General features: G+C 33.1%; 49 protein-coding genes and 1 tRNA gene (1 of these 50 running past the window's edge). 23 read left to right on the top strand and 27 right to left on the bottom strand.

The annotated features are described in order from the left end of the window. Positions 1-994, bottom strand: partial view of a S46 family peptidase gene (locus tag AC4FQX_RS09390; protein WP_491167432.1) — the start only. The gene continues 1,151 nt to the left of window position 1, outside the view; 994 of the gene's 2,145 nt are visible here — the first part of the coding sequence; its start codon is at positions 992-994; the stop codon falls past the left edge of the window. Between the two features lie 295 nt (positions 995-1,289). Here AC4FQX_RS09390 and AC4FQX_RS09385 point away from each other — a divergent pair, with 295 nt between their 5' ends. Together AC4FQX_RS09385 and lysM are read left to right on the top strand one after the other, a co-directional pair. Then, a complete protein-coding gene (locus tag AC4FQX_RS09385) occupies positions 1,290-1,994 on the top strand; it encodes a hypothetical protein (protein ID WP_491167431.1) in 705 nt (234 codons plus the stop codon). Positions 1,995-2,145: 151 nt separating this feature from the next. Further along, positions 2,146-2,610 carry a peptidoglycan-binding protein LysM gene (lysM, locus tag AC4FQX_RS09380; RefSeq protein ID WP_491167430.1) on the top strand — a complete coding sequence of 155 codons (465 nt, stop codon included), beginning with the start codon at positions 2,146-2,148 and terminating at the stop codon, positions 2,608-2,610. An 82-nt stretch (positions 2,611-2,692) separates the two neighbouring features. Here the strand turns inward: lysM and obgE are convergent, their stop codons facing one another. The 4 genes from obgE to hpt all read right to left on the bottom strand — a co-directional run bounded on the left by obgE (position 2,693) and on the right by hpt (position 6,242). After that, on the bottom strand, positions 2,693-3,703 hold the full coding sequence (gene obgE / locus AC4FQX_RS09375; protein ID WP_491167429.1) for a GTPase ObgE: 1,011 nt from the start codon (positions 3,701-3,703) through the stop codon (positions 2,693-2,695). Between the two features lie 119 nt (positions 3,704-3,822). Then, entirely contained in the window at positions 3,823-5,082 is a 1,260-nt protein-coding gene (locus tag AC4FQX_RS09370; RefSeq protein ID WP_491167428.1) for a hemolysin family protein, read from the bottom strand. Positions 5,083-5,104: 22 nt separating this feature from the next. Then, positions 5,105-5,689, bottom strand: coding sequence for an adenylate kinase (locus AC4FQX_RS09365; protein ID WP_491167427.1), 585 nt, complete (start codon positions 5,687-5,689; stop codon positions 5,105-5,107). 19 nt (positions 5,690-5,708) lie between these two features. Then, positions 5,709-6,242: a hypoxanthine phosphoribosyltransferase gene (gene hpt / locus AC4FQX_RS09360; protein ID WP_491167426.1), complete on the bottom strand. Its 534-nt coding sequence runs from the start codon at positions 6,240-6,242 to the stop codon at positions 5,709-5,711. A 338-nt stretch (positions 6,243-6,580) separates the two neighbouring features. Between hpt and AC4FQX_RS09355 the strand changes: the two genes are divergently transcribed. The 8 genes from AC4FQX_RS09355 to AC4FQX_RS09320 all read left to right on the top strand — a co-directional run bounded on the left by AC4FQX_RS09355 (position 6,581) and on the right by AC4FQX_RS09320 (position 16,222). Further along, the gene (locus AC4FQX_RS09355) at positions 6,581-7,255 is read left to right on the top strand and encodes a hypothetical protein (RefSeq protein WP_491167425.1); all 675 of its coding nucleotides are present in this window, start codon (positions 6,581-6,583) and stop codon (positions 7,253-7,255) included. Positions 7,256-7,257: 2 nt separating this feature from the next. Next, entirely contained in the window at positions 7,258-9,213 is a 1,956-nt protein-coding gene (locus AC4FQX_RS09350; protein ID WP_491167424.1) for a hypothetical protein, read from the top strand. Beyond that, complete coding sequence (locus AC4FQX_RS09345) at positions 9,214-10,557, top strand: hypothetical protein (protein ID WP_491167423.1); 1,344 nt, start codon at positions 9,214-9,216, stop codon at positions 10,555-10,557. A 96-nt stretch (positions 10,558-10,653) separates the two neighbouring features. Beyond that, positions 10,654-11,805 (top strand): 5-(carboxyamino)imidazole ribonucleotide synthase, encoded by a 1,152-nt coding sequence (locus AC4FQX_RS09340; RefSeq protein WP_491167422.1) that lies wholly within the window; start codon positions 10,654-10,656, stop codon positions 11,803-11,805. A 115-nt stretch (positions 11,806-11,920) separates the two neighbouring features. After that, positions 11,921-12,409, top strand: a complete 489-nt coding sequence (gene purE, locus AC4FQX_RS09335) for a 5-(carboxyamino)imidazole ribonucleotide mutase (RefSeq protein WP_491167421.1) — start codon at positions 11,921-11,923, stop codon at positions 12,407-12,409. Between the two features lie 51 nt (positions 12,410-12,460). Next, on the top strand, positions 12,461-14,488 hold the full coding sequence (locus AC4FQX_RS09330; protein ID WP_491167420.1) for a M3 family metallopeptidase: 2,028 nt from the start codon (positions 12,461-12,463) through the stop codon (positions 14,486-14,488). An 835-nt stretch (positions 14,489-15,323) separates the two neighbouring features. Next, positions 15,324-15,761 (top strand): DUF1090 domain-containing protein, encoded by a 438-nt coding sequence (locus AC4FQX_RS09325; RefSeq protein WP_491167419.1) that lies wholly within the window; start codon positions 15,324-15,326, stop codon positions 15,759-15,761. A gap of 62 nt (positions 15,762-15,823) precedes the next feature. Next, positions 15,824-16,222 (top strand): DUF1090 family protein, encoded by a 399-nt coding sequence (locus AC4FQX_RS09320; protein WP_491167418.1) that lies wholly within the window; start codon positions 15,824-15,826, stop codon positions 16,220-16,222. A 69-nt stretch (positions 16,223-16,291) separates the two neighbouring features. Here the strand turns inward: AC4FQX_RS09320 and AC4FQX_RS09315 are convergent, their stop codons facing one another. The 5 genes from AC4FQX_RS09315 to AC4FQX_RS09295 form a co-directional block, all read right to left on the bottom strand. Then, positions 16,292-16,636: a DUF4280 domain-containing protein gene (locus tag AC4FQX_RS09315; protein ID WP_491167417.1), complete on the bottom strand. Its 345-nt coding sequence runs from the start codon at positions 16,634-16,636 to the stop codon at positions 16,292-16,294. 11 nt (positions 16,637-16,647) lie between these two features. Continuing rightward, complete coding sequence (locus AC4FQX_RS09310; protein WP_491167416.1) at positions 16,648-17,172, bottom strand: hypothetical protein; 525 nt, start codon at positions 17,170-17,172, stop codon at positions 16,648-16,650. 104 nt (positions 17,173-17,276) lie between these two features. Next, the gene (locus tag AC4FQX_RS09305; RefSeq protein ID WP_491167415.1) at positions 17,277-20,549 is read right to left on the bottom strand and encodes a phage baseplate assembly protein V; all 3,273 of its coding nucleotides are present in this window, start codon (positions 20,547-20,549) and stop codon (positions 17,277-17,279) included. Positions 20,550-20,581: 32 nt separating this feature from the next. Next, the gene (tssD, locus tag AC4FQX_RS09300) at positions 20,582-20,974 is read right to left on the bottom strand and encodes a type VI secretion system tube protein TssD (RefSeq protein ID WP_491167414.1); all 393 of its coding nucleotides are present in this window, start codon (positions 20,972-20,974) and stop codon (positions 20,582-20,584) included. 560 nt (positions 20,975-21,534) lie between these two features. After that, on the bottom strand, positions 21,535-22,350 hold the full coding sequence (locus tag AC4FQX_RS09295) for a UbiA prenyltransferase family protein (RefSeq protein WP_491167413.1): 816 nt from the start codon (positions 22,348-22,350) through the stop codon (positions 21,535-21,537). A gap of 139 nt (positions 22,351-22,489) precedes the next feature. On the opposite strand from AC4FQX_RS09295, the gene gcvP reads away from it, so the two are divergent. From gcvP to AC4FQX_RS09265, 6 genes are all read left to right on the top strand, one after another. Next, a complete protein-coding gene (gene gcvP, locus AC4FQX_RS09290) occupies positions 22,490-25,339 on the top strand; it encodes an aminomethyl-transferring glycine dehydrogenase (protein ID WP_491167412.1) in 2,850 nt (949 codons plus the stop codon). Between the two features lie 277 nt (positions 25,340-25,616). Next, positions 25,617-26,675 (top strand): 3-oxoacyl-ACP synthase III family protein, encoded by a 1,059-nt coding sequence (locus AC4FQX_RS09285; RefSeq protein WP_491167411.1) that lies wholly within the window; start codon positions 25,617-25,619, stop codon positions 26,673-26,675. A gap of 2 nt (positions 26,676-26,677) precedes the next feature. Continuing rightward, on the top strand, positions 26,678-27,205 hold the full coding sequence (locus tag AC4FQX_RS09280) for a methyltransferase domain-containing protein (protein ID WP_491167410.1): 528 nt from the start codon (positions 26,678-26,680) through the stop codon (positions 27,203-27,205). Continuing rightward, positions 27,202-28,050 (top strand): glycosyltransferase family 2 protein, encoded by an 849-nt coding sequence (locus AC4FQX_RS09275; RefSeq protein ID WP_491167409.1) that lies wholly within the window; start codon positions 27,202-27,204, stop codon positions 28,048-28,050. Before AC4FQX_RS09280 ends, AC4FQX_RS09275 begins: the two co-directional genes overlap by 4 nt. A gap of 63 nt (positions 28,051-28,113) precedes the next feature. Then, positions 28,114-28,854 carry an MlaE family ABC transporter permease gene (locus AC4FQX_RS09270; RefSeq protein ID WP_491167408.1) on the top strand — a complete coding sequence of 247 codons (741 nt, stop codon included), beginning with the start codon at positions 28,114-28,116 and terminating at the stop codon, positions 28,852-28,854. Beyond that, complete coding sequence (locus AC4FQX_RS09265) at positions 28,851-29,627, top strand: ABC transporter ATP-binding protein (RefSeq protein WP_491167407.1); 777 nt, start codon at positions 28,851-28,853, stop codon at positions 29,625-29,627. The genes AC4FQX_RS09270 and AC4FQX_RS09265 overlap by 4 nt, the downstream gene beginning before the upstream one ends. An 84-nt stretch (positions 29,628-29,711) precedes the next feature. On the opposite strand, the gene AC4FQX_RS09260 is transcribed toward AC4FQX_RS09265, so the two are convergent. Together AC4FQX_RS09260 and AC4FQX_RS09255 are read right to left on the bottom strand one after the other, a co-directional pair. Further along, on the bottom strand, positions 29,712-30,776 hold the full coding sequence (locus AC4FQX_RS09260; RefSeq protein ID WP_491167406.1) for a mannose-1-phosphate guanylyltransferase: 1,065 nt from the start codon (positions 30,774-30,776) through the stop codon (positions 29,712-29,714). Between the two features lie 62 nt (positions 30,777-30,838). Beyond that, positions 30,839-31,438 carry a SprT-like domain-containing protein gene (locus tag AC4FQX_RS09255; protein ID WP_491167405.1) on the bottom strand — a complete coding sequence of 200 codons (600 nt, stop codon included), beginning with the start codon at positions 31,436-31,438 and terminating at the stop codon, positions 30,839-30,841. Between the two features lie 59 nt (positions 31,439-31,497). Between AC4FQX_RS09255 and AC4FQX_RS09250 the strand changes: the two genes are divergently transcribed. After that, positions 31,498-31,680: a hypothetical protein gene (locus AC4FQX_RS09250; protein ID WP_491167404.1), complete on the top strand. Its 183-nt coding sequence runs from the start codon at positions 31,498-31,500 to the stop codon at positions 31,678-31,680. Between the two features lie 281 nt (positions 31,681-31,961). Here AC4FQX_RS09250 and AC4FQX_RS09245 read toward each other — a convergent pair whose 3' ends face one another. From AC4FQX_RS09245 to AC4FQX_RS09235, 3 genes are read right to left on the bottom strand one after another with little or no spacing between them, the layout of a single operon-like run. Next, a complete protein-coding gene (locus AC4FQX_RS09245; protein WP_491167403.1) occupies positions 31,962-32,480 on the bottom strand; it encodes a hypothetical protein in 519 nt (172 codons plus the stop codon). 38 nt (positions 32,481-32,518) lie between these two features. Continuing rightward, positions 32,519-33,799, bottom strand: coding sequence for a hypothetical protein (locus AC4FQX_RS09240; RefSeq protein ID WP_491167402.1), 1,281 nt, complete (start codon positions 33,797-33,799; stop codon positions 32,519-32,521). Between the two features lie 20 nt (positions 33,800-33,819). Next, positions 33,820-34,383 carry a YceI family protein gene (locus tag AC4FQX_RS09235; protein ID WP_491167401.1) on the bottom strand — a complete coding sequence of 188 codons (564 nt, stop codon included), beginning with the start codon at positions 34,381-34,383 and terminating at the stop codon, positions 33,820-33,822. A gap of 973 nt (positions 34,384-35,356) precedes the next feature. Here AC4FQX_RS09235 and AC4FQX_RS09230 point away from each other — a divergent pair. After that, positions 35,357-36,544: a PAS domain-containing sensor histidine kinase gene (locus tag AC4FQX_RS09230; RefSeq protein WP_491167400.1), complete on the top strand. Its 1,188-nt coding sequence runs from the start codon at positions 35,357-35,359 to the stop codon at positions 36,542-36,544. Further along, positions 36,541-37,587 (top strand): response regulator, encoded by a 1,047-nt coding sequence (locus AC4FQX_RS09225; RefSeq protein ID WP_491167399.1) that lies wholly within the window; start codon positions 36,541-36,543, stop codon positions 37,585-37,587. Before AC4FQX_RS09230 ends, AC4FQX_RS09225 begins: the two co-directional genes overlap by 4 nt. A 212-nt stretch (positions 37,588-37,799) precedes the next feature. Here the strand turns inward: AC4FQX_RS09225 and AC4FQX_RS09220 are convergent, their stop codons facing one another. The 5 genes from AC4FQX_RS09220 to porV form a co-directional block, all read right to left on the bottom strand. Next, a complete protein-coding gene (locus tag AC4FQX_RS09220; RefSeq protein ID WP_491167398.1) occupies positions 37,800-38,477 on the bottom strand; it encodes an SDR family NAD(P)-dependent oxidoreductase in 678 nt (225 codons plus the stop codon). Between the two features lie 71 nt (positions 38,478-38,548). Then, positions 38,549-40,165 carry a dihydrolipoyl dehydrogenase family protein gene (locus tag AC4FQX_RS09215; protein WP_491167397.1) on the bottom strand — a complete coding sequence of 539 codons (1,617 nt, stop codon included), beginning with the start codon at positions 40,163-40,165 and terminating at the stop codon, positions 38,549-38,551. A gap of 6 nt (positions 40,166-40,171) precedes the next feature. Continuing rightward, the gene (pdhA, locus tag AC4FQX_RS09210) at positions 40,172-41,170 is read right to left on the bottom strand and encodes a pyruvate dehydrogenase (acetyl-transferring) E1 component subunit alpha (protein ID WP_491167396.1); all 999 of its coding nucleotides are present in this window, start codon (positions 41,168-41,170) and stop codon (positions 40,172-40,174) included. A 149-nt stretch (positions 41,171-41,319) separates the two neighbouring features. Next, complete coding sequence (cdd, locus tag AC4FQX_RS09205) at positions 41,320-41,802, bottom strand: cytidine deaminase (RefSeq protein WP_491167395.1); 483 nt, start codon at positions 41,800-41,802, stop codon at positions 41,320-41,322. 10 nt (positions 41,803-41,812) lie between these two features. Next, on the bottom strand, positions 41,813-42,979 hold the full coding sequence (porV, locus tag AC4FQX_RS09200) for a type IX secretion system outer membrane channel protein PorV (protein ID WP_491167394.1): 1,167 nt from the start codon (positions 42,977-42,979) through the stop codon (positions 41,813-41,815). Positions 42,980-43,548: 569 nt separating this feature from the next. Here porV and gldJ point away from each other — a divergent pair. Together gldJ and AC4FQX_RS09190 are read left to right on the top strand one after the other, a co-directional pair. Beyond that, positions 43,549-45,234: a gliding motility lipoprotein GldJ gene (gene gldJ / locus AC4FQX_RS09195; protein WP_491167393.1), complete on the top strand. Its 1,686-nt coding sequence runs from the start codon at positions 43,549-43,551 to the stop codon at positions 45,232-45,234. Positions 45,235-45,303: 69 nt separating this feature from the next. Next, positions 45,304-46,590: a UDP-N-acetylmuramoyl-tripeptide--D-alanyl-D-alanine ligase gene (locus tag AC4FQX_RS09190; protein WP_491167392.1), complete on the top strand. Its 1,287-nt coding sequence runs from the start codon at positions 45,304-45,306 to the stop codon at positions 46,588-46,590. Positions 46,591-46,684: 94 nt separating this feature from the next. Here the strand turns inward: AC4FQX_RS09190 and AC4FQX_RS09185 are convergent. From AC4FQX_RS09185 to AC4FQX_RS09165, 5 genes are all read right to left on the bottom strand, one after another. After that, positions 46,685-46,759: transfer RNA gene (locus AC4FQX_RS09185), tRNA-Val, on the bottom strand. 68 nt (positions 46,760-46,827) lie between these two features. Then, positions 46,828-48,051, bottom strand: coding sequence for a bifunctional folylpolyglutamate synthase/dihydrofolate synthase (locus AC4FQX_RS09180; protein ID WP_491167391.1), 1,224 nt, complete (start codon positions 48,049-48,051; stop codon positions 46,828-46,830). Positions 48,052-48,102: 51 nt separating this feature from the next. Further along, positions 48,103-48,996: an energy transducer TonB gene (locus AC4FQX_RS09175; protein WP_491167390.1), complete on the bottom strand. Its 894-nt coding sequence runs from the start codon at positions 48,994-48,996 to the stop codon at positions 48,103-48,105. Positions 48,997-49,218: 222 nt separating this feature from the next. Further along, positions 49,219-50,445, bottom strand: a complete 1,227-nt coding sequence (locus AC4FQX_RS09170; protein WP_491167389.1) for a Glu/Leu/Phe/Val dehydrogenase dimerization domain-containing protein — start codon at positions 50,443-50,445, stop codon at positions 49,219-49,221. 77 nt (positions 50,446-50,522) lie between these two features. Further along, positions 50,523-51,593, bottom strand: a complete 1,071-nt coding sequence (locus AC4FQX_RS09165; protein WP_491167388.1) for an anhydro-N-acetylmuramic acid kinase — start codon at positions 51,591-51,593, stop codon at positions 50,523-50,525. A 98-nt stretch (positions 51,594-51,691) separates the two neighbouring features. Between AC4FQX_RS09165 and AC4FQX_RS09160 the strand changes: the two genes are divergently transcribed. Next, entirely contained in the window at positions 51,692-52,834 is a 1,143-nt protein-coding gene (locus tag AC4FQX_RS09160; protein ID WP_491167387.1) for an acyl-CoA dehydrogenase, read from the top strand. A 102-nt stretch (positions 52,835-52,936) separates the two neighbouring features. Beyond that, entirely contained in the window at positions 52,937-55,363 is a 2,427-nt protein-coding gene (locus AC4FQX_RS09155) for an ATP-binding protein (RefSeq protein ID WP_491167386.1), read from the top strand. On the opposite strand, the gene AC4FQX_RS09150 is transcribed toward AC4FQX_RS09155, so the two are convergent. Together AC4FQX_RS09150 and AC4FQX_RS09145 are read right to left on the bottom strand one after the other, a co-directional pair. Next, on the bottom strand, positions 55,360-56,703 hold the full coding sequence (locus AC4FQX_RS09150) for a sigma-54-dependent transcriptional regulator (protein ID WP_491167385.1): 1,344 nt from the start codon (positions 56,701-56,703) through the stop codon (positions 55,360-55,362). The genes AC4FQX_RS09155 and AC4FQX_RS09150 overlap by 4 nt on opposite strands. A gap of 250 nt (positions 56,704-56,953) precedes the next feature. Then, complete coding sequence (locus AC4FQX_RS09145) at positions 56,954-57,256, bottom strand: hypothetical protein (protein WP_491167384.1); 303 nt, start codon at positions 57,254-57,256, stop codon at positions 56,954-56,956. Positions 57,257-57,671 lie beyond the last annotated feature (415 nt).

Raw genomic sequence — 57,671 nt, 5'->3', positions numbered from 1 at the left:
GACGATTTTTCCAATAATTAGCAACTGAAGCATATTTCGAAGCATAATCAAGTCGTATTTTGTCTGACTGATCCATATGTTTTTTCATCTGGTCCATCCCTACTTTTGAAGCTTCAACCCATGCAGGATAGGCATATTTTACGTTTTGCTCTATTCCTCCTGCCGGCATCCAGCGGTTTGTTCTTCCGGGATAACCCAGAATCATAGCAAAATCATTTTCTTCAAAACCTTTTAAACTAACCGGTAGATAGTGCTTTGGTTTTAAAGGAATATTATTTGGAGAATATTCAGCAGGGTTTCCCTTTGCATCTGTATACACTCTGAAGATAGAGAAATCACCTGTATGACGTGGCCATTCCCAGTTATCTGTATCTCCTCCAAATTTACCGATACTATTAGGAGGCGTACCTACTAAACGTACATCATTATAATCCTGGTAAACAAAATAATAATATTCATTTCCATTAAAGAAAGGACGAACGGATACGGTGTATTTTCCTCCTTCATTATTTTCTTTCTCAATCAAAGCAATTTCCTGATTGATTGCTTTTTCTCTTTCTGCCTCGGTCATTTTATCATTAACCTTCCCTAAAATTCTCTTAGAAACATCATCCATTCTTACAAAGAAGCGAACAGATAGTTTTTTAGGCTTTAGTTCTTCTTTCTTATTAGAAGCCCAAAAACCATTCTTTAGATAATCTGCCTCTGGTGTCGATAGTTCTGCAATAGCGCTATATCCACAGTGATGATTTGTAAAAACAAGACCTTCTTTTGAAACGATCTCTGCTGTACAACCCCCGTTAAACTGAACAATTGCGTCTTTCAGACTTGAATGATTAACGCTGTATATCTCTTCAGCTGTTAACTGTAAGCCCATTTTCTCCATATCTCTATGGTTCAATCTTTCGATAAACATCAAAAACCACATCCCTTCATCGGCTTTCATCGGAATGACCGTCAGAGACATTGTTAAGAATAAAATAATTTTTTTCATAAACCTGAATGAATTAATTTTTGTTATGCGAATATAATTCATTTTAAGAATAGCATAAAATAAAGTGATACTAATCTAAAAAAACAAGTATATTTTTAACTTTAATTTTTATTTCTCCATGAAAAACAAAAACATTCTATATCTATTTCAAAAAGCAATGAACTTACTTTCATTATAACAAAAAATAGTATTTCAGATATTTTCTCTGCTTTTACAAGCCAAAAACATCAAATATTTGCTATCTCCTTTTATTCGGGCTATCTTTAGAGGTTATGAATCAATAAATTATAAAAAAATGGCAATTTTATCACAAACTTCGTTATTGGAAAAATTATCTCATGCGGAACAATTACATGAGCACGTTACTTCTCTTGCTGATTATAAACCGGAAGAAAATGAATTTACTACAGGGAGCTTGCGCATCATTATTGATGAATTAACAAAAGCACAGGAAGAATATTCTGTAAAACAGCAGGAATTCAACCAAGCTCTTCAAAGACGTAAAAATGCTTTTTCAAATAGTCCTACTTCACTTATAAGAAGTATTGCGTTAATCAATGCATATCTACTGGAAAGTAAAGGAGCAGAAAGTACTGAATACACTAATGTAAACACTTTAGTGAAAAAAATAAGAGAAGAAAGACCTACTATGGTTAAAACAAGTGATACTACGGATATACTCCATCGTTCTGAAAAAGAATATGATGAGCAATTACAAAACTTTTCTGGTATTCTTAAACTCTTAAAAGAGTTCAAAACAAAATATGATCCATCCAGCTTAGAAATCAAAACGGAAACGCTTCAGACTCTTATTAATGAGATACAGGAAATAAACGATCTTGCAAAACAAAAACATGAAGAGTTCAAAGCATTAACGGATAAACGAAAAGAAAATTTTGGAAAAATGCTTGAAACAACACAAGGGGTTAAAAATAAAGTAAAAGCCCAGTTTAAAGTAGCTTCAACAGAGTTTAATGCAATCAAAAATTTACGTTTTTAAATAAATCCCAATCTATTTTAAATTTTTGATAAAAAAAGATAAAGGTATTCTATTTTAGGGTACCTTTATTTCTGATTAATAAAGACTTCTTATTAATATAACTTGGCATATTATTTGTAATCTAATTATTATTAATTAAAATTAAAAAATCATGGGAATATTTTCATTTGTAAAAGACGCAGGAGAAAAATTATTTGGTAAAAAAGAAGAAGCTGCTCCGGTTGAAGAAAAAGCGGTATTAAAAGCAGATGCTTTACTTGCTCATGTTAAAGCTTTGGGCTTACCTTTCGTAAGAATCAAAATCACTTTAAAAGGTGATAATGTTTTAGTTGAAGGTGAAGTAAATAAACAGGAAGATGCTGAAAAAATACTTTTAGCTATCGGTAACGTTACTGGTGTAGATCAGGTAGAAAGTCAAATGACTGTTATTGAAGTAGCTGCTCCAGAAGCACAGTACTACACTGTAGTAAAAGGAGACAACTTATCTAAAATCTCTAAACAATTTTATGCTAATCCAAATAAGTATACTATTATTTTTGAAGCAAACAAACCTATGTTAACGCATCCTGATAAAATCTATCCGGGTCAGGTTTTAAGAATTCCTTCTTTAAACTAAACCAGTTCACAGACAAAATAAAACAAAAAAGGTGTTTCAGATTTGAAACACCTTTTTTTATAATCACTTTTATGTAAATACGTTATTTTACTTCCTGATTAAGCATCTGCCATAATTTATCTTTTAATTCCTGTAAACCTTGTTGCGCTACAGAGGAAATAAATAAATAAGGTACTCCTTTAAAAGTTTGATCTAATTCCGCTTTTAATTCCACTCTCAGTTCATCATCCAGCATATCACATTTTGAAACTACAACAATACGTTCTTTATCGAGCATTTCCGGATTATACTTCGTCAGCTCATTGATAAGAATATTGTACTCTTCTCTGATGTCCGGCGCATCTGCAGGAATCAGAAACAATAAAGTAGAATTACGTTCTATATGACGTAAAAAATAATGCCCTAATCCTTTTCCTTCTGCTGCTCCTTCTATAATACCGGGAATATCAGCAATTATAAAAGATTGAAAATCACGATAGGCAACAATTCCTAAATTTGGTTTTAATGTAGTAAAAGGGTAATCCGCTATTTTTGGTTTTGCTGAAGTCAAAACAGAAAGTAATGTCGATTTTCCTGCATTAGGAAATCCTACTAAACCAACATCTGCCAACACTTTTAACTCTAAAACAATATCCAGTTCTTCTGAAGGTAAACCAGGCTGGGAATAACGTGGCGTCTGATTGGTTGATGATCGAAAATGCCAATTCCCTAATCCTCCTTTTCCTCCTTTGGCAACTATTCTTTGCTCTCCGTTTTCTGTAATTTCAAAAAGAATCTCATTTGTTTCTTTATCACGCACAACGGTTCCTAACGGCACTTCGATATATTTATCTTCTCCATCAGCACCTGTACTTCTTCCTCCTGAACCATCTCCTCCGTGACCGGCTTTGATATGTCTGGCAAATTTTAAATGAAACAACGTCCATAATCCTTTGTTACCTACTAAATACACATGTCCTCCGCGTCCTCCGTCTCCTCCGTCAGGACCTCCTTTTTCAATGAATTTCTCTCTGTGCAGGTGAGTAGAACCCTTCCCTCCTTTACCGGAAGAAACATATATTTTTACATAATCTACAAAATTCCCTTCTGTCATCTTTTCTGTTTTAAGAATAGTACTCTGAGCTATTTAACAGCATATTGAAATTATTTTTCAATTTACGTTACTTCATCTGCCTTCTTTTATTTTATTTTATTCTGTTCTATTCTGAGAGTTTACCGGATTGCTCTAACTATAACTTTATCAATCTTTACTCCATCCATATCAATCACTTCAAGTTCGTAATCTTTCCAAATCAGTTTTTCTCCTTCATCCGGTATATGTGAAAGTTCAGTCATAATCAGCCCGCTGACTGTTATCACATCATACTCACTAATCATATCTCCTAAACCAAAAAAGATCAGAAAATCATGCAATGAATAGTGTCCGTCTACCAACCATGTTCCATCTTCTCTTTCGACTAACTGAAAATCTTCTTCATAAAAATCAGAAGCATTACCTACTAAGGCCTCTAGAATATCATTTAGTGTAATAATCCCCTGAAAAATCCCGTATTCATCTGAAACCAAAGCATAATGGACATGACTTTTCTTAAAGTCTTCCAGAGCTTTATAAACAGAAGTATGCTCCATAATAAAGGGCGTTTCTGTAAGGATTGATTTCAGATTAAAATCTTCTTTTTCAAACTTGGCAAAGAGGTGTCTTAATCTAACAACACCTACAATATCATCGTGGTTTTCATCATAAACGGGATAAGCAGAATGTAAATCATTAAATACCAATTCTTTTATCTTTTCTTTATCGGCATTCAAAGGTAAGGAAATAACTGATTTTCTATGTGTCATTAACGAATTTACTTTTCTATCGCCAATATGGAACACACGCTCAACAATATTCTGTTCGATTTCCTGAACTTCTCCGTCCTCTGTTCCTTCTTTTATAATTGCCTTAATCTCTTCTTCTGTTATTTTTACTTCAGCCAAAGGTTTTACTCTGCAAACTTTTAATAATAAATCTGTAATCTGAGTAAGTATCCAAATAAAAGGAATTGCTGCTATTGAAAGATATTTTAAGGGTGTAACTACCAGTTTACAAATAACTTCGGGATAAGTAGAACCAATCCTTTTAGGCAACAACTCTCCAAAAACCAATGTAAGAAATGTAACTGCAAGAACAACAATCACTAAAGCAACCGATTCTGCATAAGGAAGTAAAACTTCATTCTGAGCAATAAAAACAGCCGTTTCCTGAATTAAAATAGTACTGCAAAAAACACCTATAAGAATCAAAACCAAAGTAGTCCCTATCTGCAATGCCGAAAGAAACCGACCTGAAGTAGTTGCAGATTCTGAACCTATTTTTATTTTTGAATTCCCTTTTTCTGATCTATTCTTTTTAACCGAAATAAAAGCAACTTCGGACATGGAAAAAACACCTTTTAATACTATTAAAAATAAAACAACCGTAATTTCCATAATTTAATTAAAATCTGCTTCTCTATTTTTGTATATATAGACTTTCTATAACAGTACTTAAACGTTCTGTAATTTCATTAATAGAACCTATACCATTTACGGAATGAAATATATCTTTATTCTGGTAATACTCTATTAAAGGAGCTGTTTTCTCATTATATTCTTCATAACGATTTCTGATCTTTACCTCATCCTGATCGTCTGCTCTTCCGCTGGTCTTACCTCTTTCCAGTAATCTCTGAACTAATACTTCATCATCCGCTTCTAAAGCAACTGTGGCCGTAACTTTCCATCCTTTTGATTCCAGAAAGGTATCTAATGCTCTTGCCTGCGCTAATGTTCTTGGAAAACCATCAAATAAAAACCCGTTAGTATTCGGATGCTTCTCTACCTCATCCTGTAACATTTTTATAGTTAGCTGATCCGGAACCAAATCGCCATTATCCATATAAATTTTGGCTTGTTTTCCCAGTTCAGTATCATTTTTTAAATTAAAACGAAATACGTCTCCGGTTGAAATATGGGTCAAATTATATTTTTCTTTTAAAAATTCTGCTTGAGTTCCTTTTCCTGCTCCTGGCTTTCCAAATAAAACAATATTAATCATAATCGTGTTGAATGTGTATTTATTTAACTTGATAAATCGCCGGTATATTTCTGCCCAATCCGTCATAATCCAAACCATAGCCTACTATGAACTTATTTGGGATCTCTATACCAACATAATCTATTTTTATATCTTTTTTATATGCTTCCGGTTTCAAAAATAATGTAGCTATTCTTAGCTGCTTTACCTTTTTCTCTTCAAACATTTGTTTCAATTCTACAAGGGTATTCCCTGTATCAACAATATCTTCTATAATAACTACTGTTTTACCTTCCAGATCTTCATTAAGTCCAATCAGTTGTTTTACCTGATTAGTCGTAGTAGTACCTTCATAAGAGGACAGTTTGATAAAACTTACTTCACAGGACTTTTTATAATGTTTCATAAAATCTGAAACTACCATAAAAGAGCCATTCAATACACCTACAAAAACCGGTATCTCATCTCCCATCTCTAATGCTACCTGTTCTGCCATATCTGCTATAGCTTTATCTATTTCCTGAGCAGAAATAAAAGGGACAAAATATTTGTCATGAATCTGAATCTCTTGCATAATGAATTATAAAATTTTCGCAAATATACTGAATTAGAATTGAGTAGTCTGTATTGATAATTAAGATTATTGCCATAATTACCTCTTACTACATGATAAACAGTATCTTTCAGACCACAGAAATAATTTAACTGATTTGTAATTTTTTCTAAAAATATACAAAAAACAGCAAACAACAAAACTTAATAAAGGGTAAATCTTGTTCGTTTTGTATTTTTCAGCAATCTAAAACAACCCCGATATATCATTTTTTTAAGACGATTACCGTTTGTTTGAAATAATTTGTATTTTTATCAACAAAAGTTTGTTTTTTTAAAGTTTATGACAACAAATACATCATGCACAAAAAACTAAAATATCTTTTCTTTGTTCCTCTGCTTTTAAGTCTGACCTCCTGTTTTCAGATCATTGAGGAAATTAATTTAAAAAACAACGGAACTGGTGATATGGTAATTACATGCAACTTTAGTCAGAGTAAAACAAAGATTGCTTCTATCCTGCTTTTAGACAGCATAAACGGTCATAAAGTTCCAAATGAACAGGAAATTCGGAAAAACTTAGACAAGGCGGTTGATTTTCTTAAAAAAACAGAGGGCATAACTAATATTAAAAAATCAGTTGATTTCAAAAACTATATTGCTTTTGTCAGTTTCTCTTTTAAAGATATATCAAATATAAATGATCTTACAAAAAAGATACTGGAACAACAAAAAATAACGGCTGTAAATACTTCACACTATAGTTTTAATAAAACAACAAAAATATTTTCAAGAAACTACAAGTATACTGATACTGCTAAAAAACAATATGACAAATTAAAAACAGAGGACAAAACCGTTTTCAAAACAGCCGTTTACACTTCTATTTACAGGTTTGAAAATGATATCGTATCGAATAGGAACACATTAGCTAAAATATCAAAATCAAAAAAAGCAACCATGCTTCAGTCTCCTGTTTTAGATCTAATTAACGGAAAAACAAATATTTCAAATACCATTCAATTATCCAAATAAGTATGATAAACAAATACTCTTGGACAATCTTATTGTCCTTAACTCTTATTGCTGTTCAGGCTCAAGATTTAGCCACCAAAATACCGAAGGAAGCCTTGGTTGTTGCTTCTGTAAAAAGTAATACCTTTTTCGACTTGCTATCAATTGAAAGATTCAACTCTTCTGTTATTGGTAAAAAAACAATAAAGGAGTTATTTAAAAACTCAGATAAAGCGTATAGCAGTATTGAGGATACAGGTATTGACCTTATGAATTCTGTATATTATTTCAATCTGTCAACAGATAGTATTCAATACAATTGCGTTTTAATTCCTTTGAAAGATGCAGATAAATTTAGCAATTTGTTTAAAGACAAAAAAATTGAAACTGCTTCTGGTAATATCCGAACAATGTCAGACAATTCCAATATGGTTTTAAAATGGAATGACCAGTTTGCTCTTTTTATCACAGGCGATCTGAGAACTTCTTTCTTTGATAATAAAGAAATTGCTGCTCACTATGGACTGACCTATAATGAACCTTATAACTATAATTATTATGAGGATGCTTATCCGGTAGCAGATTCTACTGCTACTAATGAGTCTTATTATGAAGATTATGAGGAAACAGAAGCTACTAAAGCTGAAGAACCTGTTTATGAAAAAGAAGTTCTACATCCGTCAGTTTATGATACTTTACCTGCAACTACTCCTCTTTCGAAAGATTATGATAACGATGAACATGAAGTTACTCAAATTCCTGAAGATAACACCGATTACTATAAGGATTTGAGAACAAGAGACAGTCTGGAGTCAAAATGGACTACTCTGAAAGCAGATGAACTATTTTTCGGTAACAATAAAGCTTCCATACTAACAAACTCTTCTTATCTGAAAAGTATCGACAATAAAGCAATGGCTTCATTATGGGTTGCAAACCTTGGTAACCTTTATAATTATTTCATTCCTTCTACAAGTTATTATTTTTCTAAAGACATTAATTTCATGCAGTGGTATCACGGTATGCAGGTCAAACTGTTTATGGAAAAGGATATGGCTCGTATGACCTATCACATGGATGTAGATAAAGATATGGCTGAAAGCTACAAGAAAATATACAACAAGAAAATTAATAAAAAATTCTTCAAATATATCAATGAAAATAAAATGATAGCCTATATGGGATACAGTATGGATACAAAGGCTTATCTGGAAGAATTCCCAAAAATAATACAGAATATATATGTAAATACTCTTTTCGGAGATTACAAAGATGAAGCTGAATTAGCCTCTGATTTTCTCTCTCTAATCATTGATGAAGAAGCCATAAGTAAAGTAATCAAAGGAGACGGATTATTTATCCTTACAGACATATCGCAAAAAGAAGTTCCTTATATCGACTATCAGTATAATGATAATTATGAATATATTGAAATAGAAAAAACAAAGAAAGAAACTCTTCCTGATTTTCTGTTCATGTTTTCTTCGGATGATACCAGACTAACTCAAAAACTGATGCGTTATGGTGTTAAAAAGAATATACTTACTACTCAGGATAATATAATCTACAAAGTAGCACCTATCAAACAAAACGAAGACAACATCATCAACATGTATATGACCATCAAAGATGATATTTTCTTTTTCGGGACTTCTTTAACAGATATGCAGAATATAAAAAACAATCAGTTTAAATCCTCTCTATCATCAAAACACAAAAAACTATTGTCACAGAATTATTTTTCAGGTTATTTCAGTCCTAAAAAACTAAACGGTAAATTAAATGGTATTGAGGAAATTAAAGACCTGTTCCAATCAATGAAGATTAATACTGCTCTGAGCAAGTCCGGTGACATATACGCAAAAGCCACACGTATTAAAGGAAATACTGTTTCCGGAGAAGTAATCATTGAAACTCCTGATAAGAATAAAAACGCACTGGAATATTTATTTTCTTTAATAGACAGTTTAAAATACTAAATGAACAAAAAGAACATTAAGTACAGTATAATAGTAATAGCAGGGGTCTTCTTCCTGCTATTACTATTTATAGGTTATTTACAGTACAGAAAATACCGCTCTTATTCTGACACAATACATAAAGAGGCTCAGACTATTCTAAAAGTCGACATTGATACCATTTTGATAACTATGGCTAAAGAAGCCGTTTTTAATCTTTTTAAAAAATCCTCTTCGGAAAAAAAAGAAACTCATAAAAAATGGAATGAAACAGGATTTAGCATCCCTTCAGATCTTTTGATATATACTATATCCTCAAAATCCGACGACACTTATTTCTGCTCCTTCCCTATTTCTGATTCTGCAAAAGTGAAACGTTTTATCAAAAAACATTTTACCTCAACTTTTACGAAAATAGAGAACCGAATTCTATTCGGTAATACTGATAATGGAAAAATCACTTTTGCTTATACAAACAACAAAATAGCTTTTTCTTATTCTTTTCAAAGAGAGAACACGAAGAATATATTAATAGATATTTTAGATTCTAAAAATATGCTTTCTAATAGTGATGAACGGATCAAAAAACTAAAGAAACAAAAGAATCACATCGTTTACCTCAACAATAACGCTACAATACAAGCTGATTTTATAAAAGATAAATTAGTTTTAACAACATCTGTTCTTCCTTTTGGTCCTTTTATAATTCCGGATCATACTGAACACAGAATATTCAACAAGGGAAATACCGTACAAATAGGACTGAACACTGCTCTGGATCCAAAAAAACTAAAAAAAGAATACAACATCGGAGAGTATACAATACAAACAGACAGTATTTTAAAATATTATAAAGACTATACTGATCTGGAAATAGTACAATCTGTTATTCAACAGGACACAATTACGACCTACGAATATGATGATGATTTTGAAATGACAGAAATACAAACTGTTAAGGAATCAAAGGTACCGGAAATCTATCTTTCTTTAAGATCAGATGTAGTTCCGATGACACATTACCTGAAAAATCAGAATCTTATACAATCAGACGGAACAGTAAATCAGGAAGTATTTCCTTTATATGCTTTCAAAACATTTGCTGAATCAGAATACTTAGGATTCAGCACTTCTGATAAATTTAAAAAAACGTCAGCCTTAAAGACCTCTGATTATTTTTTCTCTGTTTACATCAATTTTGATAAACTTACAACTTCCGGCATTCCTGAATCAATAACAAAGCATACCGAAAAGATTAAAAAATTACAAATTCAGGCAAAAAAAGCAGAACAAAAAGGAATAATAATGGAAGGTTATATTCAATTTAAAAACAGAGCAACAAATGACCTTCTAAGTTTATTCTGATAAAGCATCTTCAAAAATAATTAAAGTAGTTAAAATAGCATTTTACTATTAATTCATTATAAAGTATCTTTGGCAATACAAACGACATACAACACAATGAATTATTTTTCTTCCAATTTTAAATTAGGCATTTTAGGTGGCGGACAGCTGGGTAAAATGTTGTTGACCGAAACCAGAAAGTTTGATATACAAACCTATGTTCTGGATCCAAGCGATGAAGCTCCATGCAAAATAGCCTGTAATCAATTCTTTAAAGGAGACCTAATGGATTTTGATACCGTTTACCAATTTGGAAAACAAGTCAATGTACTTACTTTTGAAATTGAACATGTTAATATTGAAGCTTTAGAAAAATTAGAGGAAGAAGGTATAAAAGTATACCCTTCTCCTAAAACCCTGAAACTTATTCAGAATAAAGGTATTCAGAAAGACTTTTATACACAACACAATATACCGACAGCTCCTTACCAACACTTTGAAAATTTGAACTCTTTACAGAAAGCAGTAGAAGATAAAACAATTGCTGTTCCTTTTGTATGGAAAAGTACTCAGTTCGGTTATGATGGAAATGGTGTAAAAGTAATAAAAAACGAGAGTGATCTGTCAGGACTTCCAAATGTGGAATGTATTGCAGAGAATATGATACCTTTCAAAAATGAATTAGCAGTGATTGTTGCCAGAAACCCTTCCGGAGAAATCAAAACTTATCCTGTTGTTGAAATGGAATTTCATCCTACAGCAAATCAGGTGGAATATGTAATATGCCCGGCAAGAATAGAGGATAAAGTAGCTGATAATGCTAGAGAAATAGCATTAAACGTATCAGAAAAATTCAATCATGTAGGTCTTCTTGCTGTTGAAATGTTTCAGACAGAAGACGATCAGATACTAATTAACGAAGTTGCTCCTCGCCCACACAACAGCGGACATTACAGTATTGAGGCAAGTTATACATCACAATTCGAACAACATTTACGTGCTATACTTGATCTTCCTCTTGGAAATACAGACAGCAAAGTTGCAGGAATCATGGTAAACTTAGTTGGAGAGGAAGGCTTTTCCGGTGATGTTACTTATGAAAACATAGAAACTATATTAAGATGGACTGGTGTAACACCACATATATACGGCAAAAAGCAAACCAGACCTTTCAGAAAAATGGGACATGTTACGATTGTAAATGAGGATATTGCGAAAGCACGAAAAATTGCTGAAAAAGTAAAAAACACGATTAGAGTTGTCAGCTAATATAGTTGATAATTAATAATTGATAGTTGATAGTTTTTTGTGAGATGTAAAATGTAAGATATTATCTGTAGCTCAACAAACTTTAAACACACTAAACCTTAAACCTCTTAAAAACATGAGTAAAGTAGGAATTATAATGGGCAGTATCTCTGATATGCCTGTAATGCAGGAAGCAATAGATATATTAAAAGAATTTAATATTGACATAGAGGTAGATATTGTTTCTGCACACCGCACACCTGAAAAACTATTTGATTATAGCAAAAATGCACATACTCGTGGTATTTCCGTTATTATTGCCGGAGCAGGCGGAGCGGCACACTTACCCGGAATGGTTGCCTCAATGTCACCACTACCGGTTATAGGTGTTCCTGTAAAATCCAGTAACTCGATTGATGGTTGGGATTCTGTTTTATCTATCCTTCAGATGCCAGGAGGCGTTCCGGTTGCAACAGTAGCACTAAATGGCGCAAAAAACGCAGGAATACTTGCTGCTCAGATTATAGGAAGTCATGATAAAATCGTTCTTGACAAAATTATAGCTTATAAAGAAAGCCTGAAAGAATCAGTCTATAAATCATCCGAAAAACTAAAACGGCAATAAATACACAGTCATTTATTACTCTCTTTATAAAATCTCAAGAATAAAACAATCATGAATATATTATTACAACCTTTTGATACAAAACTGGACACCGCTCCTTTTTCTAAAATAAAAACGGAAGACTTTCTTCCTGCTTTTAAAGAAGCCATCCATACTGCTAAAGCGGAAATTGATGCCATCATAAATAATTCAGAAACGCCTACATTTAAAAACACAATAGAAGTATTATCTTTTAGTGGTGATAAACTGGATCGTATCTCAAGCATCTTTTTTAATCTGCATTCTGCTGAGACCAATGATACTATTCAGAAAATAGCAGTTGAAGTTTCTCCTCTATTATCTGAATTCAGCAACGATATACGATTAAATGAAAAACTGTTTGCCCGAGTAAAAGCGGTTTACGAACAAAAATTAAACCTAGACCTTACGCCGGAACAAACAACATTACTGGATAAAAATTATAAAAGTTTCGCCCGAAACGGAGCAAATCTGACCGAAGATAAAAAGAACGAACTTCGTGAAATCGATAAAGAACTATCTAAACTGAGTTTACAGTTCGGTGAAAATATACTGGCAGAAACACACGCTTTTCAATTACACATTACGGAAGAAAAAGATTTGGCAGGTTTACCCGAAGGAGCTATAGAAGCAGCTTCTGAACTGGCTAAAAATCAACAAAAAGAAGGCTGGATATTTACATTGGATTACCCAAGCTACATTCCTTTTGTAACCTATGCTGAAAATCGTGAATTACGTAAAAAAATGGCGATTGCCTTCGGAGCAAAAGGTTTTCAGAACAATGAACTGGACAACCAGGAAATTGTATTGAAAATAGCAAAACTTCGTTATGAAAGAGCGGTTATTCTGGGATATAAGAGTCATGCCCATTTTGTTCTGGAAGAACGAATGGCAGAAAATCCGGAAAAAGTAAAAACATTTTTAAATGATCTTTTAGTAAAAGCGAAACCTGCTGCAAAAAAAGAGTTTGAACAGTTAACTGCCTTTGCAGAAAAATTAGACGGAATAAAACAACTTGAAAAATGGGATGGTGCCTATTATTCTGAAAAACTGAAACAGGAATTATTCAATCTGGATGATGAAATGTTGAAACCTTATTTTCAGTTAGAGAAAGTACTAAACGGAGCCTTTACTGTTGCTCAGAAACTATATGGACTAACTTTCACAGAAGTATCTGATATTGACAAATATCATGAAGAAGTAAAAACCTATGAAGTAAAAGAAGAGAATGGAAATCTGGTTTCTGTATTCTATGCCGATTTCTTCCCAAGAAAAGGAAAACGAAACGGAGCCTGGATGACTTCTTTTAAATCTCAATATAACAAAGATGGTAAAAATGAAAGACCTCATGTTTCTATTGTATGTAATTTCACAAAACCAACGGCAACAAAACCTTCATTATTAACTTTTAATGAGGTTACTACACTATTCCATGAATTTGGACATGCATTACACGGAATGCTGGCTAACACTATTTATCCTTCGCTTTCAGGAACAAATGTATATTGGGATTTCGTTGAATTACCAAGCCAAGTACTGGAAAACTGGTGCTATGAACCTGCAACATTAGCATTATTTGCTCAGCATTATCAGACAGGAGAGACCATTCCAATGGAGTATATCAATAAAATCAAAGAAAGCTCCAACTTTCAGGAAGGAATGGCAACTATGCGCCAGCTAAGTTTTGGTCTTCTGGATATGGGATGGCACAGTCAGAATCCTTCCGCTATTAAAAGTATAAAGTCTTTCGAAAATGAACAATTTGCCTCTACACAAATCTATCCCGATGTAAAAGAAAATGCAATGAGTACTGCCTTCTCCCATATTTTCCAAGGGGGATATTCAGCCGGATATTATAGTTATAAATGGGCAGAGGTTCTAGACGCTGATACTTTTGAATATTTTAAAGAAAAAGGAATCTTCGACAGAGAAACAGCTACAAAATTTAAAAATCATGTACTTTCAAAAGGAGGCACAGAACATCCTATGGTCTTATACAAACGTTTTAGAGGTCAGGAACCAAAACCTGAAGCTTTATTAAAAAGAGCAGGACTACTATAAAACAATGAAAATCAACCTCATAAAAAAGGCGATACTTTTAGGAGTATCGCCTTTTTTCAGCACTAAAAAATCATGGCATGCCCCTGCTGGCGCGAGCGTCTCGCTCGTGATCACAGTAAAACTTTGACTAAATACACTAACAGCTAAAGCACGAGCAAGATGCTCGCGCTAGCGGGGGATACTGGAATTAAAATTGATTTTTTCATTAAATTGTATAAGTCTAGGTTATGTTTTTTTGATCTAAAAGCATCAAAATAATTAGGGTAATATTAACGAATATACATTAAAAAAACTAAGGAAATTAAGAAAATTTATAGATTGTATTCTATAAAAATTCAATTTAGTAGAATTTAGTTTAAGGACAGCCCATGTTTTAAAAGTAAAGTGTCTAATATATTCATATTGAAAGTCCCCTCGCTGGCGCGAGCATCTTGCTCGTGACCACAATAAAACTATTTCCTAAAATTATAAATAAACTAAAACATTAAGAACTAGGAGCTCGCGCCAGCAGGAGGAATATCTTTCCATGTTTTTACACTTTTGTGTAAACTTATTTCAGGACAAGACATTTATGGAAATCCGGAATAAACAGGAGTTCATTCTAAAATAGTGATACAGAATTAATAGAAAATATAAAGTACAATTTTTAAACAGGCTCTTTTTTCAGCACTAAAAAATCATGGCATGCTTTATGTTAACGAAATGTGAAAACTTACTAAACGAGACAACAAACAGGCTCTTGCGGTAGATTTATTTTTGAAAAGAATAAAGAAACAGACCTTTTTTATTTCTCAAAACTAAAAGTAAAACTAAATTAAATAATTAAAAAAAAGCTATGATTTCAAAAACAAAAATTTTATCAGTAGTAGTATTTCTTACCTTCTCTATTGTTGGATTTGCCCAAGATGAATGTGGCGGTTTAAGAGGATGTGAAAGAAAGCTATGCGAATTAAACCGAAAACTTGGTTACGCAAAACAATATGGAAGATATGGTCAGATTCGCGGATTAGAAAACGCCATATATCATACTAAAAGGAATTGTAATTCCGGTTATAATTATGGTAACAGCTACGCTGACAACCATTATAACAATGATTATTATGGGAATGATATAGATAAAAAAATCAGAGACAAAGAAAAAAAAGTCAGAGAAAGACAAGAAGAACTTGATGAAACCATCATGAAAAATGAAAAATGGGAGAAAATCGAAAAACGAAAAAGAAAGCTGGAAGAGGCTCTATTTGAATTAGAACAGGTTAAAAAATATAGATAAGATATTTCCCCTAAAACAATATTTATTAACAGAAACTTAGAAAACAGAAATAAATTAAAATTATGACATTAAAAACAAGAATTTTATCAGTAGCATTTTTTGCTGTTTCTTTTATTGGATTTGCACAAAGTAATTGTAAAGGATTAAAAGGTTGTGAAAGAAAGTTATGTGAATTAAACACAAAATTAGAATATGCTAAACAGTATGGCAACCAACACAAAATTAAAGGAATAGAAGACGCCATCTATTATACTCAAAGAAACTGTACGACAAACAAAGTATACAATGACTTTGATAAAAAAATCAAAGAAAAAGAAGAGAAAGTAAAAGAGAAAACAAACGATTTAAACGAAGCAATCAGAGATCACGAAAAAGCTGAAAAAATCGAAAAGAAAAGAAAAAAAGTAGAAGAAGCTAAAGCGGAATTAAAAGAAGCTATTCTGGCACAAAAAACAAAATAATTTTTTGAAACTATGAAATAAACTGTGTAACTATATATTTATGGCTACACAGTTTATGTTATAATGCCACTACTCTCCATCAACAAATACATTTTTACCTGTATCTGTAAAAGTTATTTTTCCACCAAAAGAACATATACACGAAGAATCTTTAGTTAATTTTTTCATTCCGTTAATAGATTCTTTTATTGTAGTATCCTGCCAGTCCTGAGGTACAGGAGCACACGTTGGATTACCAGAACTACGTTTACAATTCCCAAAACTTGGAATATTTACATTACCGGCTTTATCCTCTTCTGTTGCAATTAATCCTTCTTCTATCTTTATAAAAGTCTGACTGGTTACAATTAACCCTATCGATTTTGTACCTAAAGTACATTCCATTTGAGCTTGTTCAGTAACAATTTTAGGCATAACTATTTTTATTAACGGTGTTTATATATTATTTTTTTACCTTCGGGAGTCAATTCCAGTATAGTCTCTCCAGTTACACCATCTACTTCAATCACTCTTTCTTCCAAATCCATTATAACCTGATAATTAGGATAGGGTCTCTCACTTCGACGAACCGAAATCTTTTCATAGTTTTTAATAAAGATATCAAGATTGTATTCTCTCTTAATTTTCCAGGCAAGATCATTTATCGTAAATTTAAATGGTAACTCATAGTTTGTTTCTTTTATAAGCTCTCCCTGCTGATTATAAACTTGCCAGACTCCTACATAAAAACTATAAAAACGTTTTCCCGTACTTCTCATAGTATAAGAATCTTTATAAAAGGCTGTTTTTTCTTCATAAGGATTATTTTTATACGTAATTAGTTCCCCATAATATTCTGAGGATTCCACTAAACGAATTAATGAATCTCCTTTTTCAAATCGATACTCATACTCATAACCAAACCCTTTATTTTTATTTTTTTCAAATGTTACTATATCAAATTTTCTCATATAAGATGATTTTAGAATATTATTATTCTGTGCTATAATTGTACTATTTACCGAATACAAGACACAAATCCAAAAAAGAGTTGTTCTTAAAATAAATCTATTCATTATCTTTCGTTTTCTAGTTTAGGATTTACAATCTTACACTGCCATTGCCATAGGTGTTTTCTAGGCTGCTTACCATAATCCATTATGTTATCAGTAGTTTCTGCTTTAAAAAGATAAGGAGATCTAGGATCAAAAGAATGGAACAATCCATGTAAGTGTAGGACTTCATGAGCTATAGTCGAAGCTCCTCTTCTCTTGAATAAAGCTAATATTGCATCACCGTCTTTTCCACCAATATCATTTACTAAGCCTTCAGCTACTGTTTCCTCTAGTTTAACATCAAAATCAAGTCTTCCTAATCTATTAATATTAGCAACTATTCTAGAACCTGTTCGGAAATCAATCTCGTCAAATATAAACACTAATTTATAGTCACTATAAGTATCTATTTCCATTTTCTGTTTTTCTAATTCATCAATAAACTTCTTTTTTAAATACTCAAAAAAATTAAGCTCATCTGTATATATTCCTTTATCTGTTGTTATTGGTGCTTCATAATCATAATCTACATATTTTTGAAAAATATAAGTTCCATACTTTATTTCTCCTGTATCTTTATTCGTTGTAACACGAAACTCTTTATCTTTACTAAGATCCAAAACACCGTCATACTTCTCATAATCAGCAAATGTAAGAGCCTGATAAAAATACTTACGAAGCTCTTCAAGTTCATTTGGTAATAAATCTCCTAATACACCCATATCATCATCTCCGGAATCTATTGCTGTCTTTACCGGTATAACTAATACTTTAGTTGTATTTCTATGTTTCTTCGAATTACTTCCAATGACAATTTTACCCGCCAGCTTTCGATCATTTTCCTTTTCTGCTTTCGATTTGTTTTTAGAACTTTCGGGATATGCCCAAACTGATATTTCCTGATTTGAATCAAAACCATCAATATCTGCATCACAAGTTATTGTAATACTGCCATCAATAGAATCTTTTTTTGAACAAGGTTCTTTATCCTTCAATATCTTTGGTTTTATTTTAATATGTTTGGATGTACACTCAAGTTTTAACATTTCTAATTTATCCTCTATGGCTACCTTAACTTTGAGTGTTGCTGAAATTGGTGGTTTCTTCCCTGTTTTGATACTATTTTGAAACTGTTTTGTATATAAATTTAATATGGGAACAAAGTATTCCGTATCTGTAATATTGGGGTTTGTTTTCCTTCTATCTTTAAGTACAGGAATCATATTTTTTCTATACTCATCATTCTTTAAAGCATGTTCATCTAATCTTACATCTATAATTTTATCTCCTTCATAAATAATCTCTTTTACTCCTCCACGAAGAACATCTTCAAATTTATAATCATAATAACCATTATCACCCACCCGAAACCAATCAAAACCAAATTCGCCATCATATGAATCAGTCGGACGAAAATCAACCACCGCTAATGCTATTTCTTCTACAGGTGCATTATCTACAACTTTAGCATCCTGAGCCAAATGCATAACACCAGAACTCTTTAAATCCATAACGCCTGTGCTATTTGCCTGAATCATTCGATTACTATGGAGAAAAAGCTTATTCATTCCCAAAGCATTGATTTCATTTGATTGCATTTGCATTGCGCTCTTACTACTAAACAGAGATGTATCACTAAACATCGATATCCCGTTTGATACGGTATTCTTCAAATAAGAAGCTGAAGTATTAAACATATTACTGATACTCATCAAAAGATTATTACCTACACTTATCAGCAGATTATTACTCGCATTGATCTCTATATCCGTGGAGTTTAATATTATTCTCTTTGGAGCATCAATAGTAATAGTACCATTTCCATCCATATTAGATATATTGCCGCTGGGATCTTCTAGGGTCAGACTACCTTCGGCGTCATTATATACTATTTTGATTCCGCTTCGGGTTTGTAGTACTTTCAAATCATTCCCTTCTGTAGCAAAACCTGAAAGTTCTCTTCCATTATAATTTGTCCCTGACACGTAAGGGGCATCCGGATGATTCCCCTGAAAGGTTACGAATACCTCTTCACCAATTTCAGGAATACAATAAAACCCTTTACCACCTCCTGCATGCTGTGTTATTACCCGTAACCAGTCACTTTCATTTTCTCTGTTTTTATTATTCCAAAAGTATTTTACTTTGATACGTCCCAGTCCTTTAGGATCATTATTATCTATCACAACAGCGGACTGATCATAAGCAAATCCTCTGGCTAACGGATCAGTATAAGGAGGATACTGACAGTCCGCAGAAATACCTTCAAACTCATTTTTTAAATTACCAACCCCTGAACTGTAAAAAGAACATTTTGTTATGATAACATGATGAGAAACTCCTTCATCATCAATCGTTATGATATTGCCTATATGAATAGGTTCTCTGGTAATCCCGGAGTAAATCACCATTCTGGAAGCTTTACCTGAAGTATCTAATTTCTTCATACGATCAACAGTATTTTGATCTTTTGCTTCAGGTGTATAATAAGAATAAGGCATATCAGACAATCTTCGTCTGTACTGACCATGTTGAGTCTGAATAGCATTAACCATCAAATCATCCGAAAAATGATCTTTAGTATGTTCTTGCTCGGCTTGAAGTAACAGAGCCTGATTATAGTCGTATCCTGATAAAGCAGATTTATTACTGGATAAAACAACTTCCATTCCAAATTTACGCAAATTAACACCATTTTTTAATAGTATTCCGGATTCATTTAAACAGAATTTTATTTTTTCACCATTATAATAAAACCATTCTCCATGTTGTTTTGCTAATCGGGTAAGGTAACTCCAATCTGATTCATTAGACTGCATAGAACTGGCAATTCTCTCTTCATAACGCGGGATTATATCACCTAGATTCCATAATCCGGAAACTTGTATTTTAAGTGTATCTGTTATGATTTGAGCTAAAGTCTTATTTAGATGAAGACTACTGTGCGGAAAATCTTCTATTAAAATTGTTTTACTTTTCCCTGTAATCCAATAACCAATTGTTGCTCCATCTATATTATCTATTTTCATTGCAGTTATAACACCTGTATAAGTTATTTCTTTACCGATTGTGGTATAAAACGAAAATAAAATATCCATATCCATGAAATTCTGAAAATATTCAAATACCTGGACAGAATTTATTGTAAAATCTTCTGATACATGCCATAAGAATCGGAATTGAGTATGATGCAACATTTCCTGATGTATTTCTAAATCAGAGAAATGCACCATTTTACCATAGGTAGGAATCGTAATAACTACTCTATGCTCATATTGTTTTAATGTATTCATATTTTATTCTTTTCTATTTTGAAGAAAGCTCCTTATTCCAAATCCCAACCTTTTTGATATTTCGCATTAGAAAAATCGATTGTTTTAGCTGTAATTTCCATTTCTGTGATCATAGGGCTACTTGTAGTACTGTCAAATTCTTCTTTGAAATCGACACAAAAACCTTTAGTAAATTTTAATTCTTTCATTTTACTCATCGCATCCCTTCTAAAAAAGATAATTGTTCCGTCTTTCGTTTCTGAATTACTCAGCATCCAGTTTAAAAAATCAGTTTTTCGATCAGATTCCACTGCTATTTTAAGACGACCACCCCGAGCAATATCTTCCGGTCGATCAATTGTATTGGTTTTCTGACTGAAATGGATACTAAATCTCAACACCGTGAATTCTTCGCCATCAATTTGTAATTTTGCTAAAAAACTCATAATTATTATATTTATTGATAGTACAATTTTATTTCTGTACTGTTTATATTCCCTTAAAAACAAAAAATTGCTTTTATAACCTCCATTAATAAATACTTAATCAAAACAGATTTTAGCACTATTAAAAAACATATAAATCATAGTTCAACAATTGTTAAAATTAAACGTTATAAAAACAAATATAACTTTTAATTACCAAATTAAAGTATTAATTTTTACAAAAAAAACATATAATATATTTTTTATTTAAAAAATACTGAATAAAAAATAATTCATGTTAAAAAATAATATAATTAAATTTTAACAATTACCAAAACAACAGATATTTATGATATGTTAGAAAATAAAGAGAAAATAAAGAAAGAAATTTAAACCAATTCTGAAAGGGAAAACAGACAAAGTAATAACCTTGATTTACTTTTAAAAACAACACGCCAATCAAACAACAACATTATTTTTATTCACAACTAAAAACCAGTTATACTTAAAGAAAAGCTTATTCAGCAAAGAAAAAACTACTTTTTCAGACAGCTTCTTTATTTCTACATCAACACAATCCATTATCCATAAAGAATAACCATCCCCCACCAAAATACAGGAATAGCCTCTACCCAGAATGTAGTATAATATTTTGATCGATCAGGGCTGGCTTTTATAGTAAATAATGCTGTTACAATTACCATAACAAGATTAATCCATAGCTGACCTATATCTACTTCTGATTTTAATAATTCCAGAAAATAAAAAGGGACTAATAAAAATAACCCCAAGATCTTTGTATTATTAACCCCGATAATTTGTGGTACTGTTTCCAGGGAAGGATCATCTTTCTTCAGATCAATAATTTCAAAAATTAAGATTAAAACGATAACCAGCAAAAATCTTTGTACAAATTTTAAAGCAGCATCCCCAGTAAGCTCTGCCCCTGCATTCAGTAAAGGCAGCATAATAGTAATACCCGCCCAGCAAAAAGCTACCATATAAATTTTTACACCTCTCCAATTTCTAATATTTTTTTTATTTGGGAAAAAAGGCACTGTGTACAACAGTGTAAAAACTAAAAAAACGACTGCTACTATTTGAGTTATTTCCTGTAATTGAAAAAAAGAATAGACCACTATCAAAAAAGAACAAAAACTCAACAAGACAATCAATTTAAGCGTAAAACTGATACTTCTTTTTTTAGTAATAATTACCCTTTCATATTTTACAAAATTATACCCTGTAATGGTTCCAAAAAAAGTAAACAAAGCAATAGGAAAATCATACGGAACTGAAAACATATGATTTGTCATTTGCACTAAAGCAAATACTGCTAAAGCCACATGAATACTGCTTTGAATATAGAAATCAAAAAAGACCTTAATATATTTCATAGCAACAAAAATAACCAAACTGTTAACAACATATTCTTTTAGTTGATAAAATAGACAAAATCAACAGATAAAAACAATTTAAATCCCTTTTTAATACCTATTTTTGTTCGTTTATTAAATACAACTTATACTATTTATAATGAAAACAGATTCTTTTGCTTTAAGACATATAGGTCCAAGAGAAAATGACCTACAACACATGTTGAAAACTATCAATGTAGATTCAATAGAACAACTAATTTATGAAACACTCCCAGATGACATTCGTCTGAAAGCGCCATTAAACTTAGATCCTGCTATGACTGAATACGAATATCTAAATCATATTCAGCAATTAGGGAATAAAAATAAAATATTCAAATCATATATAGGCATGGGCTATCACCCTGCTATCGTTCCTGCTGTAATTCAAAGAAATGTTTTTGAAAATCCGGGATGGTACACTGCCTATACTCCATATCAGGCAGAAATTGCTCAGGGACGTTTAGAAGCCTTACTTAATTTCCAAACCACTGTAATAGAACTGACCGGAATGGAAATTGCAAACGCTTCTCTCCTTGATGAAGGAACTGCTGCAGCAGAAGCAATGGCGTTATTGTTCGATGTTCGCACACGTGATCAAAAGAAAAACAATATCAATAAGTTTTTTGTTTCAGAAGAAATTCTACCTCAGACACTATCTATTCTTCAGACACGCTCTACACCTATCGGGGTTGAATTAGTAATAGGAAATCATGAAAATTTTGATTTCTCTGATGATTTCTTTGGTGTAGCATTACAATATCCGGGAAAATACGGTCAGATTTACGATTATGCTGATTTCATTGCTAAGGCAAAAACAAAAGACATCAAAATTGTTGTTGCTGCCGATTTCTTAAGCTTAGTTAAACTAGCTTCTCCGGGAGAATTAGGTGCTGATGTAGTAGTCGGAACAACACAACGCTTTGGAATCCCAATGGGATACGGAGGACCTCATGCAGCTTATTTTGCCACAAAAGAAGAATATAAAAGAAGTATGCCGGGAAGAATTATCGGGGTATCTCAGGATGCTAATGGTAATAGTGCTCTACGTATGGCTTTACAAACACGTGAACAACACATAAAACGTGAAAAAGCAACTTCAAATATATGTACTGCTCAAGTTTTATTAGCTGTTATGGCAGGTATGTATGCAGTATATCATGGACCAAAAGGATTAGAATATATTGCAAATAAAATACATGCTTCCGCTTCAACATTAGCTGAATCTTTAAACAAAATTGGTATTATTCAAACTAACACCAGTTATTTTGATACGCTTCTGATAAAAACAGACGCTAAAAAAGTAAAAGTAATTGCTGAGAAAAAAGAACTCAACTTCTATTACATTGATGAACAAACCATCTCTATATCAGTTAATGAAACCACTTCTATAAACGACCTGAATGATATTGTTTCTGTTTTTGCAGAACTAACCGGAAAATCAGCTACTCCAATCGTAGAACTTTCAGAAGAAAATAATATACCTTCAAATCTGATAAGAACAAGTACTTTCCTTCAACATGAAGTATTTAACAACTATCATTCTGAAACAGCATTGATGCGTTATATTAAAAAATTAGAACGTAAAGACTTAGCGTTGAATCATTCCATGATCTCTTTAGGTTCCTGTACAATGAAACTAAACGCAGCGGCAGAAATGCTTCCTTTAAGCATGGCTAACTGGGGTAACATTCATCCTTTTGCTCCTTCCGAACAAGCACAAGGATATCAGATTATGCTTAAAAAATTAGAACAACAGTTAAATGTTATTACCGGTTTTGCCGGAACTACATTACAGCCAAATTCCGGAGCACAAGGCGAGTATGCCGGTTTAATGGTCATCAGAGCCTATCACCAATCCAGAGGAGACCACCACAGAAACATTGCTTTAATCCCTGCTTCTGCTCACGGAACAAACCCTGCTTCTGCTGTTATGGCAGGCATGAATGTAATTGTGACCAAAACAACAGAAGAAGGAAACATTGATGTTGAAGATCTGAGAGCAAAAGCAATCCAGTATAAAGATAACTTATCCTGCTTAATGGTAACATATCCGTCTACACATGGTGTATATGAATCTGCTATTATTGAAATTACTAAAATAATTCATGAGAATGGTGGACAGGTATATATGGATGGAGCAAATATGAACGCACAGGTAGCTTTAACAAATCCTGCTACAATCGGAGCCGATGTTTGCCACCTGAATTTACATAAAACTTTTGCCATTCCTCACGGTGGTGGTGGACCGGGCGTAGGACCAATTTGTGTTGCAAAACATCTAGTACCGTTTTTACCTACTAATCCAATAGTATCTGTAGGTGGAGAAAATGCAATTACAGCTATTTCTTCTGCTCCATGGGGCTCTGCTTTGGTTTGTCTAATCTCTTATGGTTATATAACAATGCTTGGTGCCGACGGATTAAAAAGCGCTACTCAACACGCTATCCTTAATGCTAATTATATCAAAGAAAAATTAAATGGTCATTATGAAGTACTTTATTCCGGAGAAAAAGGAAGAGCTGCTCACGAAATGATTGTTGACTGTCGTTCATTTAAACAAAACGGTATTGAGGTTATAGATATAGCAAAACGTTTAATGGATTACGGCTTCCATGCTCCAACTGTCTCTTTTCCGGTAGCCGGAACATTAATGATCGAGCCTACAGAGAGTGAAAATGTAGAAGAACTGGATCGTTTTTGTGATGCTTTAATTTCTATCAGAAAAGAAATTGCAGAAGCTACTGCTGATGATAAAAACAATGTACTGAAAAATGCACCTCATACATTAGCTATGCTTACCTCAAATGAATGGAATCTGCCTTACACAAGAGAAGAAGCAGCTTACCCATTAGAGTATATTGCAGAAAATAAATTCTGGCCTTCTGTTCGTCGTGTTGATGATGCTTACGGAGACCGAAACTTAATCTGTTCATGTGCTCCGATAGAAGCTTATATGGAACACTAAAAAGTGTAAAAGCGTCCCGAAAAACGGGACGCTTTTATTTATATACTATTTGGGATACAGAAAAGACTAATATACCACTTACTCATTCTCAATAATTCAAGAAAAAAAAATATCTAATATCTAAATAAACCACAAAAAAACACCTATTCCATACTTTTTTACAGCTTTAGCAGTCCAAAAGAAAAAATATCACAATAATAGGTGTTCTCTCTAAATTTTATAGTTGTATTGGTTTATTTATTTATAATTTAGCAACGAATTTCATAATAGAGTTATAATGAATATAAAAATAATTGGATCGGGGAGCTATATTCCTGAGATAAAAGTTACTAATCAAGACTTTGATAAACATATCTTTTTAAATGAAGACGGAACTCCATTTAAATACCCTAATGAAGTCGTTATTAATAAATTTAAAGACATAACAGGTATTGAAGAAAGACGTTATGCTGACGATCATTTACTTACATCTGACATTGCAACTATAGCTGCTGAAAAAGCAATTAAAGATGCTGAAATAGATCCCGAAACACTTGATTATATTATTCTGGCTCATAACTTCGGAAATGTAAAACCTAATGCAATTCAGTCTGACATTCTTCCCAGCTTAGCCACAAGAGTAAAAAACAAACTCCGTATCAAAAATCCAAAATGTGTAGCATATGATATCCTTTTTGGATGTCCGGGATGGATTGAAGGTGTATTACAATCCAATGCTTTTATTAAATCAGGGATGGCAAAACGCTGTTTAGTTATTGGAGCAGAAACTCTATCGAGAGTACTGGACCCTCATGATAGAGACTCCATGATCTATTCTGATGGTGCCGGAGCTTCCATTATTGAAGGAACAAATGATGCAGAAGGATTACTGGCTTATGAAAGTGCTACGTTCTCCTATGATGAATCTGATTACTTATTTTTCGGAAATTCTTATAATAAAGAGTTAGACCCAGATGTTCGTTATATTAAAATGCATGGTAGAAAAATATATGAATTTGCACTAAATCAGGTACCACAAGCAATGAAAAATTGTCTGGATAAAAGTGGAATCAAAATTGATGAAGTGAAGAAAATTCTGATTCATCAGGCAAATGAAAAAATGGATGAAGCAATTGTTAACCGTTTCTATAAAATGTATGGTAAGACAATGCCTGCAGATATAATGCCAATGACCATTCATAAATTTGGTAACAGCAGTGTAGCAACAATCCCCACATTATACGACCTGTTAACAAAAGGAATAATTGAAAATCAGAAACTAAATAAAGGAGATGTTTTTATCTTTGCATCCGTTGGAGCAGGAATGAACATCAATGCTTTTATTTACAGATATTAACTATGTACGAAAAAACTTTTCCTAATAAAAGATATAATCACACCTTAGCTTTTTTAAGAAAACATATTTCCAATTCTGAAACTATTTTAGATTTAGGTACAGAAAATCCTTTTGCTTTAATTATGAAGCAGGAAGGATTTTCTGTTTCTAACACAACTGGAGAAGATCTGGATGAGAATTATCAAGTTCTCAAAGAAAAAAAATATGATGTAGCAACTGCTTTTGAAATTTTTGAACATCTTTTAAATCCATACACTATCTTAAAAAATATCCAATCCGATAAAATTATTATTTCAATCCCTCTTCGATTGTGGTTCAGCCCGGCATACAGGAGTAAAACAGATCTGTGGGACAGACACTACCATGAATTTGAAGACTGGCAACTGGACTGGCTTTTAGAAAAAACAGGATGGGAAATACTAGACAGAGAAAAATGGACTAATCCGGTAAAAAAAATCGGAATCAGACCCCTGTTAAGACGATTTACCCCAAGATATTATATTGTTTACGCAGAAAAAATTCAATCATGAGATTTTACATCGTGATTCCTGCACATAACGAAGCGGTCTATATTGAAAAAACGCTCCGTTCTATCGTTAATCAGACTCTTTTACCAACAAAAGTTGTTGTTGTGAATGATCATTCGACAGATGAAACCGCCTCTATTGTATCTGATTATTGTCTAAAATACGAATGGATAGAATTAATCAACAGTAACTCAACAGAGGCTCATTTACCGGGAAGCAAAGTAATTCAGGCTTTTAATAAAGGCTATGAAACACTGGATGAAAATTATGACATCATCATTAAACTGGATGCTGACCTGATATTACCGGAAAACTATTTTGAATTGATTATTGCTATTTTCAAATCAGATCCTCAGATCGGAATGACCGGAGGTTTTGCTTATATTGAAAAAAATGGTGAATGGATATTAGAAAATCTAACCGACAAAGATCACATTCGCGGCGCTTTTAAAGCTTACAGAAAAGCCTGCTTTTTAGATATTGGTAAACTAAAACCTGCGATGGGATGGGACACTGTAGATGAATTACTGGCAAAATTTCACGGATGGAAAATAAAAACTGACGAAAGTCTAATCGTTAAGCATCTCAAACCAACAGGAATAAATTATAATGAAGCTGCAAGATATAAACAAGGTGAAGCTTTTTACAGCTTACGCTATGGATTTCTTATTACGACCATTGCTTCGTTAAAACTGGCTTTTATGAAGAAAAAACCTTTTCTGTTTATTGATTATTTAAAAGGATTCTTAAAAGCTAAAAAAAACAACATCTCTTTTCTAGTAAATCCTGAACAAGGAAAATTTATTCGCAATTATCGCTGGAAAAAAATGAGATCTAAATTATTCTAAATACTATATTCTTCTTCAGTAAACCAATAAAATTTGGTACTTTAGCCATTATTTTTTTTATAAATGAGATATTTAGAACAAATCGGGAAATATTTTCTGATGTTAAAAGAGGTTTTCAACAAGCCCACAAAATGGTCCGTAATGAAACAATTAATCTTTAAAGAGATTGATGACTTAATAATTGGCTCTTTGGGCATTGTTGCTTTTATTTCGTTCTTTGTCGGAGGTGTTGTTGCAATTCAGACAGCATTAAACTTAACAAATCCCTTAATTCCAAAATATTTAATCGGATTTGCGACAAGACAATCCGTTATATTAGAATTTGCTCCTACATTTATCTCTATCATTATGGCAGGAAAAGTAGGTTCTTACATTACTTCCAGTATCGGAACTATGAGAGTAACAGAACAAATCGATGCTCTTGAAGTAATGGGAGTCAATTCTCTGAATTATCTGGTTTTCCCTAAAATAATTTCTTTACTGCTTTATCCTTTCCTTATCTCAATAGCTATGTTCTTAGGAATATTAGGAGGCTGGATGGCTGCTGTTTACGGTGGATTTGCTGCAAGTAATGACTTCATCACCGGAGTACAGAAAGAGTTTATTCCTTTCCATATTACTTATGCTTTTATCAAAACCTTTGTCTTTGCTTTTTTATTAGCTACAATACCTTCTTTTCATGGATTTTACATGAAAGGCGGAGCATTAGAAGTAGGAAAAGCAAGTACAACTTCATTTGTGTGGACGAGTGTTGTTATTATTTTAGCAAATTATATTTTAACACAATTATTACTAAGTTCATGATCACAATAGAAAATATAGAAAAATCATTTAACGGCACCAAAATATTAAAAGGTATTTCAACCATTTTTGAAACAGGAAAAACAAATCTTATTATTGGACAAAGTGGATCAGGAAAAACTGTTTTATTAAAATCATTATTGGGAATCCATACTCCGGAAGCAGGAACCATTTCTTTTGACGGCAGAATCTACTCCGAATTAACCCCTGATGAAAAAAGAGACTTGCGTACAGAAATAGGAATGGTTTTTCAGGGTAGCGCTCTGTTTGATTCTATGAATGTAGAAGACAATGTCGGTTTTCCATTAAGAATGTTCTCTCAGAAGAAAGATTCTGAAATAAAAAGTAGAGTAAATACTGTTTTAAAAAGAGTAAATCTGGAAACTGCTCACAAAAAATTTCCTTCTGAGCTTTCCGGTGGTATGCAGAAAAGAGTGGCTATTGCACGTGCAATTGTTAATAATCCAAAATATTTATTTTGTGATGAGCCCAACTCTGGTCTGGATCCCGAAACATCAATCGTTATTGATAAACTTATTAAAGAAATCACAGAAGAATATAACATCACGACTGTTATCAACACACACGATATGAACTCCGTTATGGAGATCGGTGAGAAAATTATATTCCTTAAAAATGGTGTAAAAGCCTGGGAAGGGAATAAAGAAGAAGTATTCACAACCGAAAATCAAGCCATTGTAGACTTTGTATACTCCTCAAACCTATTTAAAAAAGTAAGGGAAGCACATTTAAAAGAGCTGAAAGATAAACATTAAGTATTTCTTATACAGAATAGAAGAAGCCTTTTAAATAATTAATTCAAAAGGCTTTTTTTATTGGAACAAATATAAATAATACAACTAAAATTTCTCATTCACTTCTTTCAGAATCAGCTTTATATCCTGTTCTTTTTCTTTAGGATAAATTAAAAGCACGTTATCCTTATCTACAATAATATAATTACTTAATCCGTCTATTACCACCAATTTATCTTTTGAAGTTCGAATAATATTATTGGAAGCATTCTTTAATAGCACTAAAGAATTAATAATAGCATTTTCATTTTCATCCTTTGGTAATTTATCATACAAAGAACCCCAGGTTCCAAGATCATTCCAGTCAAAGGAAACAGGTAGAACATATACATTTTCAGCCTTCTCCAGGATTGCATAATCAATTGAAATATTTTCTGCCTGTCCATAATATTTATTGATAAAACCATCTTCCTCAGGTGTATTATAAAAGTCATTTCCTTTCAAAAACAACTCATACATTGCCGGCTGATATTGCTGGAAAGCTTCTATAACTGAATTCGCACTCCAGATAAAGATACCTGCATTCCAAAGAAAATTACCACTCTTAAGAAATGTTTTTGCCGTAGCATAATCCGGTTTTTCTCTGAAATGAACTACTTTCTTTAAAAGGTTTTCATCTAATTTATTAAATTCGATATATCCATATCCTGTATTAGGAAAAGTCGGCTGAATTCCTAAAGTCATTAAAGCTTTCTCCTTAGCGCAAAAATTAAATGCTGTTTCAAGATTTTCTACAAACTGATCCTCATCTTCTATCCAGTGATCACTCGGTGCAACAACAATTACAGCATCAGGATTCTCGTTTTTTATCTTTAAAGATGCATAAAGTATGCAGGGGGCAGTATTTCGCATAGCAGGCTCTAGCAACACCTGTTCCTGATTTACTTCCGGTAACTGCTCTAAAACTAATTCATTATAACTTTCATGAGTTAATATTAAAATATTTTCGGCAGGAATTAATTTTGATAATCTACTAAATGTTTTCTGGATTAAAGTCTCTCCAGTTCCTAACATATCATGAAACTGTTTTGGAAATTCTGCTGTACTTACAGGCCAAAACCTTGATCCTACTCCACCAGCCATTAATATTGCGTAATAATTCTCGTTCATTGTATCGTTAGTAAAGAAATAACTGAGATAATAAAATATAAATCAATTAAAGAATATAATTTCTAATTTGTTAAAAATTCAACTTCTGCATTCGGGTTAAAAAGATATACTTTTCCGGAACTCACCTCCACACATTCAAACCGTTTTGTTCGTTGTGCTCCCTTTTTAAAAACCCTTCCGTTATGGATTCTAAACATACTCCCATACGAAAGTTCAAAGATATAGTTTTTATCGTTTTCTTTATCAAATTGTTTTAAAGCTAATGATAATGTTATATCTGTATCACTACTTGCTGTTGGATTTTTAAAATGTCTGGCCAACAGAGGTAATAAATGACGCGGGAAAATTTCTGGTCGAATAAAAGGAAGCATCATTCTCTGAAAAGTGTACTTCCATTCTGCCCCGTGTGGTTTTATTTTTCTTCCAAATTTTTCAAAGGCAACCAAATGAGATATCTCATGTATTAAAGTAATCAGAAATCTATATCTATTCAGACTTGCATTTACTGTAATCTGATGCGAGCCATTATGATCCCGTCTGTAATCTCCATGACGGGTAACACGTTCATTTACAATCTTTAGATTAACATTATTTGCTTTAATTAATTCAAACACAATATCTAATGAATGTTCCGGTAAATAAGGTGATAAAACTTCTTTCATTAATACAAATTTAATTTTTTTTTAATTACATCGGCAAGATAATAATGTTATTAAATAGTATGAATACTGAGATAAAGCAATACTATAATGATTTAGCTTCTGATTATGATGAAAACAGATTTGGAAATACTTATGAAAAATATATTGTTTCTCAAGAAAGAAACTTTTTAACTTGTTTACTAAAAAACACACATAACAAAAAAACACTTCTGATTTCTTATCTGAAACAAACAGGATTTTAAATAAAAACGGGAAATTGATCTTTGATTCTCCTTCAAAAAAAAGAAGAAAACTTACAAATTACAAATCTGAAAACCGGCATGGATCAAATCATTTTTCAAAAAGATGAAGTCCCTACAAAGAAACTCTATGCTCATATAGGTAAATTTTTGTTAGAAAATGATTTTCTAAAACAAGTTCACTCGTTACTTTAAATGTAAAAAGATGGAATATTGAAATTAAAAACAATCTTAAATAGTTTATAATTTTATCCAACGAATAGAGCTACGTAGTAACCAATAAACTACCGGGAATAAAGCTGAATGGAAAGATTTATTTTTTCTTTCACTTTTACCAGACCACCTAACCTCGAAGGTCTGACAAGCTCGAAGTCTGAAAAATTCACACTGATCGAGCCTTTAATCGTTTTTGAAATTTTCCGTAGTTCAAGATTCGGATAAGTTTTTTTCTTTCCGGCAAGATATAGCGTAAGGTTACAAGTCAGAATACTGCCTTTTCTTGCAATATCTGATAATTCAATATAAGTAAAAGCATATTCCTTTACTTTTAACGTTTTTCTGAAATCATGGTTTAGTATAAAATTACCGCAACCAAATTCCTTCCCCGGAATCTTATATTTCAAATGAGCAACCACGCCGACGCTCTCAAAGGACAATGTGTCTTTTTGAACAGAACTATAAGTACACTCAAATCTCCCTAGAGAAGTATTTCCTAAAATAGTAAAAGATTGCTTAGTGATTACCAAGTTTTCCTGTCTCGGGGTGAAAAACAGGAAAACCAAATATGGTAAAAGATATAACATGTAGATTATTTTTGGTATGGTTAAGTGTTGACTTAAGATTAAAACACTATTGCTGCTTCGGCCATAAATCCATTGAACTTACCACCATTCAAGATATTCGTGTTTGCATAGCCATTATATTTCTGGTTCACATATTCAACTTTTACTAAAATATTTCTTGTCATGAACCAGCCACCGCCAATATTGAAACGTGTAACGTCTACGCTTTCTCCTGCTATCGTTCTACCAGATACTGCATTGTATCTTCCTCCGAAGTACAGTTTTTCCTCGGTCCCGAAACGGTACAACAATTCAGCAGCATATTGCTGGAAAGTCCTACGGCTAGTTTCAGCAGATGTCCTTCCACCTGAATTTTCATATACCCCAAAGAATTCCAATCCTTTGTATTTGATAAACGGGTTAATCATAACAGCGGTAAGCTTATTAGTAAAACCAGGAAGAATCTGACCTGACCTAAAATTTCTTGTAGATGTTGCTGCCTCATTCTCCATCACATAATAATATCTTGATCCTGCTCTGTCCCCATCATAAAAATCGGTTCTCTGGGTTTCAGCAACATTATATACAGATCCAGTAAGGCGAACCCTCAAGTCACTATTCAATTGTTTGTCATATCCTATCTTGGCATATATTGACGGACTCGTTCCACCGTTCGCATTCTGGTTAAGTCTCCCATTAGTTACCCCTATCATACTAGTCCAACCATCTTTACGGTAATATACCTCAGCAAATACCATCGTAGCATAAGCATCCATCAAAAGATTTCCCACGAAAGGATTTGTCAACGTGTTGGCATTATCGCTTCTCCTAAAGTGTGCATCACCATAATTAATCTCATCATGCCCTACCTTGATAGTCGCATGTTTCATGAAATCTTTTAGGAATCCCTTTTTCACAAAATCAAGCTTATCTACCTGTAAGAATCCTCCTTTTACATATGCTTCATTGTGGTGGCGTGATGATAAGAATGTTCTCAGGTGGAGGTTTACCCCGTCATATAAAGCAACATTCAAATCTAAGTTAGCTGTTGCAAGATTAAAATTATTACCAATATTATATAACTGGTTTGTATTCACGCCATTTACCATAACTGGCACTGCTGAATTCTCATGTGAGAAAGCTTGATACTGGAGAGCAAAAGCACCACCAATACCGACAGACACCTTCTTGAAGGTAGTCACCGTATCTTTTTTAGCCTCAAAAGTGTTTTTAGCATCTTTGATCTGAGCATAGAAATTATCCATTTTTTGAGGCTGCTCCTGTGCAAGACCTAATGTCGCTGTCATTACTAAAACGGTAAGTGCAAAATAATTTTTCATGTGTTTTTTTTATATGTTACTTATTTAAAACTAATCGTAAAGGTGATTTTTACTGGATTTCCAGTTTTAACAGTACCCATTATTGCTGTAGGTGGCGTAATTTTATAATCAGTCAAATTAAAGCTGTAATTACCACTAAAAGTAAATTTGCCACTAGCTATTGTTTCCTTCACCGGGATGACCACTACTTTTGTAACTCCGGCTATAGTAAAGTTTCCTGTCAAGTTCCAATAACCGCTTGATAATTTGACAGCTTGCTTTAGCTCAAATTTCACTGTTTTATGCTCGGAAGCCTTTAATGCCTTGTAGGCATTCTTGTCCATTCCTTTTTTGCCACTCTTTATGCTCTCAACAGGCATCTCTACCATCAATGAAGTGATTTTATCCAGTTTTCCTGCTTTTATTATAGCTACTAACTTTCCTGTCGAAGTACTAGAAGTCATTTCCCAGTCATGCAATGTCGAAGTCCCTGATATGGATAACGAAGCCTTAGTTTCCAAACTGTGGATTTCCTCTGCCAGGACACTGCTCATAAAAAGCAAATTGCATAACAATACCATTACCATTAATTGTATATTCTTCATAATATTATAATTTTTAAGTATTTGTTTTCTTATTTATCTATTTTTCAATGTATTTACTGGTTATATCCAGTACTATGCCTCCATCAATCTATTCTTTTTTCATATTCTCAGAAATCTCAATGATGTCTTCCTTCACCACATGTGCTATACAGCCAGAGCATTCCATTTACCAGTCGCTTCTCGATATGAAGTGACTGACCTAACTCGGGCAACACTGTTGCTTTCATAGTTTGGCGTGATATACACAGGCATCGTCCTTCCTACAAAACAAGATTACGCCTGTCATCAATGTTCCCAAACTCATACATCCATCTTAGTTTGAATTCGTTACAAATTTCACAATAATTAAGAATCATAATAAATGATCCTTATCACTATAAAAAAAAAATATTTTTTTGTATTAGTGACTTCCGTCATTTTTTGGTCCTGGAAGTCTGCCATCAGTATATTGTCTATTTTATTTTTCCTCCAGCTACAGAATGCTGTAGAACCATGATATATATCATTATTTAACTATAATCACCAGAGTAATTTCACTTTATTATAACTTATTGTGACGACCTGAGAAAAATAATGAGACGGATATTTGGGATTTTGTTAAAGTAGGTGCGAAAGCTGATCATAAACTATAAATTCCCAAGACGTCCGGAACTCTCGATCATTGAAACCCTCTATAGCAGAACCATCATTTTTGAATAACAAGGGATGAGATTAGCTATTTACTGTAAATAATAAACGATCCTATTATAATATTTTTTACCAAAAAGAAGACTTTGGAGTTTTAATCTCTTTGTTTTTTGATCAAATTATTTGCGAAAATTATTTGCTTTTATAAAAATTTCTGTAATTTTATCCTTAGAAGATATAGACGGATATTTAGTTAAACATCTAATTTTCATTTTTTAAATACACTAATTTCCGCCTTTTATTCAAAAATTTCTCTTGTTTTTCTTATTCCGAATTCAGGTTATTTATGAAAAATGCGGTACTTTTAAAGGCGATTATTAACAATTCGATTGATGGCATCATAACTATAAATGAACTTGGTATAGTTGAGTCCGTAAATCCCTCTGCTTGTAGGCTCTTCCTCTACAGCTCCAATGAAGTCATAGGTCGAAATGTCACTATGTTCATGCTACCTTCCTACAGAAAAAAATATAACAGTTATATGGACAAGCACGTCAATCAATCCCATATTATAAGTTTTAGATGGGATATAATGGGCAAGAAAAAGGACGGAACTATATTCCCTTTCAGGTTTGGAGTCAGTGAAGTGAATTTCGAAAATATTCGAAGGCTTACTGGATTTATCCATGACCTAAGCTATCAGAAAGAAACAGAAAATTACCTCATGGGAAATATCCAGCATTTAAAAGACGTGATAAAAGAACATATGATTTCTCTCAATGAGACGATCGAGACCCTTACTGAAACAAAAGAAGATCTTAGCAAATCACTTGAAAAAGAAAAGAAACTTGGAAAATTGAAAAGCCAACTTTTATCTATGGCTTCCCATGAATTCCGCGCACTCTTAAACACCATACATCTTTCTGTATCCCTGCTGGAACGCTATACGGAATCTTTCAACAATGGTAGCGTTACAAAACACATACACAAAATAAAGAAAGCAATAAATAGTCTCACGATAATACTGAATGATTTCCTACACATCAAAAAAGCTGAAACGGGAAAAATAGAAGTCACTATGTCTTATTTTGATATCAAACTGTTTTCCATTGAGATTGTCAAAGAAATGCAAACGCTAACAAAATCGGGACAAAAAATCATTTATAACCATTCAGGAGTACAAAATATCGTGAAACTGGACAAAAATCTTTTAAAGAACAGCATAATCAACCTTATATCTAATGCCTCCAAATATTCTATGGAGAACACCACGATAACTTTTACGACAAATATGGATACTGAAAACAATACATGCACGATAGTTATAAAGGATGAAGGAATGGGCATACCGCGAGCTGAGCAAAAACACCTTTTTGAAGCATTCTTCAAGGTACAAAATATAGATAATATTCTGGACACAAGGCTTGGCCTAAATATTGTTACCCAATACGTAAAACTAATGGAAGGGGATATCTCGTTTAAAAGCCAAAAAAACAAGGGATCTAGTTTTACTCTAACTTTTCCAATAACATGACAAAAATACTTATAATCGAAGACAATGACGACATAAGAGATAATATTGTTGAAATACTTGAACTGTCAGGTTTTGAAACTTTTTCAGCTACTAATGGAAAAATAGGTATTGATATGGCTTTACAGAACCCACCAGATATAATACTTTGTGATATCATGATGCCGGAAGCAGACGGTTATACGGTTTTAGAAACTCTCAATAATCATCCACAGATAGGCGAAATACCTTTTATTTTTCTAACCGTCAAAGCAGAACACTCCGATATACGAAAAGGTATGGATCTTGGTGCGGATGATTATCTTACAAAACCCTTTAACGATGTTGAATTGCTACGTTCAGTGGAAAGCCGACTGAAGAAGAAAAAGGCACACCAACTTTTTTACAGCAAGACACCTAAACATCTAAATAGGTTACTTTCAGCAGGCAACGGTCTTGACGCCCTTAAAAAAGTGATGGAAGAACGAAGTACCAAGACCTTTAAGAAAAACCAGATCATACACCATGAAGGAGACAGGGTTATAGGAATTTATTTTATGATTAGTGGAAGGGTCAAGACAGTAAAAATAACCGAAAATGGTCACGAACTCATAACAGGCATCTACAAAGCTAATGATTATCTAGACATAAATATTATACTCTCTAATGACGCTTATACTGATACTGCCATAGCCCTCGAGGACACAACGCTTGGCTTCCTTCCAAATGAACAACTCGACAGATTATTATTCATGTACCCTGAAGTTGGAGCAAAATTTATAAAAATACTTACGAATAACGTCCGTGAAAAGGAGCTTAGACTGATGCAAGTGGCTTATTTATCAGTACGCAAAAGAATTGCGGAAACTCTTATAAGGCTACAACAGAACAGCACTGACGGCACGATAGTTAAAATAAGTCGTGAAGACCTCGCCTCTTTCTCGGGGACTGTAGCCGAAACGGTAAGCAGGACTTTATCAGACTTTCGGGAAGAGGGAATTCTTGAAAAGAGTGGTAGCTACCTACGAATACTGAATATAGATAAATTAATTAAAATTAAAAATTAGGAGGCACTATTTACAAATTAATCCAAAACATATAAAAATATTTATTTTTGTTATTAGATGGATATCCTTATTAAATTGAGTAGTAAAAATAAACTCGAAAAAGGGTTTAATTTTATGTTTAAACATAAGATTAACTAGGTTTTTTTAGAGATAGCTAAATAACAAATATTTTTTATGTCACCATCATTTATAAAAAACAATAATTCTATTTATTATGGTGTACTTGATGAAACTTCCAGAACTTTACCATTATAGAACTGATTTCCGGTAAGAGCAAAATTATAAACATAATCTGCCATTTGCTTCGCTGTCAACGGTGCTTCATAGCCCGGAAAAGCTTCTTGTAACATCTCTGTCTGAACTGCCCCTAAAGCCAGCACGTTAAAAGCTATCTTCTGTTCTTTATATTCTTCTGCTAATAATTCTGATAGAGTAATTAAAGCTCCTTTACTTGAGCTGTAAGCAGCTAAACCGGGAAATTTCATACTTCCACGAACACCTCCCATGCTACTTATACTCACAACATGGCTTCCTGACTTTAGGTAAGGTAAAACTATTTGAGTCAGTGCTACTACTCCAAACACATTTACACCATATACTTTTTCAAAATCTTTCTGTGTTATTTCAGGAAAGGGCTTTGAAAGGAACAAGCCGGCATTATGAATCAATATATCTACCTGTTTCCATGTTGCAGATAAAAAAGTACTGACTTCTCCTAATTCTTCTTCTTTAGACAGATCTATAGAAAGACAGCTAATATTCTGATGATCTAATAATGCTTTTGGAGTTTTTCTGGAAATAGCCAGAACCTGATGTCCGGCATTGGCAAACTGTAATGCTAGTTCGTAACCTATACCTCTACTTGTACCTGTAATAATTATATTTTTCATATTCTAGTTTCTTATGTGAATAAAATATAAATCCCGCATATGCGGGATTTATATTTTAATAAAACTCTTTGTTACGCTAACATTGTAACCGGGTTTTCTAAATACTGTCTCAATGTTTGTAAGAACTGAGCTCCTGTAGCGCCATCAACTGTTCTATGATCACATGCTAGAGTTATTTTCATTGTATTACCAACAACAATCTGTCCATTTCTAACCACCGGTTTCTCCACAATAGCTCCTACAGAAAGAATAGCAGAATTAGGTTGATTAATAATTGAAGTGAACTCGGTAATACCAAACATTCCTAAGTTAGAAACTGTAAATGTACTTCCTTCCATTTCGGCCGGCTGTAATTTTTTATTTCTTGCTCTTCCTGCCAGATCTTTTACATTAGCTCCAATTTGAGAAAGACTTAACTGATCTGTAAATTTCAATACAGGAACCACTAATCCATCTTCAACTGCAACTGCAACTCCTATATTTACATGATGGTTAATTACGGTTACGTCATCTTTCCATTGGGAATTTACCTGAGGATGTTTTTTCAATGCCATAGCACAAGCTTTAATAACCATATCGTTAAAAGAAACTTTAGTATCAGGAAGCGCGTTAATTACTCCTCTTGACGCCATTGCACTATCCATTGCCACTTCTATTGTCAAATAATAATGTGGTGCTGTAAATTTAGATTCTGCTAAACGACGCGCGATCGTTTTACGCATTTGTGAATTTTTAATCTCTTCAATATATGTTTCTCCTGCAGGAACAAAAGGCTTAACAACAGATTCTGCTGTTTGTGCCTGAGATGTTTCAACTTTTGAAGTAGCAATATTCGCTTGTGCCTGAGGCTGGAATCCTTCAACATCTCTCTTGATAATACGTCCGTTTTCTCCTGAACCTTTTATCTGAGATAATTTAATTCCTTTTTCTTCTGCAATTTTCTTTGCTAATGGAGAAACAAAAACTCTGTGTCCTTCGGAAACAGTATCTTCTACCGATTGTGTCGCAACAACTTCTATTTTTTCTTCCTTAGCAGTAGATGGAGAAGTATCACCTTCTTTTTTATAGTTTTCAGCGATTCCTGTAACATCAGTACCTTTTGGTCCTAAGATTGCCAGAACACTGTCAACCGGAGCTGTTTCTCCTTCTTTAATTCCAATGAACAATAATGTTCCTGAATAAAAAGATTCAAACTCCATTGTGGCTTTATCTGTTTCGATCTCTGCTAAAATATCTCCTTCACTAACAGTATCTCCTACTTTTTTCAACCAGGTAGCAACTGTACCATCAGTCATCGTATCGCTTAGACGTGGCATAGTAATAATTTCTACACCAGCCGGTAAAGCTGTTACTACATCCTCTTTTTTAACTTCTGTTTTAGGAACTTCTGTTTTTTCTGAAACTACTTCTTTTGAAGGTTTACTGTTTAGTAAACCGGAAATATCTTCTCCTTCTTTCCCTATTATTGCTAATAAAGAATCTACAGGTGCTGACTCTCCTTCTTTAATTCCGATATATAAAAGTGTACCTGAGTGAAAAGACTCAAACTCCATTGTGGCTTTGTCTGTTTCAATTTCAGCTAAAATATCTCCTTCGCTTATTTTGTCTCCCACTTTTTTGAGCCAGGTTGCTACAACCCCTTCGGTCATAGTATCGCTCAAACGTGGCATTGTGATAATTTCTGCCATTTTGAATTATAGTTTATGAGGTAAAAATGGATAATTTTCTTGTTCGTATACAACGTCATACATTACGCTGGCATCAGGATACGGAGACTCTTCTGCAAATTTCTCACATTCACTCACTAAATCTTTAACCCTTTGATCAATTACTTCGATTTCTGCATCAGTAGCATATTTCTTTTCTTTGATTACATCCAATACCTGAGTGATCGGATCTATCTTTTTATACTCTTCAACTTCTTCTTTTGTTCTGTAATTTTGAGCATCAGACATTGAATGCCCTCTGTAACGATATGTTTTCATTTCAAGGAATGTAGGTCCGTCACCACGACGTGCTCTTTCAATTGCTTCAGTCATTGCTTCAGCAACTTTTACAGGATTCATTCCGTCAACAGGTCCACAAGGCATTTCGTACCCTAAACCTAATTTCCAAACATCTGTATGGTTAGATGTTCTTTCTACTGAGGTTCCCATTGCATATCCATTGTTTTCCACAATAAACACAACCGGTAATTTCCACAACATTGCCATATTAAATGCTTCATGAAGAGATCCCTGTCTTGCAGCTCCGTCACCAAAATAAGTTAAGGTAACTCCTCCGGTTTCAAAATATTTATCAGCAAAAGCAATCCCGGCACCTACAGGTATCTGTGCACCAACAATACCATGTCCTCCATAAAAACCATGTTCTTTGGAGAAGATATGCATTGATCCGCCTAATCCTTTAGATGTTCCTGTTGCTTTTCCTAATAATTCAGCCATTACTCTTCTTGGATCAACACCCATTCCAATTGGCTGAGGGTGATTTCTGTAGGCAGTAATCATTTTGTCTTTTGTCAAGTCCATCGCGTGTAATGCACCTGCTAAAACTGCTTCCTGTCCATTATATAAGTGAAGAAATCCTCTTACTTTTTGTTGTATATATAGTGCAGCTAGTTTGTCTTCAAACTTTCTCCAAAGTAGCATGTCTTCATACCACTTTAAATAAACCTCTTTCGTTATTTCTTTCATTTTGCTATTTTTCTTTTAACAGTAGTGTTTTAGAGTATCAATAAATTGCTTTTGTAAACGCAAAATAGTTTCCTCACACATATTCGCGAATCGCAAAAATAACACTTTCCTCGCTAGAAGTAAAATAAAAATGGATTTTTTAGTCTCTTTTACAGGAAGTTTTTATCAAAAACGAAAGGAAGTAAATTTTGTATTGATTCTGAACGATATATTTCTCCTTCTTCACCCATAAAAAACATTTCAATAGGGGTATCTTGCTTAAACTCATATTCGACCATAGACTGTCTACAGGCTCCACAAGGAGGAATTGGCGAAGCAACTAATTTTGTATCCGAAGCAGCAGATATTGCCAACTTTATGATCTTTGCTTCCGGATAAACAGCACCGGCATGAAAAATAGCTGTTCTTTCAGCGCATAACCCTGAAGGAAATGCTGCATTTTCCTGATTAGAGCCTAATACAATCTGACCATTATCCAGTAATATAGCCGCTCCGACCCTAAATTTAGAATAAGGAGCATATGCTTTCTTTCTGATTTCAATAGCTTTCTTCATCAAAGCCTCTACTCCATCCGGTAATTCATCAAAAGAACTGTAAACTGTAAAGACTGCATCTATTTTTATTTCTTTCATTCTAATGATTTTATCTGTTATAACTATCTCCAAAACTAAAAGTCAGAGAGAATCTCAACGTGTTTTCAAGAGGATTCTGAACTTTTGATGTAGAGAACAGATAAGAAATATCTACTTTAACGATATCATATTTAAACCCTGCTCCCATTGTTAAAAATTTACGAGCACCTTTCTCTGAACTTTCATTAAAATACCCTGTCCTTAAAGCAAAAGCATTCTGATACCAATATTCTACACCAACACCACATGTAATTTCTTTCAGCTCTTCACTAAATCCACCAGGAGCATCTCCTAAAGATTTAAAAATACCCGACACCCAACCTATAGATCGATAGTCTTCATTATTTTTCCTGAATTCCTCTGGTGTAACTTCTCCATCTCCATTTAAATCAGGGTTTTGTGGTGTGGGAACTAATAGTTTATTTAATTCCACACTTACTCCTAATGTATTATCTTCATCTAAAATAAAATCAAACCCTCCTCCTATTTTAAGATTAGCCGGAAGAAAATTAGAATTCACATCGTTCACATCTTTATCATAACTAACCTTAGGCCCTAGATTCTGCAAATTAAAACCAGCTCTCCATCGACCGTTAAATCGATTATAAGCAATTTCCTCGGACTGATAAAACCCAGCTATATCAACCGCAAATCCACTGGAAGAAGAAGCATCATTTCCGCTTTCAGGAATTTTTAAATTAGATCGAATATATCTACCTGCTACAGCCATAGAAAAAGTTTCACTTAACTTTAAAGAGTAAGACAAATCAAAAGCAAGCTCATTTGGCTTAACAGTATTCGAAGGCCCATCAAATGTTTCTCTCAACTCAATCTCCCCTAAACCAAAATACCTTAAACTAGCTGCAAAAGCACTTCTTTCATTTACCATATTATAATAAGTAAGCTCTGCTAAAGAAACATCATTTGTAATTGAGGTTAAATAGGGAGTATAACTAACTGAAAAACCCTGTTTTTGAAGCGAAAAGGCATATTTTGCAGGATTATACCGCTGAGAAAAGACATCCGCAGATGTAGCTACCCCGACATCTCCCATTCCGGATGCTCTCGCATCAACCGGGATTGTTAAAAAAGGAACAGCTGTTGTAATAACCCTATCTTGAGCATTAGAGAACTGAAATAGAGCAACACTAATTAATAATAAAAAATATTTCTTCATTATCGTTTTTAAAATTATTTACAAATATAATATTTCCTTAACGCTGTACAAACTTTGAACCTTAATATAGAAACTGGTTTTTAATAAAACACATGACAACAACATTTCATTCAGTATTTTAGCTCTACATAAAAAATCTGTAAAAAATCTCGTGCTGATTAAATAAAAAAAATAATCAGCACTCAAAAACCAAGACTTCTATAAAGAAGTTTGTCTTTTTTTAGATTAAAAATTATTTAATGACGGTATCAAAATTCATCTTCAATCCTAACAGAAATATCTCCTCGATAATTTATAAACGTTAAAAACTTACAACTATTATATAGCAATAAAAGAAAGAATAAGTAATATAGCTACAATTGACCATGGTTAACAGCTGTTTAAACGCTCATAAACGAACAGGAATAAAAATATTTTTTTTTGAAAAAAGAGGAATAGTATAATATTTATACTAAATTTGCGTTCTGGAATAGAACCTTTAACAAAACATTATATTATTAAAAAAGGCTGTTGAAAACTAAAGGTTAATTGTTACATTGCGGCTCAAAAATTAATTACCTACTGAAAGTATGAAAATTCACAAAATTATGGCTTTTAAGTTGCTGATAGCTCTTTCACTGACTATAGGCTTTACTAGTTGTAGTAAAAAATCTAGCTCAAAGAATACATCTTCTGCAACCGGCTGGAAAATCAACGACAAAGAAGGAGGATTCCAATATAATTCTAGCTTCAAGAACCAGATAACTGGTCCTGGATTAGTATTAATAGAGGGAGGAACTTTTACAATGGGGAAAGTTCAGGATGATGTTATGCATGATTGGAATAATACCCCTAATCAGCAACACGTCCAAACATTTTATATGGATGAAACTGAAGTAACCAACATCATGTACATGGAGTATCTTGATTGGTTAAAAAGAGTTTTCCCTCCAGAAGAAGAAAATTACAGAAATATCTATGAAGGTGCACTGCCAGATACATTAGTCTGGAGAAACCGATTAGGTTATAATGAAACAATGACTAATAACTACCTGAGACATCCTGCTTATGCAAGCTATCCGGTTGTTGGTGTAAATTGGGTTCAGGCTGTTGAATTCAGCAAATGGAGAACAGACCGTGTAAACGAGTTAATTCTTGGAAAAGAAGGTTATTTAAAACCAGATGCCAAAATAGTTGATGCTACTGCAGAAGCCACTTTCAGCACTGAAACATACCTTAATGCCCCTACACAAACTTATGGTGGTAATGAAGAACTTATCTATAAAGGTAAAAAGAACTCTTTAGCAAATAAAGATGATGCGACTAACCTTTATGCACAAAGAACTTCCGGGGTTATTTTACCTGAGTACAGACTACCAACAGAAGCAGAGTGGGAATATGCTGCTCTAGCCGAGGTAGGAAACAGAGAATATAATCTTTACAAAGGAAAGAAAAAATATCCATGGAAAGGTGCTTACACCCGTTCAGGAAAAAACAGAAAAGGAGCTAACAGAGGAGATCAATTAGCTAACTTTAAACAAGGAAAAGGTGACTACGGCGGAATCGCAGGATGGTCTGATGACGGGGCTGATATTACTGCTCCTGTAAAAAGCTATCCTCCAAACGACTTTGGTCTTTACGATATGGCAGGTAACGTTTCAGAATGGGTGGCTGATGTTTACAGACCTATGGTTGATGACGAAGCAAATGACTTTAACTATTACAGAGGTAATATCTATACTAAAAACCAAATTGGTGAAGACGGAAAAGTAGCAATTGTTACTACTTCAGACATCCAATATGATACTTTAAGTAATGGTAGAATCATTGCCAGAAACTTCCCAGGTCAGATAGCTCAGGTTCCTGTTGATGAAAAAGAAACTTATCTAAGACAGAACTTCAGCACAAGTGATAACAGAAATTTCAGAGATGGTGATAAACAATCTACTCGTTATTTTGACTTTAGAGACTCGGAAGAAGACGGAGAAGGAAAAAATGATACAAAAAGAATGTATGATTCTCCTAAACATAAGATCACTAAAGACAGCTTGGGTAACATGATTAAAAACTATGATAAATCAGGCAAAAGAACAACTTTAGTAAATGATGATTCAAGAGTTTATAAAGGAGGTTCATGGAGAGACAGAGCTTATTGGCTTGATCCGGCTCAGAGAAGATACTTCCCTCAGGATATGGCTACTGATGATATTGGATTCAGATGTGCTATGTCAAGAGTAGGTTCTAAATCTGACAAAAAGAAAACACCAAGAAATTAATTTTTGCGTTTAATAATACACCATAAAAGCCCTTTCATTAGGGCTTTTATAGTTTAACAGCTATTTCAAATGGAAATAAAAGCAATACATTCTCTCTTCTTAAAATGCACATCGGTTTCTACTGATACCAGAAAAATAGAGCCCAACTCTTTGTTTATTGCTCTTAAAGGAGAAAATTTTGATGCAAATACTTTTGCTGAAGAAGCTTTACTGAAAGAAGCTTCCTATGTTATTATAGACAACAAAGACTTCTATATAGATGAAAGAACCATTTTAGTTGAAAACAGTCTAACAACACTTCAGGAACTGGCTTCATTCCATAGAAAATATCTGGGATTACCTATTCTTGCTTTAACAGGCAGTAATGGAAAAACAACCACCAAAGAACTAATCAATGTTGTGCTTTCAAAAAAATATAACACAAAAGCAACTATCGGCAATCTGAACAATCATATCGGAGTACCGTTAACACTTTTATCGTTTAATGAAAAAACAGAGATCGGTATTGTGGAAATGGGTGCAAATCACCAAAAAGAAATCGAACTTCTTTGTACAATTGCTACACCAGACTTTGGTTACATCACCAACTTCGGGAAAGCGCATCTTGAAGGATTCGGAGGTTTTGAAGGGGTTATAAAAGGAAAGAGTGAAATGTATGATTATCTTTTAAAAAACAATAAACCTGTTTTTATAAACGCTGATGACCCTATACAGATCGAAAAAACAACATCTATTAAAAGATACTCTTTCAGCTGTATTAAAACAGAATCAGACTTGTTTATAACCAATATCAGCGCTGATCCATTTGTATCCATACTCTACAACAGAATTACTATTAACTCTCATTTAGTAGGCTTATATAACGCAAACAACATTAATGCTGCTATAGCTATCGGAAAGTATTTTAAAATCAGCGATCCGGAAATAAAAGAAGCTATAGAAAGTTATACTCCTACGAATAACAGATCACAATTACTTCTAAAGAATACAAATGAGATTCTACTGGATGCTTATAATGCAAACCCAAGCAGTATGTCTGTTGCAATTGAAAACTTTATTCAGCTACAGAAAAAATCTAAAATAATGATTTTAGGAGACATGTTTGAATTAGGTCCTGAAAGTCCGGAAGAGCATAAGAATATTATCTCAAAACTTTTAAATGAAAATCAGATTACCTGTTATTTTATTGGTAATGATTTTTATCTTAACAGAATCGAAAAAACTAATTTTAAGTTTTTCAAAACATTTGAAAATCTAAGTGAGTACTTAAAAAATCATGAGATCAAAAACCATTCTATTCTAATAAAAGGATCCAGAGGAATGGCTTTAGAAAGGGTACTAAACCTGTTACCATAAAAAATGCCGCTTAAATAAGCGGCATTTTTTTATAACCTTTTCTTAGTGAGAATTAAAAAGAAAACCTCATACTCTGTATGAGGTTTTAATTCTGTGGGCGATGAGGGATTCGAACCCCCGACCCTCTGGGTGTAAACCAGATGCTCTGAACCAACTGAGCTAATCGCCCTAATAGTGCCTGATCGCGGTGCAAATATAATACTCTTTTTATAATCTGCAAGCATTAAATAAAAAAAATTACAAAATTTCTGCAACTACGAATGTGCTACCACCTATGTAAATAAAATCTGATTTTCCTGCCTGATTAACTGCTGCTTTATAAGCTTCTGAAACAGAATTATATATAAATCCTTTTAATCTAAATTGTCTTGCTTTTTTTTCTAAAACAGAAGCATCTAACCCTCTTGGCACGTTAGGTCTGCAAAAATAATATTTTGCTTTTTTAGGAAACAAGGGTAAAATTTCGTCCAAATCTTTATCGTTTACAACGCCCAAAACAATATGCAGGTTTTTAAAATGTTCGTTTGAAACCTGATTCATTACAATTTCTAAACCATGTTTATTATGTGCTGTATCACAAATTATTTTTGGGGCATCATTTAATTGCTGCCATCTTCCCTGTAAACCTGTATTGATAATCACATTGGCAAAACCATCTTCAATATTCTGTTCTGTTATATGAAAAACATCTAATTCCTGCAAAACTTTAATGGTTTGAAAAACAGTTTTTTTATTATGCTTCTGATAATTTCCTGACAGAGGAGAGTAATATTCTGTTTTTATCAGATCGGAAGCAAAATAAACTTTTGAACTTTCCATTTCTGCTTTTTCCAAAAAAGTACTTCTTGTTTCTGATACATATTCTCCAATAACAACTGGAACAAAAGGCTTGATAATTCCTGCTTTTTCAAAAGCAATTGAGGCAAGGTTATTTCCTAAAAATTTTGTGTGATCTAAACCTATATTAGTAATGACAGATACTAAAGGGGTAATAATATTTGTGGAATCCAGTCTCCCGCCCATTCCTACTTCAATTACAGCAACATCTACTTTCTCTTTATTAAAATAATCCAAAGCTAAACCTACTGTCATCTCAAAAAAACTTAACTTATTTTTCTCAAAAAAAGATTTATTATCGTTGATAAACTGACAAACAAATTCTTCTGAAATCTCTTTTCCGTTTATTCTTATTCGTTCTCTGAAATCTTTTAAATGGGGTGAAGTATAAAGCCCTACTTTATATCCTGCTTCTTGTAAGATAGAAGATAACATATGTGATGTTGACCCTTTACCATTGGTTCCGGCAACATGAATAAATTTCAACCCTTTTTCAGGATTCTCTAAATAATCAGAAAGTAAAACTGTATTGGACAAATCTTCTTTGTAAGCGGATGCGCCCTGTTGCTGATACATTGGAAGCTGATTGAACATCCAATCTAAAGTTTCTTGATAATTATTCATTGATAATGAATTAGAAAATTCAACAATATAACGATAAATTAGTCTATGAATTTATTCTGTTAATTTAAAATTATAGATAATCTTGCCTACTTGTTTTTCCGGTGCATTATCATCTGACTGCCATTTTGTATTCATTGCTGCAACTTTAGCCTGATCTAGTAAACACTTTGCTAAATTAGTAGTTCCACGTACACCTGGTTCTGCACTGATAACTTTCCCTGATTTATCAACTGAAATCTGAACTACAACAATTCCCTGCTCATTACAAACATATTTTGGTTGTGGTTTATTTAATGCATTTCGACCGGCTAACTGATAATTACCATAACCACTTCCGTTACCATTGCCATAACCGCTTCCTGTTCCGGAACCGATACCGGTTCCGTGACCTGATCCATGTCCACCACCACTTCCGGTTCCGGTTCCGCCGCCACCATTATAACCTTGTGCGTTTGGATTACCGATTAGCTTACCTTTATTTCCACCTATCTTATCATTACCGTCTCCTCCTTTAGATTTTGACCCATTCAGTATATTCGCTAAGGCGTCTGACGTTGATTTTGAAGGTTTTGGATCTTCTTTAACAATTGGTTTTTCTGTAACTTCTTTCTTTTCTGTTTTATCTGTTTTTTTCACGGAAGCAATAACAGGTGCTTCATCTGATTCCTGTGTAACTAAATCTTTAGCTTCATTTGCCGATACGACAGGGACTGACTTTTGTTCGGGTTTACCTAAATCTAATGATTTATAATTGTCTCCTGATCCGAATTCACTGTCTCCAAAATTTACCTCTACTTGTCCACCGCCACCGCCACCTTCTAACTGTGCAATCTGCATATCTGAGGAAGCCAGTTTAAAGTAAAAAAACAACAGAAACATAATAACAAATAAAATAGTTGTTATTGTTAACGATTTTCTCTGAGATTCTGTCTCTAAATACTTCATATAATTTACTTAAATCTAAATCCTGTTTATCAATAAAACCATTATAATGGTTTTATTCGCTTTTACTAACTAAAAACATTTTATATTTTGTTTCTTTTTCAGGAAACAATAATTACACCAATTCTGTAATTCCCAAAAGCTTAACATCATTTTTACAGAACGAATGTAAAGGTAATAAATTGTTATTTAATTCATCTATTCACAAAATAGGATTTTACAAACTTATACTAGCTGTTTCAACGCTATTTCAAAGGCTGTTGCACTAATATTTGTTTTGGATTTATTTAAAGAATGGACTTTTACTATTGCTTTTTTAATGGTGTCTGATGCATCATTAAATATGGCTTCATCTGTCATCTGCACTTTTTTCTCCATAAAATAAGCAAATACTCTTGCCATTCCGCAGTTAGAAATAAAATCAGGAATCAGACTTATTTTTTTATCTGTTGCTTCCATTATGGAACCAAAGAAAATTTCTTTATCAGCAAAAGGAACATTGGCTCCACAGGAAATCACTTCTAATCCTGAAGCAACCATATTATCTACTTGTTCTTTTGTGACTAATCTTGAGGCTGCGCATGGTGTGAATATCTCTGCTCCTATAGTCCATATTCTGCGATTGATTTCTTCGAAGGAAAGCATATTTTCTGCTACTAATTTATTTCCGTCTTTATTCAGGAACAAAGTTCTGATCTCTTCAAAAGAAAAACCTTTTTCTTTGATCACTCCTCCATCTCTGTCAATAATACCAATAATACTGACACCCATATCTGCAAGATAAAATGCGGCAGCTGATCCTACGTTTCCAAAACCCTGAACAATTGCTTTCTTTCCTTTTACTGAACCACCATAAATATCATAAAAATGACGTACTGCTTGTGCAACGCCATAACCGGTAATCATATCTGCTATCGTATATTTTTTAGCAACGTCGGGAGAAAAAGACGGGTTTTCAATAACTTTAACAACTCCTTGTCTTAATTGTCCGATCCTGTTTATTTTATCTGCTTCGGTTGGTCTGAAATGTCCGTTAAAAACACCTTCCTGCGGATGCCACACACCGCATTCTTCTGTCATAGGGATCACTTCATGGATTTCATCTACATTGAGATCTCCTCCTGTTCCGTAATAACTTTTTAATAATGGAGAGACTGCTTTATACCATCTTTGTAAAACTCCTTTTTTTCTGGGATCAGCGGGGTCAAAATTAATTCCTGATTTTGCACCTCCTATAGCGGGTCCTGAAACGGAGAATTTCACTTCCATTGTTTTTGCTAATGAAAGTACTTCATTCACATCTAAACCTTTTCTCATTCGGGTTCCACCTCCGGCGGCTCCTCCTCTTAATGAATTAATTACTGTCCAGCCTTCTGCTTCTGTTTCAGTATCTTTCCAGTTAAACACTATCTCCGGTTCTTTATTCTCAAACTTACTCAGTAATTCCTTCATTTTTTTATGTTATTTATAAAACATTACAAATATAAAAAACAATCTTCTAAAAAAACACATGTTATATTATTCTTATTTTACTTAAAATCAAAAATAAATCCGGAACTATGATCTCTGTCTGCTCCTGTGACACTGGACAGTGTATTTACTTCTCCTCTCAGTTTCAGCACTCCTAATAAACCGAAAATAAGGGCTTCTTTGAATTCTATGATTTTAGAATCGGGAATAACGATTTTCATTTCGGGTAAATGGTATTGGATTCTTTCTATAAGATAGGTATTATAAGCACCTCCTCCGGTAATCAGCAGACTTCCTTTTTTATTCGTAAGAACAGCGGCGATCTGAATGGCAATGTGCTCTACGAAAGTGTTTAGTTTATCTTCTACGGAAATTGAGAAGAGGTCCATGAGTGGAAATAAAGTATCTTGTACAAATTCAAATCCTAATGATTTTGGAAAAGATTCTTTATAAAAATCGAGATTGTTCAAAGCAAACAGCAACTGATTATTCTTATTACCGCTACGAGCTATATTCCCTCTATTGTCATATTCAGCGTTTAGTTGATTTGCATAATAATTGAGAACTGTATTAACTGCGGATATATCAAAGGCAATTCTCTTTTTGTTCTCTTCGAATGATATATTCGAGAAACCGCCTAAATTCAGACAGTAATCATATTCTGAAAAAAGGAGTTTGTCTCCAATAGGAACTAAAGGTGCTCCTTGTCCTCCTAAAGCTACATCCTGCACTCTGAAATCACAAACGACCTTCTTTTTAACTAAACTACTAATCATGGGTAAATTCCCTATCTGTAATGTTATTCTTTTTTCGGGTTGATGTAAAATGGTATGCCCATGTGAACAGACTACATCAATTGTTTCTAGTCCGTTTTTTAAAATAAAGGTATTTATAATCCCGGATAATAATTTTGTATACTCTTCGTTCAGTAAACCAAGCTCTTTTTCTGAAAAATTAATTGCTGTTTTCAACTTCTTAATCCAACTTTCTTCGTAAGAAATTGTTTCTGTTTGATACAGCTGAAAACTCCATTTTTCTCCATATTTTGTAAAAACAATATGCGCCAGATCTACTCCATCTAATGAAGTTCCTGACATCACTCCTATAACGTTATAGTTTTCTTTTTTCATAGGTTAAAAATAGTAATCATAATTGAAAACTTCATATTATTGAAGTATATTTGGAAAGATTTTTAAACAATATATCAAAATATTAGCACCTAAATATTATGGACTTTAAACTTACTGAAGAGCATTTAATGATTCGCAAGGCTGCCAGAGATTTTGCTCAGGCTGAACTACTACCGGGCGTTATAGAGAGGGATGAGAAACAGATTTTCCCAACAGAACAGATCAAAAAAATGGGTGAATTGGGATTTATGGGAATGATGGTTTCTCCTGAATATGGGGGTAGTGGTCTGGACACTATTTCGTATGTTATTGCAATGGAAGAGATTTCAAAAATCGATGCTTCGGCTTCTGTGGTTATGTCTGTAAATAATTCACTTGTATGCTGGGGATTACAAACATTTGGTACTGAGGAACAGAAACAAAAATATCTTCCTCGTCTGGCATCTGGTCAAATTATAGGTGCTTTTTGTCTTTCTGAACCGGAAGCGGGAAGTGATGCTACTTCTCAAAAAACAACTGCAATTGATAAGGGGGATCATTATCTGGTTAATGGTACTAAAAACTGGATCACTAATGGTGGTACTGCGGATGTTTATCTGGTAATTGCTCAAACGGATGCGGAAAAAAGACATAAAGGTATTAATGCTTTAATTATAGAAAAGGGTACTCCGGGTTTTGAAATTGGACCAAAGGAACAAAAAATGGGAATCAGAGGTTCTGATACGCATTCTTTATTGTTTAATGATGTAAAGGTTCCTAAAGAAAACCGGATTGGTGAAGATGGTTTTGGATTTAAGTTTGCTATGAAAACTTTGGCAGGCGGAAGAATCGGAATTGCTTCGCAGGCTTTAGGAATTGCTTCGGGTGCTTATGAATTAGCTTTGAAATATTCTAAGGAGCGTAAAGCTTTTGGTACGGAAATATGCAATCATCAGGCAATTGCATTTAAATTAGCTGATATGGCTGTACAAATTGAAGCGGCTCGTCATCTGTGCATGAAAGCTGCGTGGGATAAGGATAATCACCATAATTATGACCTGAGTGGCGCTATGGCAAAACTTTATGCTTCGCAAGTGGCAATGGACACGGCTGTGGAGGCGGTACAAATTCATGGGGGAAACGGGTATGTAAAAGAATATCATGTTGAACGTATGATGCGTGATGCAAAAATTACTCAGATCTATGAGGGTACTTCTGAGATTCAGAAAATCGTTATTTCAAGAAGTATCTTAAGTGAATAGTTTTAATATATCTACTAAATAAAAAATGCCCTTCCTTTGTGTCGGGCATTTTTTTTGAAGTAAATTTACAATTCAGCAGGAATCACAAATAGTATTTTAATTATGCCTCAAAAACCGAAATCACTTAAATCTAAAGTTATAATAGGATATATTCTATTATTTATGATCGCTGTTATTTCTGTTTGGTTTGTGTATACTGAAATTTTAAAGATTGCTACTCCAAATGATGGTATCAGCAATGATAATAAAAAAATAATTCAGATCAGTAATGCTATTGCTAATTTATATGCTTCTGAAGCGGTAGGAAGGAATTCTATTCTGACCGGGTCTATAGACAACTATAAAGAATACAACCAATTAATTGACAGTGTTAATGCTCAAATTGAAAGTATTAAGAGGGAGGCTGATACTGAACAGTTACCAAAATTTGATTCTATTCAATCGTTGCTTGCTAAGAAAAAAAATAGTATTAATGAAATCATACTGTTCAGAAACAATTATAATAAACAGAATACTTTTGAAAAGGCTATTGGCAGAATATCAACTACTAAAGATTCTTTGGTAAGAAAATCTAAACCTGTCAAATTTAATAATAAAACACAAATTCGTCAGTTCCTTAATGATGTACTTACTGCTAAACAACTGGACTCGTTAAGTCGATTACCAGTTTCTAATGACTCTCTTGCGATTGCTTTTCAGAATGTTCTGACTGATCTATTGATTAAAGAAAACAAACTGAAATATGAATTATACAAAAAAGAGCAAAAATTATTAGATGAAAATCGTATTATTTCAGATCAGTTAAGGATTATACTAAGTAGTATAGAAAAAGAAATTCTTCAAAAATCATATCTGAAAATAGAACAGTCTAATCGTGCTATTGAAAACACAACGCAGACTATTGCGTGGACGGGAGCTATTACATTGTGTCTTCTTATCTTGTTTGCCTGGATCATTATTCAGGATCTGACCAAAAGTCAAAATTACAGAACTCAGCTTGAAAATCTGAATTCTGAGAAAGAGGATCTTTTACGCAGTAAAACAATGCTACTGGCAACTGTTACTCATGATATTCAGACTCCTTTAGGCAGTATTATTGGTTTTTCTGATCTATTGGAAAAAACGGATCTGAATAAAAAACAAAATCAGTATATTGATAATATAAAACATTCTTCTCATTATATATTAAAACTGGTCAATGATCTGATCGATTTTTCAAAACTGGAAAATAACCGAATAAAAATAGACAGAATCAGCTTTAATTTTAAGGATCTTATAGAAAATACTTGTGAACCACTGGAACCGAATGCTACGAATAAAAACATTGAACTGAAATGGATAATTGATGATCGATTAGATAACAACTACATTTCTGATCCCTACAGAATCAAACAGGTTCTCACAAATCTGATAACTAATGCAATCAAATTTACACAGGAAGGGTCTGTTAAGGTCACTGCAAAAATAAAATCTATAAACAACAAGAATCAGATACAAATTCAGGTCATAGATACAGGAATCGGAATACCTAAAAGTCAGCAGTCTTTAATTTTTAAAGAGTTTACTCAGGCACATTCGGGAATTGAGAAAAAATTTGGGGGTACGGGATTAGGTTTAACGATTGCACTTCGAATTTTAGAACTTTTAAATGGTACGATAGTATTAGAAAGTGAAAAAAATAAGGGGTCTGTTTTTACTGTTACTATTCCTCTGGTTCTGTCCAACTCAAAGAATACTGCTATTAAGGAAATCGGAAATAATAAAGAGTATGATTTTTTTAAAAATAAAAAGATACTAATTATTGATGATGATGCTATGCAATTGAGTCTAATGGAGGAAATATTCAGTAATTATCCTATAGGAATAAAAACACTGATAGATGCTTCGCAGGCAATGGAATGGTTAGGGAAAGAATCGTTTGATCTTGTATTAAGTGACATCCAAATGCCTAAAATTGATGGTTTTGAATTAATTAAAAAGATAAGAAACAACCCTGATAAAACAATATCGGGTATACCTGTTATTGCTTTATCAGGTAAAAGAGATCTTAATCCGGAAGATTTTACAAGAAAGGGATTTACTTCTTTTCATCCGAAACCTATTGAACTTGAAATCTTATTGGAACTGATAAAAAATATTTTTGAAAATGAAGAGACTCTTGTTATTAAGGATCGAATCAAACCTATAGAAAACGGAAAATTATATGATCTGAAAAGTCTAAATCAGTTTACTCAAAACGATCCGGAATCTTTAAAAATAATCATTGAAAATTTTATAACGGGCAGTATCGAAAATTGTGCTGTTTTAATGGAAGCTGCTTCTTTATCTGACAAAAACGGAATGTCTGAAATCGCTCATAAAATGATCCCAATGTTAAAACAAATGGAGGTTTATTCTATTGTACAACTACTGGAACCTATTGAGGAAAAAACATTAAATCACAAGCCAAAGGAAATGGAAAATTATATAAAAATTATAGTTGAAAAAATTGAGAGTCTAATTTCAGAGTTACGATCTGAAATTAGCTAAAGATCAATATTATATAGTTTTAATTTATTATATAATGTTTTTCTGTCTATGTTTAAAAGTACGGCTGCTTTTGTTTTATTATAGTTTGTTTTTTCCAGAGCCTGACGGATCGCTGTTTCTTCGTCTTCTTGGGAATATAAAGAAAAACTATTCTCTTTTTCTGATGTCAATACCATTTCCCGGGGTAAAACGTCTACTGTTATCTTATCTGATTTTGTCAACAGAACGGATCTTTTTATTATATTTTTCATTTCACGAAGATTACCGGGCCATTCATAATTTTTAAAAATAGTGATAACTTCGGGACTAAAGCCTTCTACTTCTCTTTCGAGATCAGTGTTTGCTAATGCTAAAAAATGATTTGCAAAAATCATCAGATCATGTTTTCTATCGGATAACTTGGGTACTTGTATACAGAACTCATTTAGACGATGATACAGATCTTCTCTGAAGTCACCTCTTTTTACTGCTTCGACCAAATCTTCATTTGTTGCGGCAATAACTCGTATATCAACTTTAATCTCTGTATTACTGCCTATCGGTTTTACTTTCCTTTCTTGTAATGCACGTAATAATTGTACTTGTACTTCATAAGAAAGATTCCCTACTTCATCTAGGAAAAGGGTACCTCCGTTAGCTGCTTCAAAGTGTCCTGTTTTATCATTAATAGCGCCTGTAAATGATCCTTTTATATGTCCGAAAAATTCACTGGAAGCTAATTCTTTTGGTATTGCTCCACAGTCAACTGCAATAAAAGGTTTTTCTTTTCGTTTACTCTGAACGTGTATGGAATGGGCTATATATTCTTTTCCTGTACCACTGTCTCCAATAATCAGTACGGACATATTGGTTGGTGCAACGAGACTAATATATTCATGTAACTGATTGGAATGATTACTTATTCCTTGTACAAAGGAACCAGAAATAGCTTCTGTTTTCTTTGATTTCTCAGATGATGGATTTTCTTTTTTTTCTTCTTGTTTTTTTAAAGCGGAATTTATAGTATGAAGTATTTCATCTGGATTAATTGGCTTTCCAACATAATCAAAAGCTCCTAATTTCATAGAATTAACGGCTGCTTTAATTTCTGTATAACCAGTCATTAAAATAACCTGAGTATTGAAAGAACTTTCTTTTACTAATTTTAAAATTTGCAAACCATCACTATCGGGTAATCTAATATCTGTTAATACAACATCAAAAGTTTGACTTTTAATCTTTTCAGTAGCTTCTTTTGCTGTAAAGGCATTAACTACATCAAAACCTTTTTTCTGTAAAAAAGTCTGAAGCATTAAACAAAAAGAAGTATCATCATCAATAACTAAAATTCTTGAAACCATCTAAAAAGCAATAATTTGTTATGATGCAAAAATAGAATTTTAATGTGACTAATATATGTTAATAAGTGTTATAAATACTTAATTCATTCTAATACGATTATTAAATTATTCTCTTTAAACGCAAAAAACATCCTTTATGGGGATGTTTTTTGTTTTTCGGAAAGACATCCGCTCAAAACGCCTTTCCTAATCATCTTACTAAACTAAACTCAATACAATTAAATACCTTTTGATTAGGATTGGTAAAGATCTATACTTCTTTAACGAACTCTCCTTTAGCGGTAAATAAAGCGGTTACTTTGGCTCCTTCTTTTGACAATACCAATCTGTATTCGCCATCATTTGCTACTCCGGCTTCTTCTAATGAATAACCGGCATATTTCTTCCCTATCTGGGATAAAACATCAGCAGGTATCGCGGAAGCTTCAATGGTATTATACTCTTTTTCCTGATCTACGCTAATCGTAGTTCTATTCACTAAAGCAACATCTGCTGCTGCTGCACTAAAGCCTAAGCCTAAAACTAATGCTGATACTAAAAATAGATTTTTCATAATATTTACTTTTTAATAATTATTGATTGGTTTCTTATTGAATAGTATGAAAAAAAGATGCCAGAAACAATTCTTGTTTCTATACATAAAACAAAATACTGATTTACAGCTTATTAAATAAATTTCAGGAATAGTATTAAATTCAGAAGTATTGTAGAATTGTGGATTTCAAATTCAATTTCTGTAGAATTCTACAATCCAATATTTTTAGGTTCAGTCGAAAGTCAAAAGTAAAAAAGCCAAATGGATATACGATTTATGATATTTGATCTAAGTAGAGCTGCGTTAAAACGCAGCTCTACATCGGCGGAATGATTCGAAAAATCCAATAATCAAAAAATCTAACAGTCAAAACTGTTATAAAACAAAAAACCCTTACTATTGCTAGTAAGGGTTCTTAAAAGAAAGGCAGTGA

Source organism: Flavobacterium sp. AK-301, assembly GCF_058310215.1.
This window is presented reverse-complemented; position numbering and strand designations above follow the sequence as displayed.

Excerpts from the sequence above, each read along its gene's own strand:
- AC4FQX_RS09385 (WP_491167431.1), top strand. The coding sequence starts at position 1,290 with ATGGCAATTTTATCACAAACTTCGTTATTGGAAAAATTATCTCATGCG.
- lysM (WP_491167430.1), top strand. The coding sequence starts at position 2,146 with ATGGGAATATTTTCATTTGTAAAAGACGCAGGAGAAAAATTATTTGGT.
- obgE (WP_491167429.1), bottom strand. The coding sequence starts at position 3,703 with ATGACAGAAGGGAATTTTGTAGATTATGTAAAAATATATGTTTCTTCC.
- AC4FQX_RS09370 (WP_491167428.1), bottom strand. The coding sequence starts at position 5,082 with ATGGAAATTACGGTTGTTTTATTTTTAATAGTATTAAAAGGTGTTTTT.
- AC4FQX_RS09365 (WP_491167427.1), bottom strand. The coding sequence starts at position 5,689 with ATGATTAATATTGTTTTATTTGGAAAGCCAGGAGCAGGAAAAGGAACT.
- hpt (WP_491167426.1), bottom strand. The coding sequence starts at position 6,242 with ATGCAAGAGATTCAGATTCATGACAAATATTTTGTCCCTTTTATTTCT.
- AC4FQX_RS09355 (WP_491167425.1), top strand. The coding sequence starts at position 6,581 with ATGCACAAAAAACTAAAATATCTTTTCTTTGTTCCTCTGCTTTTAAGT.
- AC4FQX_RS09350 (WP_491167424.1), top strand. The coding sequence starts at position 7,258 with ATGATAAACAAATACTCTTGGACAATCTTATTGTCCTTAACTCTTATT.
- AC4FQX_RS09345 (WP_491167423.1), top strand. The coding sequence starts at position 9,214 with ATGAACAAAAAGAACATTAAGTACAGTATAATAGTAATAGCAGGGGTC.
- AC4FQX_RS09340 (WP_491167422.1), top strand. The coding sequence starts at position 10,654 with ATGAATTATTTTTCTTCCAATTTTAAATTAGGCATTTTAGGTGGCGGA.
- purE (WP_491167421.1), top strand. The coding sequence starts at position 11,921 with ATGAGTAAAGTAGGAATTATAATGGGCAGTATCTCTGATATGCCTGTA.
- AC4FQX_RS09330 (WP_491167420.1), top strand. The coding sequence starts at position 12,461 with ATGAATATATTATTACAACCTTTTGATACAAAACTGGACACCGCTCCT.
- AC4FQX_RS09325 (WP_491167419.1), top strand. The coding sequence starts at position 15,324 with ATGATTTCAAAAACAAAAATTTTATCAGTAGTAGTATTTCTTACCTTC.
- AC4FQX_RS09320 (WP_491167418.1), top strand. The coding sequence starts at position 15,824 with ATGACATTAAAAACAAGAATTTTATCAGTAGCATTTTTTGCTGTTTCT.
- AC4FQX_RS09315 (WP_491167417.1), bottom strand. The coding sequence starts at position 16,636 with ATGCCTAAAATTGTTACTGAACAAGCTCAAATGGAATGTACTTTAGGT.
- AC4FQX_RS09310 (WP_491167416.1), bottom strand. The coding sequence starts at position 17,172 with ATGAGAAAATTTGATATAGTAACATTTGAAAAAAATAAAAATAAAGGG.
- AC4FQX_RS09305 (WP_491167415.1), bottom strand. The coding sequence starts at position 20,549 with ATGAATACATTAAAACAATATGAGCATAGAGTAGTTATTACGATTCCT.
- tssD (WP_491167414.1), bottom strand. The coding sequence starts at position 20,974 with ATGAGTTTTTTAGCAAAATTACAAATTGATGGCGAAGAATTCACGGTG.
- AC4FQX_RS09295 (WP_491167413.1), bottom strand. The coding sequence starts at position 22,350 with ATGAAATATATTAAGGTCTTTTTTGATTTCTATATTCAAAGCAGTATT.
- gcvP (WP_491167412.1), top strand. The coding sequence starts at position 22,490 with ATGAAAACAGATTCTTTTGCTTTAAGACATATAGGTCCAAGAGAAAAT.
- AC4FQX_RS09285 (WP_491167411.1), top strand. The coding sequence starts at position 25,617 with ATGAATATAAAAATAATTGGATCGGGGAGCTATATTCCTGAGATAAAA.
- AC4FQX_RS09280 (WP_491167410.1), top strand. The coding sequence starts at position 26,678 with ATGTACGAAAAAACTTTTCCTAATAAAAGATATAATCACACCTTAGCT.
- AC4FQX_RS09275 (WP_491167409.1), top strand. The coding sequence starts at position 27,202 with ATGAGATTTTACATCGTGATTCCTGCACATAACGAAGCGGTCTATATT.
- AC4FQX_RS09270 (WP_491167408.1), top strand. The coding sequence starts at position 28,114 with ATGAGATATTTAGAACAAATCGGGAAATATTTTCTGATGTTAAAAGAG.
- AC4FQX_RS09265 (WP_491167407.1), top strand. The coding sequence starts at position 28,851 with ATGATCACAATAGAAAATATAGAAAAATCATTTAACGGCACCAAAATA.
- AC4FQX_RS09260 (WP_491167406.1), bottom strand. The coding sequence starts at position 30,776 with ATGAACGAGAATTATTACGCAATATTAATGGCTGGTGGAGTAGGATCA.
- AC4FQX_RS09255 (WP_491167405.1), bottom strand. The coding sequence starts at position 31,438 with ATGAAAGAAGTTTTATCACCTTATTTACCGGAACATTCATTAGATATT.
- AC4FQX_RS09250 (WP_491167404.1), top strand. The coding sequence starts at position 31,498 with ATGAATACTGAGATAAAGCAATACTATAATGATTTAGCTTCTGATTAT.
- AC4FQX_RS09245 (WP_491167403.1), bottom strand. The coding sequence starts at position 32,480 with ATGTTATATCTTTTACCATATTTGGTTTTCCTGTTTTTCACCCCGAGA.
- AC4FQX_RS09240 (WP_491167402.1), bottom strand. The coding sequence starts at position 33,799 with ATGAAAAATTATTTTGCACTTACCGTTTTAGTAATGACAGCGACATTA.
- AC4FQX_RS09235 (WP_491167401.1), bottom strand. The coding sequence starts at position 34,383 with ATGAAGAATATACAATTAATGGTAATGGTATTGTTATGCAATTTGCTT.
- AC4FQX_RS09230 (WP_491167400.1), top strand. The coding sequence starts at position 35,357 with ATGAAAAATGCGGTACTTTTAAAGGCGATTATTAACAATTCGATTGAT.
- AC4FQX_RS09225 (WP_491167399.1), top strand. The coding sequence starts at position 36,541 with ATGACAAAAATACTTATAATCGAAGACAATGACGACATAAGAGATAAT.
- AC4FQX_RS09220 (WP_491167398.1), bottom strand. The coding sequence starts at position 38,477 with ATGAAAAATATAATTATTACAGGTACAAGTAGAGGTATAGGTTACGAA.
- AC4FQX_RS09215 (WP_491167397.1), bottom strand. The coding sequence starts at position 40,165 with ATGGCAGAAATTATCACAATGCCACGTTTGAGCGATACTATGACCGAA.
- pdhA (WP_491167396.1), bottom strand. The coding sequence starts at position 41,170 with ATGAAAGAAATAACGAAAGAGGTTTATTTAAAGTGGTATGAAGACATG.
- cdd (WP_491167395.1), bottom strand. The coding sequence starts at position 41,802 with ATGAAAGAAATAAAAATAGATGCAGTCTTTACAGTTTACAGTTCTTTT.
- porV (WP_491167394.1), bottom strand. The coding sequence starts at position 42,979 with ATGAAGAAATATTTTTTATTATTAATTAGTGTTGCTCTATTTCAGTTC.
- gldJ (WP_491167393.1), top strand. The coding sequence starts at position 43,549 with ATGAAAATTCACAAAATTATGGCTTTTAAGTTGCTGATAGCTCTTTCA.
- AC4FQX_RS09190 (WP_491167392.1), top strand. The coding sequence starts at position 45,304 with ATGGAAATAAAAGCAATACATTCTCTCTTCTTAAAATGCACATCGGTT.
- AC4FQX_RS09180 (WP_491167391.1), bottom strand. The coding sequence starts at position 48,051 with ATGAATAATTATCAAGAAACTTTAGATTGGATGTTCAATCAGCTTCCA.
- AC4FQX_RS09175 (WP_491167390.1), bottom strand. The coding sequence starts at position 48,996 with ATGAAGTATTTAGAGACAGAATCTCAGAGAAAATCGTTAACAATAACA.
- AC4FQX_RS09170 (WP_491167389.1), bottom strand. The coding sequence starts at position 50,445 with ATGAAGGAATTACTGAGTAAGTTTGAGAATAAAGAACCGGAGATAGTG.
- AC4FQX_RS09165 (WP_491167388.1), bottom strand. The coding sequence starts at position 51,593 with ATGAAAAAAGAAAACTATAACGTTATAGGAGTGATGTCAGGAACTTCA.
- AC4FQX_RS09160 (WP_491167387.1), top strand. The coding sequence starts at position 51,692 with ATGGACTTTAAACTTACTGAAGAGCATTTAATGATTCGCAAGGCTGCC.
- AC4FQX_RS09155 (WP_491167386.1), top strand. The coding sequence starts at position 52,937 with ATGCCTCAAAAACCGAAATCACTTAAATCTAAAGTTATAATAGGATAT.
- AC4FQX_RS09150 (WP_491167385.1), bottom strand. The coding sequence starts at position 56,703 with ATGGTTTCAAGAATTTTAGTTATTGATGATGATACTTCTTTTTGTTTA.
- AC4FQX_RS09145 (WP_491167384.1), bottom strand. The coding sequence starts at position 57,256 with ATGAAAAATCTATTTTTAGTATCAGCATTAGTTTTAGGCTTAGGCTTT.